We start from the raw sequence: 55,089 nt of genomic DNA, 5'->3' as shown, positions 1-55,089 counted from the left end.
GCGGTGCAGGGATTCGTCGGACATGTAGGTGATGTGCGCGGCCATGCGCGCCACCGCCAGGCCCTTGCTCGGCCTGACGCCGTCGGAGAGGTAACTGCCGCCGCGCCAATCCGGATCGGCCATGATCGCCTGACGGCCGACCTCGTGGAAGGCGATGTTCTGCGAGGAATGGCGCGCGCCGGCGGCGATCGGGATCGCCGAGAACACCTTGTGCGGAAAGTTCGCCGCCCATTGCAGCACCTGCATGCCACCCATCGAGCCGCCGATAACGCAGAACAGCGTTTCGATGCCGAGATGCTCGACCAGGCGCGTCTGGGCGCGCACCATGTCGCGGATGGTCACCACCGGCATGTCGAGCGCATAGGGCCGACCGGTCGCCGGGTTGAGCGAGGCCGGACCCGTGGTGCCCATGCAGCCGCCGAGCACGTTGGCGCAGATGACGAAATAGCGATCGGTGTCGACCGGTTTGCCCGGACCGACCATCATGGTCCACCAGCCGGGCTTACCGGTCACCGGATGGGTCGAAGCGACGTATTGGTCACCGGTCAGCGCATGGCAGACCAGGACCGCATTGGTGCGCTCGGCATTGAGCGTGCCGTAGGTCTCGTAGGCGATCTGCCACGGCCCGAGCGTGGAGCCGGCGTCGAGCGCCAGTGCGTCGTCCGCGCCGAACCGGGCGACGTGGCTGCTCGGCGTATCGATCTCGCGGCGCTGCGCCTGCTCGATGTCGCCAGCCGTGGAAGGGGCGGGGGTGTCCGTCATGACCCGAAGCATCATCCCTGGGCTCGTCGTGCGGATGCCGGAAAGCCGCACATTGCAAGGGGCTGCTAGCTAGGGTCCCGGCCGGTCCAGTGTCAATGTTTTCTTTTGCTTTCGACGCGGCTCCTGCCTATGACTATGCGCCGCGACCGCCACATTGCCGCGAGGCCCAAATCCCGCCATGTCCGACGACCCTGCCCAGCTCCCGTCCCTCGACGCCCTGCGCCGGCGCATCGACGCCATCGATGCGGACCTGCACCGGCTGTTGATGGATCGCGCGCGGGTGATCGACGGCATCGTCGCGGCCAAGCGCGCAAGCGGCGCCGAAGGGGTGATGTTCCGCCCCGACCGGGAGGCCGACATGATGCGCCGCATGGTCGAGCGCCATGCCGGCTCGCTGCCGCTGACCGCGGTGGAGCACCTGTGGCGCGAGATCATCTCGACCAGCACCCGGCTGCAGGGCGACTACCGGGTGCATCTGGACGGCGGTGCCGACATCGCAGCCATGCGCGACCTGGCGCGGTTCTACTTCGGCTTTTCCGTCGAGATGGAAACGCCGGGCGATGCCGCTGACGTGGTCGGCACAGTGGCCGCCTCGGTCTCCGACCTCGGCATCGTCGCGCTGAGCGAGCGTGCCGACTTGCCGTGGTGGCGCGGCCTGGGTACGGACGGCGCACAGATCGTCGCGCGCCTGCCCTTCTTCGTCGCCGAGGACCGGCCGGCCGACCTGCCGGCGGTGGTCATCTGCCGCCCGATCCCCGGCCAGGAGATGCCCGACACCCGCGTCTTCGACGCCCGCTGGATCGGCGCCCTCCCCGGCAGCCTGATGAACAGCGGCATCGAGGTTCTGAGTTTCTTCCGCACCGGCGACGGCGTCGACGCGCTGCTCGCCGTCTCGGCGGACATGACCGAAGAGGACGTCCTGGCGGCCTGCATCGAGGCTGGCGCCGAGCCGGACGTGCTGCGCCCCGTGGGCGGCTATGCCGCGCCGATCGACATCGATCCTGGCGCGGAGGACGAGTTCGAAACCGGCGGCTGGGGAGACCCGCGCGCCGACGAGGCATGAAGACCATGAACACCCCCAGCATCACCCGCCCGCAACCCCGCCCCGGTGTCCTCGACATCGCCCCCTACGTTCCCGGCAAGTCCAAGGCGACCGGCGGCGCCCGGCTGTACAAGCTGTCGTCCAACGAGACGCCACTCGGCGCCAGCCCGCAGGCGCGCGCGGCCTATGCCGAGGTCGGCGACAAGCTGGAGCTCTATCCGGACGGCAGCGCCAGCGCTCTGCGCGCGGCGATCGGCGACGTCTACGGGCTCAACCCGGACCGGATCATCTGCGGCGCCGGCTCGGACGAGATCCTCAGCCTCGTGTCCAACGCCTATCTCGCGCCCGGCGACGAGGCGATCTACAGCGAGCACGGCTTCCTGGTCTACGAGATCGCCATCCGCGCCGCCGGGGCGACGCCGGTGGTGGCGCCGGAAAGGAACCTGACCACGGATGTCGACGCCATCCTGGCGCGGGTCACCGGCCGCACCAAGATGGTCTACCTCGCCAATCCGAACAATCCGACCGGCACCTACCTGCCGTTCGAGGAGGTCCGCCGCCTGCATGCCGGCCTGCCGCCACATGTCGTGCTCGTGCTCGACGCTGCCTATGCTGAATACGTGCGCCGCAACGACTACGAGGCGGGGATGGAACTGGCCGCGACGACCGAGAACGTGTTCATGACGCGCACTTTCTCCAAGATCTACGGCCTTGCCAACCTGCGGCTCGGCTGGGGCTTCGGTCCGGCGCACATGATCGACGCGCTGAACCGCATCCGCGGCCCGTTCAACGTGTCGGGCCCGGCGATCGCCGCCGGCGTCGCCGCGGTGAAGGATCGCGCCTTCGTCGAGGCGGCGGTCGGCCACAACGACACCTGGCTGCCTTGGGTCACGACCGAACTGGAAAAGCTCGGCCTTGCCGTGACGCCGAGCGTCGGCAACTTCGTGCTGATGCATTTCCCCGATACGGACGGCAAGCGCGCCGCCGACGCCGATGCCTTCCTGTCGGCGCGCGGCTGCGTGCTCCGGCTGGTCGCCAATTACGGCCTGCCCAACGCGCTACGCATGTCGATCGGCTCCGAGGAGGCCAACCGTGCCGTGGTCGCCGCCCTCGCCGAGTTCCTGAACAGCTAGAAAGTCCGTCTCTCCGCCATGCCTGAGCCCCTGTTCCAGCGCGTCGCCCTGATCGGCATCGGCCTGATCGGGTCCTCGATCGCCCGCGTCGTCCGCGAGGAGAACCTCGCCCGGGAGATCGTCATCTCCACCCGCTCGCCGCAGACGCTGGCCCGCGCAGAGGAACTGGGCCTCGGCGACCGTTACGAGGCCGACGCGGCCGTGGCGGTGGAGGGTGCGGACCTGGTCGTGCTCGGTATTCCGGTCGGCGCCAGCGAGGCGGTCGCCAAATGGATCGCGCCGTCGCTGAAGAAAGGCGCGATCCTGACCGATGTCGGGTCGACCAAGGCCTCCGTCGTTGCCCAGATCGCCCCCCATGTGCCGAAGGGTGTCCATTTCATCCCTGGCCATCCGATCGCGGGCACGGAGCATTCGGGGCCGGACGCCGGTTTCGCGACCCTGTTCCAGAACCGCTGGTGCATCCTGACGCCGCTGCCCGGCACGAACCCGGAAGCGCTGGAGAAGCTCTCCGCCTTCTGGCGCGCCTGCGGCTCCAACGTCGACACCATGGACCCGCAGCACCACGACCTGGTGCTCGCCATCGTCTCGCACCTGCCGCACCTGATCGCCTATAACATCGTCGGTACCGCCGACGACCTGGAGACGGTCACCAAATCCGAGGTGATCAAGTATTCCGCCTCGGGCTTCCGCGACTTCACCCGCCTGGCGGCTTCCGATCCGACCATGTGGCGCGATGTCTGCCTGCACAACAAGGACGCCATCCTGGAGATGCTGGCACGCTTCTCGGAGGATCTGGCCGCCCTGCAGCGGGCGATCCGCTGGGGCGACGGCCAGGCGCTGTTCGACCTGTTCACGCGCACCCGCGGCATCCGCCGCTCGATCATCGAGGCCGGCCAAGAAACGGCGGCACCGGATTTTGGCCGTCACAAGGCGTGATCGTGTCCGGCATGAGTTGGCCGCAGGCATCTGGCGCGGTTTGTCAAGTGTCCGATAGAATATATTAGGACATTTTTGCTTAGGTCTCCTGACGAACCCGGGGGGCCGAATGCGTAAGGCGGTGCCAGTTTCTGATTTCCGGCTCATCGGCGGCCTGCTGGTCGCCGGCGTCGTCTTTGTGGCCTGCGCGCTGCAGTTGATTTCCTATTTCGTCGACCACTGGATCGCCCGCGACGCGCAGATGGAATCGCGCATGTGGGCGGAAGGCCTTTCGGAAAAGCTGACCGACCTGGAGGCCATTGCCAACGCCTCGGAGCCGTCGGCCCAGAGCCTCGAGGTCATCCGTCTCGCCGGCACCATGGGCCGCGTCTTCCGCTTCAAGATCTTCGGCGACGACGGCCGGCTGCGGCTGGTGGTCGACGACCAGGGCCGCATCGAGACCGAAGGCGCCGACCTTGCCACCCACAACCCGCAGGCCGCCGCCGTGTTCCAGACCGGCACTCCGTTCACGCAGGTCTTCGACGACAGGAAGCCGGGACGGCCGGACGTCTATGCGGAGACCTACCTGCCGATCGTCAGGGACGGCAGGATCGCCGCCGTCGTCGAGGTCTATGTCGACCAGAGCGAAACCGCGACCCGGTTCCGCCACGACCTGACGCTCGCGGGACTGCTGCTGAGCGCCCTGCTCGCCCTCGCCTTCTCGATTCCCTACACCGCCTTCGTGGTCCGTTCGCAAGGCAAGCGCGTCGCCGACGCCAGGGCCGACTTCCACGCCCGCCACGACGGCCTGACCGGCGTGCTCAACCGGGCCGCCTTCATGGACCGACTCGAAGAGACCGTCCGCACCGCGGCCGCCGACGGCGAGGCCATCGCCCTGCATGTCATCGACATCGACCGCTTCAAGGCCGTCAACGACGAACTGGGACCCGAAGAAGGCGACGCACTGATCCGCCTGGTCGCCATGCGCGCCAGCGAGATGATCAGGCCGTACGACTTCATCGGCCGCTTCGGCGGCGACGAGTTCGTGATCGCCCAGTGCGGCATTCTCTGCCAGCGGCAGGCGGAGTCCATGGCGCAGCGCCTGGTCCGGCGCCTGTCGGAGACCTATGCCGTGGAGGACCGCGACGTGCCGATCTCGGTCAGCATCGGCTGCGCGCTGATGCCCGCCGACGCCACGTCGGCGCGCGAGCTGGTCAAGAAGGCCGGCTTCGCGCTGTCCTTCGTCAAGAACACGGGCCGCAACGGCTTCAGCTTCTTCCGCGACACCATGGAAGAGGAACTGGTGCGACGGCGCGAGCTTGAGCGCCTCGTTCGCCTCGCCTCGCGCGACCGCAATTTCCTGCTGCATTTCCAGCCGATCATGTGCGTCGCCGAAGGGCGCATCACCGGCTTCGAGGCCCTGTTGCGCCTGCCGGACGACACCGGCGAGATGGTGCCGCCGACCGAGTTCATCCCGGTCGCCGAGGATCTCGGCCTGCTGCCGACCATCGGCGGCTGGGTCATCCGCAAGGCCTGCCAGTCGGCCACCTCCTGGCCGGACGACCTGTCGATCGCGATCAACCTGTCGCCGTCCCAGTTCGCCGCGGGCAACCTCGCCGAGTTCGTCGCCAGGACCCTCGAGGAGACCGGCCTGGCCCCCGGCCGACTGGAGCTGGAGATCACCGAAAGTCTGCTGTTGGACGACAGCGACAGCGTCCTGCGACAGCTGAACGACCTCAAGGCGCTCGGCGTCAGCATCGTCATGGACGATTTCGGCACCGGCTATTCGAGCCTCAGCTACCTGTGGCGGTTCCCGTTCGACAAGATCAAGATCGACCGCAGCTTCATGGACGGCTACGCACAATCGGCGGAAACGATCCAGAAGATCCTGTCGACGATCATCGCGCTCGGCCGCGCCCTGAACATGCGGGTGACCATCGAAGGCGTCGAGACCCTGCTTCAGGCGCGCGCCATCGAAGGCCTCGCCGTGGACCATCTGCAGGGCTACCTGTTCGGCAGGCCGCAGGCGGAGATCGAAATCCCCGGCAACCTGCTGAAGGATTTCCTGCGCACGGTCGACGGCCTGAAGGACAAGGGCGGCAGTGCCGAAGCCCTCGCCGCCTTCACCGCACCCAGAAGCGCCTGACGGCCGGTCCGGCTGGCGTCAGCGCTGCCGCTCGGCGACGAAGGCGGCAAGCTGGCTGAGCAGGTCTCCGCGCGCGCCGTCGCTGGCGAGGAGCGCCTTCGCTTCGGCCGACAAGTCGGCAAGGATCACACGCGTCTGCTGCGGCCCGTAAAGCGCCACCAGCGTCGCCTTGCCGGCGGCCGCATCCTTCCCCGTGGCCTTGCCGACCGCATCCGCCTGCGCTTCCAGGTCAAGCAGGTCGTCGGCAAGCTGGAAGGCGAGACCGACGACTTCGCCGAACCGCGTCATCCGCGCCACGTCCTCCGCGCCCGCGTCGGCCAGGATCGCCCCGGCCCGGCAGGCGTAGCGCAGCAGCGCGCCGGTCTTCATCGCCTGCAGCGTGCGGATCTCGGTCTCGCTGCGCACGCGGTGCTCGGCCTCCAGGTCCAGCATCTGGCCGCCGGCCATGCCGCCGACGCCGGCGGCGCGCGCCAGCTCCTGCGACAGCCTCAACCGCACCGCCGGATCGGGATGCACCGGGGCCTCCGCGATCAGGTCGAAGGCGAGCGTCAGCAGCGCATCGCCGGCCAGGATGGCAGTCGCTTCGTCGAACGCCTTGTGGACGGTCGGGCGCCCCCGGCGCAGGTCATCGTCGTCCATCGCCGGCAGATCGTCGTGAACCAGCGAATAGCAGTGGATGCATTCCAGCGCTGCGGCGGCGCGGTAGACGCCGTCGTCGGCGCGGCCGAACAGACGCGCCGTCTCGACCATCAGCACCGGCCGCAGCCGCTTGCCGCCGCCCAGCGCCGCATGGCGCATGGCCTCGACCAACCGTGACGGGCGTTCCGTCTCGCCATCCTTGGGCGCGGGGGCGAGCGCGTCGGCCAGAACCGCCTCCATGCGCCCGGCCACCTCCGCAAGATGCGCTTCCAGCCGTTCGGTCACGTCCATGTCCCTCGTCCTGCCCCTCGTCCCGGGCTGTCTGTCCCGGGGCGTCTGTCCTGGGTCGCGATCGACGCGCGCGGCCCGGCCGGTTCCCTCACCCGAAACGGCGCGGGCGTCAAGCCGCGATCCGCGGCGAGCCGAGGCCCGCGGTGGTTGCATCGGCGGGAAATTCGGGAATATGCTGAAGTCCTGTCATCGGGAGACAGTAACCATGCGCCTTCTTGCACGCTTGCTGAAATCCTGCATCGTCCGAGGTCGGTTCCGGATCATAGACGCTTACGGCCGTCATCACGAATTCGGCACGGGGCACGATGGCCCCGATGTAATCATCCGGCTTCATGACCCTGCGTTACATTGGAAGCTCGCGACAGATCCGGAGCTGGCCGCCGCAGAAGCCTACATGGCCGGAACGCTTACTTTGGAAGACGGGTCGACCTGCCTGGATTTCATCACCCTGTTCTTCATCAATCCGGCCCCGATGGGGCTGTATCCCCTGCAGCACAGGCTGTCGCGGTTGTGGGAACGGCTGCGCCGCTTCCACCAGGGACACATGATCGGCCGGACCGAGCGCGACGTGCGCCACCATTACGACCTGTCGACCGATCTCTACCGCCTGTTCCTCGACGACGGCCTGAACTACAGCTGCGCCTACTACCGCACGCCGGACGACACGCTGGAACAGGCCCAGGCCGCCAAGCTCGATCACATCCTGGCCAAGCTAGACCTCAAGCCGGGCATGCGCGTGCTGGAGATCGGCGGCGGTTGGGGCTCGCTGGCCATGCGCATGGGGGAAGCCGGCGCAGAGGTGACTTCGCTCAACGTCTCGCCAGAGCAGATCGCCGTCGCCGAGGCGCGGGTTGCCGAAGCCGGGCTCGAGCGCACCGTGCGCTTCGTCCGCCAGGACTACCGGACCTTCTCGGGCAAATTCGACCGGATCGTCTCCGTCGGCATGATGGAACACGTCGGCATCGGCCGCCTGGACGGCTATTTCGCCAAGGTGCGCGACTGCCTGGAACCGGGCGGCTATGCCATGATCCACTCGATCGGCCGCATGGCGCCGCCCGGCTCGGCCGGTCCGTTCATCCTGAAATACATCTTCCCCGGCGGCTACTGCCCGGCCCTGTCGGAGGTGATGACCTCGGTCGAGCGGCTCGGCCTGTGGGTCTGCGACATGGAGGTGCTGCGGCTGCACTACTACTACACGATCCGCGCCTGGCGGCAGCGCTTCGAGGCGCGCCGGGACGAGGCGGCCCGGCTCTACGACGAGCGGTTCTGTCGCATGTGGGAATTTTACCTTTGCGGCGTGGAAATCAGCTTCCTGCATGGTATCAACATGGTGTTCCAGCTCATGCTGTCGCTGGAACGCGACGCGGTGCCGATCCTCCGCGATTTCATCGTCGACAACGAACGGGAGCTGCGTGGCGACATCCAGCACATCCGGCACGCCGCCACGAAATAGGCCGGCCGCGGCGCGGAAAAAGGCAGACCGGGCGTGAAGCCTCTTACCCTCGCCCGGGCGCGCCGCTGGTTGTTGCGCGCCGCGTTCGTCCTCGTCCTGCTGCCGCCCGCACTGACGCTCCTCTACGCTTGGCTGCCAGCGCAAAGCACGCTGATGCTCGCTCGCCACGTCCAGGGCCTGTGGGTCGACCGCAAATGGCAGCCACTGGAGCGCATCTCGCCACACCTGGTGCGCGCCGTCATCACCTCCGAGGACAGCGGCTTCTGCAGCCACGGCGGCGTCGACTGGAGCGCGCTGGAGGTGCAGATCGGGGTTCTGAGCGGCGGCGACAATCCGCGCGGGGCGAGCACATTGACCATGCAGCTGGCCAAGAACCTGTTCCTGTGGGGCGGACGCAGCTACGTCCGCAAGGCGCTGGAAATCCCGCTCGCCGTCATGATCGACGCGCTGCTGACCAAGCGGCGCATCGCGGAACTCTATCTCAACATCGCCGAATGGGGCGAGGGCATCTTCGGCGCGGAAGCCGCCGCGCAGGCGTGGTTCGGCAAGTCCGCCGCGGATCTGAGTCAAACGGAGGCCGCCCGCCTCGCCACCGCCCTGCCCAATCCGCTCGCCCGCAACCCGGCCAAACCCTCGCGCGCGCATGACCGGCTGGCGCGCACCAACATGGCGCGCGTGCGGGTCGCCGGCGCAATCTTCGACTGCGTTCTGGCGCCGCGCTAGGCGGCCGCAGAATTTTTCGCGCTTCGGGCTGGCAAAACCGAAAGCTTCCCTGTATAACGCCGCGCATTCAGACACGCTGCGTGATGCCACGCCCCGGGCTATCCCCGGTCCGGGCCGCGCCGATTATGGACCACGGAGAACAAGAACATGGCCGTTCCGAAGAGAAAAACTTCGCGCATGAAGCGCGGCTTTCGCCGCTCTGCGGACGCCCTGAAGCAGCCGACCTACGTCGAGGACAAGGATTCGGGCGAACTGCGCCGCCCGCATCACATCGACCTGAAGACCGGCATGTACCGGGGCCGTCAGATCCTGACGTCGAAGGACGACGCCTGAGGCGGGATCGCGACAGCGACGCGACATTCGAACGAGGCCGGCCGAAACGCCGGCCTTTTTCGTGAGCGATCAGGAATCGGGCGAGCGGCCTTGCGCGGCAGGTCGCCGTCGTGGACTAATCCCGGCAACCGTTTCTCGCGCATCCGACCGGAGTGCCGCCATGCCGCTGATCGTGTCCCTGCCCCTGACGCTCGCGCCGCTGCTGATCTACAACATCGTTGCCTTCGGCCTGATCGGCTCCTTCGGCGGCGATCCGTGGTTCGCGCCCGTGTTGACGGTTGAGATGGTGTCGGGTGCGCGCTTCACGCTGGTCGTCGGCGACATGATGATCGCGGCAGCGCTCGTTCTGTTGTTCATCGAGATGCTGAAGGCGACCCGCACAGGCGTGGTCGCGCTAGGTGACCACATCCTCTCCGTGCTGGTCTTCGTCGCCTATCTGGTCGAGTTCCTGACCGTGCGCCAGGCCGCCACCTCGGTGTTCTTCCTGCTCATGACGATCGCGCTGATCGACGTCGTCGCGGGCTTCAGCATCACCATCGCCGGCGCCCGCCGCGACGTCAGTTTCTCCAGCGGCGAGCGGCTCTAGACGGACCTGCGATCACGTCTCCCGGTCGGGCGTCGCGATGGCGTGCTTCTGGATCAGCGGCAGCTGGCTCATGGTGAAGGCAAGGGTGATCGGCATGATGCCGAACACCTTGAAGCTGACCCAGAAATCGGTTGAGAAGCTGCGCCAGACGATCTCGTTGATGGCGGCGAGCACGAAGAAGAACAGCCCCCAGCGGAAGGTCAGGATGCGCCAGCCCTCGTCGGTCAGCCTGAAGGCGCTGTCGAAGACATAGCCGAGCAGCGCCTTGCCGAACAGCAGCCCGCCGAGCAGCACGGCGCCGAACAGCGAGTTGATGATGGTCGGCTTGAGCTTGATGAACAGGTCGTCCTGCAGCCACAGCGTCAGCGCGCCGAACACGAACACGACGACGCCGGACACCAGCGGCATGATCGGCAACCGCTTCGTCAACCACAGCGACACGCCGAGCGAGACGGCTATGGCGACCATGAAGGCAGCGGTGGCGAGGAAGATCGGCTGCCCGAGGGCCTTGAGGGCCGGATAGAGCGCCGCGATCTGCTCGCCCCGCGAATTGAACAGGAAGAACACGGCCAGCGGCCCGAGTTCCAGCGCCAGCTTCAGCAGCGGCGACAGTTCCCTGCGGTCAGGATCGTTAGGATCGCGTTCGAATTCCATGGGCGGGTCGTGTCCATCTGTAGCCTGTCCGGCGGCCGGATGTCCCCGAGATAGGATGCGACCTCCCCTGCGGTCAAGGCCGCACGGCCGCATTCCTTTCCGCAGCAGACGGGCCGGGTCGCGCCAAACGCGCCCTGTCTGCGGCCAGCGACTGAGCATCAGGATGACACCGGAAGAGGGACGTCGCGGCGATGAACCCGTTTGCGGCGGCTGGACAACGACCCGTCGGACGACGGGAAAGGGACGGAGATGGCGCCGCCCCTTTCGTCTCGTTCAGCCGTTGGCGATATATTGCCCGCCGTTAATGGTCATCACCGCGCCGGTCATGAAGGCAGCGGCATCGGAGGCGAGATAGACGACGGTTGCGGCGATCTCCTCCGGATGGCCGAGGCGGCCGACCGGAATGCCGGCGACGATGGATTCGAGCACCTTCTCGGGCATGGCCGCGACCATGTCGGTGTTGATGTAGCCCGGGCAGACGCAGTTGACGGTGATGCCCTTGAAGGCGTTCTCCTGCGCCAGCGCCTTGGTGAAGCCGATCACGCCGGCCTTGGCGGCGGAATAGTTGGTCTGGCCCATCTGGCCCTTCTGGCCGTTGATCGACGAGATGTTGATGATCCGGCCGGAGCCCCGCGCGCGCATGCCCTCGATCACCGGCCGGGTCATGGTGAACATGCTGTCGAGGTTGGTCGCCAGCACCGCCCGCCACTGGTCGAAGCTCATCTTGTGGAACATGCCGTCGCGGGTGATGCCGGCGTTGTTGACCAGCACGTCGACCGGTCCGAGCTCGGCTTCCACCTGCTTGATGCCGGCCTCGCATTCCTCGGGATGCGACACGTCCCACTTGTAGACGTGGATGCCCGTCGCGGCCTTGAACGCCTCCGCCTTTTCGGTGTTGCCCGCGTAGGTCGCCGCCACCGTGTAGCCGGCGTCCTTCAGGCCCCTGGAAATCGCCTCGCCAATCCCGCGCGTTCCGCCGGTAACCAGTGCGACCTTGCTCATACTCGTCTCCCCAGACTGCTGCTGCCTACGTGCCGCGGCCTGTCGCCGCCTGTTTCCTCAAAAGGTCAAGTATGGCGGGCCGCCGCGGCGCCCGCCATGACCCGTGTCAAAGGCTCTGCAAAAGCTCAAGCCAATGAATCGAGCCGGACGCTCAGGCGCGTTCCAGGCACATGGCGACGCCCATGCCACCGCCGATGCACAGCGTGGCGAGGCCCTTCCTGGCGTCGCGGCGGCCCATCTCGTGCAGCAGCGTGACCAGGATGCGTGCGCCCGAGGCGCCGATCGGATGGCCGATGGCGATCGCACCGCCGTTGACGTTGACGATGTCCGGGTTCCAGCCCATGTCCATGTTGACCGCGCAGGCCTGCGCGGCGAAGGCCTCGTTGGCCTCGACCAGGTCGAGGTCGGCGGCCTTCCAGCCGGCCTTGTCCAGCGCCTTGCGCGAGGCCGGGATCGGGCCGCTGCCCATGATCGTCGGATCGACGCCGGCGGTCGCCCAGGAGGCGATGCGGGCAAGCGGAGTCAGGCCGCGGCGCGCGGCCTCGGCGGCGCTCATCACCACCAGCGCGGCTGCGCCGTCGTTGATGCCCGAGGCGTTGCCGGCGGTCACCGAGCCGTCCTTGGCGAAGGCCGGGCGCAGCTTGGCCAGGCTGTCGAGCGTCGCCCCGTGGCGGATGTACTCATCGTCCTCGACGATTTTGTCGCCCTTGCGGTCCTTGATCGTCACCGGCGTGATCTCGGCCTTGAACCTGCCGGCCTTCTGCGCCGCCTCGGCCTTGTTCTGCGAGGCGAGCGCGAACTCGTCCTGCGTGTCGCGCGAGATCTGCCACTTCTCGGCGACGTTCTCGGCGGTCTGCCCCATGTGGTAGCCGTTGAAGGCGTCCCACAGGCCGTCCTTGATCATGGTGTCGATCATCTTGTAGTCGCCCATCTTGTAGCCGGCGCGCATGTGCGCGCAGTGCGGCGACAGCGACATGTTCTCCTGGCCGCCGGCGACCATGATCGTGGCGTCGCCGCACTGGATCTGCTGGGCAGCGATGGCGACCGTGCGCAGGCCCGAGCCGCAGACCTGGTTCAGCAGCCAGGCGGTGGAGTTTTCCGGCAGGCCGGCGGCGATGGCCGCCTGGCGGGCCGGGTTCTGGCCCTGGCCGGCGGTCAGCACCTGGCCGAACACCAGTTCGTCGACGTCGCCGGGCGCCACGCCGGCCTTGTCGAGCGCGGCCTTGATGACCGTCGCACCAAGTTCGTGCGCGGGCGTGTTGGCGAAGGAGCCGTTGAAGGATCCGACCGGCGTGCGGGTCGCACTGACAATGACGACATCGTTCGAAGCGCTCATGAAGACCTCCTGATGAGACATCCTCCCCAGGGCATGCGGGACCGGCCCTCCGGGTTTGTCTTGTCCCGATCCCTCGCCCGTTCGCTGCGACTAGAGACCGTGCCACGATCCGAGTCAACCGGAGAGACCCGTACGCGCCGCCTCTTTTCGCAACTGCGGCATCATCCTTTCGTCGTCACCCATGAAAACGCTGGCGGGGATTGCGCCGATTGGCTTAGTCTGAAAGTCGGAGGACCGGCGGCCGGCCCGGAAAGGCTTGCCGTCAAACGGGAAACTGCCGACGAGGCTCCTGGGAGCAGAAGAACAAATGGCCAAGACCAACGAGCCGACCATCATCAAGAAATACGCCAACCGGCGCCTCTACAACACCGGCACCAGCACCTACGTGACGCTCGAGGATCTGGCGGTGATGGTGAAGGGGGAAGAGGACTTCGTCGTCTACGACGCCAAGTCCGGAGAGGACATCACGCGCTCCGTGCTGACCCAGATCATCTTCGAGCAGGAGGGCAAGGGCGGGCAGAGCCTGCTGCCGATCACCTTTCTGCGCCAGCTGATCCGCTTCTACGGCGACAGCCTGCAGGGCCTGGTGCCCAGCTACCTGGAATTCTCCATCTCCTCGCTGACCAGGGAGCAGGAGAAGCTGCGCACCCAGATGACGGAGGCCTTCGGCTCCACCGCGCTGGAGGCGATCGAAGAGCAGGTCAAGCGCAACACCGAGATGTTCGAACGGGCCATGAAGATGTTCATGCCCTTCGGCGGTGGCGGCAGTTCGGCGAGCGGCAACGCCGGCGGCGCGGCGGCGGCTCCCAAGAGCCCGCCGAGCAGCGATCTCGACGAGATGAAGAAGCAACTCGCCGCCATGCAGAAGAAGATCGACTCGCTGGGCGGCGGCAAGGCCTGAGCCTGTCGCCGTCCGCACGCGCGGGCCCGGCCTGGCCGCTCAGCCGCAGTCTCCGACCAGCCCGACCGCCGCGATTCCGGCGAGCGCGCAAATCTCGTCATTGTCCGAACTGTCGCCGGTAACGCCGATGGCACCGAGCACCTCCCCGCCCGCCGACTTGACCAGCACGCCGCCGGCGACCGGAACGATGGCGCCGCCGGCCACGCCGTTGAGCGCCTGCACGAAATGCGGACGGGTCTCGGCATTCGCGTTCAGCCAGCGCGTGCCGGTGCCCATGGCGAGGGCGCCGAAAGCCTTGCCGCTGGCGATCTGCGGTCGCATGATCGACGACCCGTCCTGGCGGGCAAGGGCGACGAGATGGCCGCCGGCGTCCATGACCGCAACGGTCAGCGGCTTCAGGCCCAGATCCGCGGCCTTGGCGAGGGCGGCGGAAACCATGGTCTGGGCCATCGAAAGGGTCAGTTTGCTCATCGGGTCAGATCTCCTTAAAACCAGGATCGTCGGGCGTCGATCTTCTGGCTAGCAGATCAGCCGGGCGCCCGACAGGATCAAAACGACACAATTCCTCCAACGGAGAGGAAACAACGCAGTGGGGACAGGTTTCCGTGCATCGCGATTTTGAAGCGCCCGGCCGCTCGCCGGTCCTTGCCACCGAGGCGGTCGCCGCCACGTCCCACCCGCTCGCCACCTCCGCCGCCATCGAGATCCTGCAGGCCGGCGGCAACGCCGTCGACGCGGCGATCGCCGCCGTCGCCGTGCAATGCGTGGTCGAGCCGCACATGACCGGCATAGGCGGCGACTGCTTCGCCATCGTCACCGAGCCAGACGGCCGCATGGCCGGGTTCAACGGCTCGGGGGCGGCGCCGCGCGCGCTCGGCACCAGGAAGCTGGCCGACATGGGCATCCGCGAGATCGGGCCGGGCTCGGTCCACGCGGTCACCGTGCCGGGCGCGGTGCGGGCCTGGGAAACGCTGCTCGCCGCCCACGGCACGCGACCGCTGAAAACCCTGCTGAAGCGCGCCATCGGCTATGCTCGCGACGGCTTCCCGGTCGCGCCGCGGGTCGCCTTCGACTGGGCGCGCAACGTCGACAAGCTCGCCGCCGATCCGGCCGCCGCGAAGGCCTACCTGATCGACGGCGCCGCGCCGAGGACGGGCGACATCGTCCGCCTGCCGCAGCTCGCCGACACGCTCGCCGCAATCGCCGATGGCGGCGCCGACGCCTTCTACACCGGCGCCGTGGCGCGCGACATCGTCGACACGCTGGCCGAGCGCGGCGGCTACATGACGGTCGAGGATCTCGCCGCCTGTCACACCACCGCCGTCGCCCCCGTGCTGCGCGACTACCGCGGCCACACGATCGCGGAATTGCCGCCGAACGGCCAGGGCCTCGTCGCCCTGGTCATGCTTGGCCTGCTGGAGCGCTTCGATCTCGGGGCGCTGGACCCGGTCGGGCCCGAACGCCTGCACCTGGAAATGGAGGCCGCGCGCATCGCCTATGCCGTTCGCGACCGTTTCGTCGCCGACCCCGGCCATATGGACGTCTGTCACACCAAGCTGATCTCGACCGATTACCTGGACCAGCTCGCGGCCCGCCTCGACCCGACCCGGCGCAACATCGACCTACCGGTCTCGGCGCTGATGCCCCAGACCGACACGGTCTATCTGACCGTCGTCGACCGCGACGGGCTGGCGATCTCCTTCATCAACTCGATCTTCAAGGAGTTCGGCAGCGGCATCGTGGCGCCGAAGTCGGGCGTGCTGCTGCACAACCGCGGCTCCAGCTTCCGTGTCGAGGCGGGACATCCGAACACGATCGAGGGCGGCAAGCGGCCGATGCACACGATCCTGCCGGCCTTCGGCCTGAAGAACGGCACGCCCTGGCTCGCCTTCGGCGTCATGGGCGGCCATTACCAGGCCTGCGGCCATGCCCACCTGCTGACCAACATCATCGACCACGGCATGGATGTGCAGCAGGCGATCGACTGCCCGCGTCTGTTCTTCGATGATGCCTTCCGCACACTCCAGGCCGAGACCCATATCCCCGAGGCGACGGTCGAGGCGCTGCGGGCGAAAGGCCACGACGTCGCCCGTGCGAAGGCGCCGATCGGCGGCGCACAGGCGATCCTGATCGAACGCAGGAAACGGACCCTCGCCGCCGGATCGGACCCGCGCAAGGACGGCCACGCTGCCGGATACTGACGGGACGGACGAGATCGGCGAGACCTGATCGGCCCGCATCCGCCCCATCGCGCGGATGCGGCGCGGTCAGCGCCGGTCGGTGTCCTAAAAATCTCGGCTGATCACGTGCCCGGAGGACCGCCGGCGCGGCGCGGCAGCGGTCGCACGATAGGCCGATGTGCCGAATTGCGGGACCGCCTGCCAGCCGTACGGGGCATGGCCTTCGGCGTCCCAGGTCGCGATCAGGTGGGCGAGGAACGGCGAATTCGGCCGGTAGCGGTCCGGAAACAGGGTCCGCCCCGTGGCCTGGACGGGCTGCACGGGCACGGGTAGGTCGGAGCGGACAGGGATCGTGCGCTCGCTCTCGGCCTCGCCCGCAGAAGAACGCCTGCGCTTCACATTGGGCCGCCCAAGGGCCACGACCGGGTTAACTCGCACTGGACCACGCCTCGACTTGTTTCAGTTCGACACACTGGACGCGTGCCGTACCGAAGCTCCGCAACAGGTATGCCAGTTTTCGGCGCCTGTTAACCTTTGGCCGCAGAAAGGCGCGATTTTGCCGCAGAATGGTTAATACGGTCGGGCGGCTTTTAGCAAAGCACAGGGGGGGGGCAGCCGCGCCGGACGGGCGGCGTGACTTGAGGCGTGTCATGGCCGCGTGTTCGCGGGCTGCTAGACCTCGTCGGCAAGCCGCGCGGCGAGCCGCCGCCGTCGGCGCGTGGACCGGAAGCAGAAAAGGGGGCGTGCCATGCCGACCAGACGTTTCGTCGTTGGAAGCGCTGCGACAGCGGTCGCCGGAGCGGGCCTGGCCTGGTGGCTATGGCCGGGCGACGATCCGGCCTTCGATAGCAGCGTCGCCGAAAGCCGGAAACGGCTTTCGGATGCCCCCTTGCCATTCACAGCTGCCGTCGCGGACATCGTCCGCTATGCGACGCTCGCCGCCAACAGCCACAACACGCAGCCCTGGATCTTCGAGGTCGGCGACCGTTTCGTGCGGATCCGGCCCGACGAGACCCGCCGATGTCCGGTCGTCGACCCGGACGACCGGCATCTGATGGCGTCTCTCGGCTGCGCGGCGGAAAACCTCGACCTTGCCGCCCGCGCCCTCGGCTTCCGGTCGGACATCGTCTTCGACGCGCCGACCCGCAGTGTCGTCGTTCGCTTCGAAGACGCGAAACCCGAGGCAACGGCCGCCTTCCATGCCATTCCCGAACGCCAGTCGACCCGCGCCCCGTTCGACCCGGCCGCGCTGCCGGACGAGGACCTCCATCCGCTCCTGGACGCCTGCGCCAGGCCGGGCGTGTTCGTGCGGTCCCTGACCGATCGCAGCGACCTCGATCGTCTGAAGGATTTCGTTCTTGCGGGGAACACGGCGCAATGTGCCGATCCGGCGTTCGTCGAGGAACTCGGCGCCTGGGTGCGCTTCAACCGGACCCAGGCGGCCAAGACCAGGGACGGCCTCTATTCCGGTGCGACGGGAAATCCCCCGCTGCCGCGCTGGCTGGGCCGGCGGCTGTTTCCGCTGGTGTTCACGGCATCGGCCGAGAATCCGAAATATGCGTCGCAACTCGACGGCTCGGCCGGTGCGGTCGTGTTGTCTGCCGAACGGGACGACCCGGAAGGCTGGTTCAACGTCGGCCGCGCGAGCCAGCGCTTTCAGCTCGAGGCCACGGCGCGCGGCATCCGCTCCAGCTTCGTCAACCAGCCGGTGGAAGTCGCGGCCGTGCGCGCCGACTTCCAGTCCTGGCTGGGCGACGGCCTGCGTCCCGCGCTGGTCCTGCGCTACGGCAGGGGGCCGGCGCTGCCGCCTTCGCTCCGCCGTCCGGTTGCGGATGTCGTCCGTTTCGTGCCGGCCTGAGGCGGCGCCTGGCGGGGTCTTCGGCACGAAAAAGGCGCGCTCCCTGCGGACGCGCGCCTCTTCAATTCGTCTGTCGGCTGGAGCCGGTCAGGCCAGGGCGCCCTGCGCCTTGTCGACCAGTGCCTTGAAGGCCTCCGGCTGATGGATGGCCAGGTCGGACAGAACCTTGCGATCGACCTCGATGCCGGCCTTGTTCAGGCCGTCGATGAAGCGGCCGTAGGTCATGCCGTGCTCCCGGGTGGCCGCGTTGATGCGCTGGATCCACAGGGAGCGGAAATTGCGCTTGCGGACCTTCCGGTCGCGATAGGCATACTGGGCGGCCTTCTCGACCGCCTGCTTGGCGATGCGGATGGTGTTCTTGCGGCGGCCGTAGAAGCCCTTGGCAGCCTTGAGAACCTTCTTGTGACGGGCGTGGGCGGTTACGCCCCTCTTGACGCGCGACATGGGTAAACTCCTTCAGAGACAGACGTGGGGCTCAGCCGTACGGCAGGAACTGCTTCACGATCTTGGCGTCCTGGTCCGCCAGCGTGGTCGTGCCACGGGCGTTGCGGACGAACTTGGCCGTGCGCTTGATCATGCCGTGCCGCTTGCCGGCCTGCCCGGTCTTCACCTTGCCGGTCGCGGTCAGTTTGAAGCGCTTCTTCGCTCCAGACTTGGTCTTCAGCTTGGGCATTTTGCATCCTTTCATTGGCGCGAACGAAAACCGCCCGCTCGTTTGTTGGTGCATCGAGACGTCGACACGGCATGCCCTGGATAGTCGTGGCCCGGGCTGGGACGACGCGCCGGCAGGGCCGGCATGTCAGGCAACAGCAACAGGGGTCCACGACGAGCCGGACGACTCTGGACCGCAGGCTTATAGGGGGAGAGCAGTGCGAATGCAACCCGATTCCGGGCCGTGCTCGAAGCCGGAAGCGCAAGAAGGCGGCCGTGAGACCGCCTTCGCCGAGGGTGCCAAGCCAGGCCAGCCACCGGGATCCGGCGGCGCGGCCCCGCTCTAGCGCTGGATCGGTGCCAGCACCATGACCATCTGCCGGCCTTCCAGGCGCGGCGCGGATTCCACCTTCGCGATCTCCGCCGTCTCGTCGCGAACCTTCATCAGGAGCTTCATACCCAGATCCTGGTGCGCCATTTCGCGGCCGCGGAAGCGCAGGGTGACCTTGACCTTGTCGCCTTCGGAGAAAAACCGCAGCATGCTCTTCATCTTCACCTCATAGTCATGGATGTCGATGTTCGGGCGCATCTTGATTTCTTTGATTTCGACGGTTTTCTGCTTCTTTCGCGCCTCGGCGGCCTTCTTCTGCGACTGGTACTTGAACCGGCCGTAGTCGAGGATCTTGCAGACCGGAGGCTCTGCGTTCGGCTGGATCTCGACCAGGTCAAGCCCCGCTTCCATAGCGATATCAAGGGCTTGCTGGGTCGGAATGACCCCCCTGTTCTGGCCTTCGTGATCGATCAGCTGAACTTCGCGGACGCGAATTTCATCATTTGTGCGCGGGCCTTCCTTGGTGGGAGGCGGGGCGCGGAACGGACGGCGAATGGTCGCGATCTCCTGTGTTGTTGCACATGTCTGGCTCGGCGAGCCCGGCCTTCAATGCACAGAGAGCCCCGAACGCGAACGCCGAGGCTTGGGCATCGTCCGGAAGAACGATCGAGCGGGCCAAAGGATCCGGTGAAACCGGCGGAAAGTCAACCTGTCTTGCGCAGGTGCCGGAGATCTCTATCCCCGCGGCAGCCCGAGCAGGCTGGCATAGACCGCAAGCGTCGCCGCGCACATCGCGGCGACCGAGAAATGCGCGCCGACATGCGCCCGCGCGCGCGCCGTCAGCGCCGACCGCTGCGCCGCATCCATCTGCAGGACAAGGGCAATCGCGTCGGCGAGGGCGGCCGGGTCGCCGGCCGGCACACGCCAGCCGGTGCGCGCGGCCGCGTCCACCTCCGGCGGCGCCAGCACGGTCTCGGGCACCGCGCCGAGGTCGCTGACGACGACCGGTATCCCCGCCGCCTGGGCCTCCACCGCCGCGCGGCCGAAGGCTTCCGGCTCGGTCGAGGTGACGACGGCAACGTCGGCGAGCGACAGGGCAGCAGGCACGTCGGAACAATGGCCGACCAGGCGGACGCGGCCGGAAAGACCGGCGGCGGCGATGCGTGCCTCCAACTCGGCACGGTAGCCGGTGCGGCCCTGGTCGTCCCCGGCCATGACCGCAACCACGTCGGGATATCCCCGCCTGGCCAGCTCGGCCATGGCGTCGACGACCACGCGCTGGCCCTTCCAGGCCGTCAGCCGCGCGAGCTGGAGCACCACCCGGGTGTCGGCACTTATCCCCCAGGCCGCGCGCAGCGCCGCGCGCCTGTCCCCGCCGACTGCCTCCGGCGCCAGCGCGGACAGGTCCGAGCCGCGGTGGATGACGGTGATGCGGTCGCGCGCGAAGGGGTGGCGCTCGGCGATCAGGTGGGCGGTGTAGGCGGAGTTGGCGATCACCGCGTCGCCCCGGGCCATGACGGAATTGTACAAGGATTTGAAGAAGTTGGTCTGCTTGTAGATACCGTGGTAGGTGGTCACGAAGGGGACCTTCGCCGCCCGCGCCGCCCACAGGGCCGACCACGCCGGGGCCCGGCTGCGGGCATGGATGAGGCTGACCGAGCGGCTCCGGATAAGTGCCGACAAGTGTCCGGCATTGCGCCGGAGAACCGCCGGATTCTTGCTGGAAACCGGCAACACGATGTGTTCGGCCCCGGCCGCCTCCAGTTCGCCGACCAGACGGCCGCCCTCGCTGACCACCAGCGCCGTCCAGCCGCGCGCGACGATCGCGGCGGCGACGTCGACGGCGGTGCGCTCTGCGCCGCCGGTGTCGAGTTCCGGGATCACCTGCAGGATGACGGGCGGGGCGGCGGGATCTGGCACGGGACAGGCACTCCGGCGGGACGGGACCGACTTCTCATTGTCGTCTGCCTGTGCCAAACCGGCATCCGGGATCGCAACGACAGCGCGCGGAGAGCCATACTATGGGCGTCGACGAGCCGCAATTCATCACCGTCGGCACGGGCGCGCAGGCGCGGCCGATCGCGGTGCGCCACCGCGCCGGCGCCGCCCCCGGCGTGCTCTGGCTGTCGGGCTTCAGGTCGGACATGACCGGCACCAAGGCCGAAGCGCTGGCGGAGTGGGCGGCGACAAGCGGGCTTGCGGCGACGCGCATGGACTATTCCGGCCACGGCGCCTCCGGCGGCGCCTTCGCGGACGGCACCGTGTCGCGCTGGCTGGAGGAGGCCAAGGCGGTGTTCGACCGCTTCTGCCAGGGGCCGACGATCATCGTCGGCTCGTCGATGGGCGGCTGGATCGCGCTGCTGCTGACGCTCGCCCATGTTGCCGAGGTCGGCGAGGCGGCCAGCCGGATCCGCGGCCTGGTGCTGATCGCGCCGGCGACCGACTTCACCGAGGAGCTGATGTGGAAGCAGCGCTTCACCGAGGAGATACGGCAGGCGATCCTGGCGCAGGGGCGCTGGGAACAGCCGTCGGCCTATGGCGACGAGCCCTATGTCATCACCCGCGCGCTGATCGAGGACGGCCGCCATCACCTGCTGATGGACCGGCCGCACCGGCTCGGCTGCCCGGTGACGATCCTGCAGGGGCGCGCGGATCCGGACGTGCCCTGGAGCCACGCCCGGCGGCTGGTCGAAGCGCTGCCCGACGACGACGTCACCTTCACGCTGGTCCCCGACGGCGATCACCGGCTGTCCCGGTCGCAGGACATCGCGCTGCTGCTGAAGGCGGTGGAGCGGGCGGCCCGACGGCCCGACAGCGCGGCCTGACAGCGCGGCCTCGCGGCACCGGACCGGGCAACAACATCAACCCTTGCCAAAGGCCCCTTTCCTTCTGATATAAGGGGCTCGGGAGGTTGGTGGTGGACGAGCCACTCGCCAACCGGGTCAGGTCCGGAAGGAAGCAGCCCCAACGAGTCGCGGCACGGGTCACCGTGCCAGCCTCCCACCCTTTCATTTCCCGCGCACATGCAGTCCGGCGGCGCGTCGCGAGCAAGGCGCGGCGGGCGGGTCCCGGCGCGTCCCGACGGGCGCGGACCGGCCGTCCTCGGCACGGCGGAGGACGGCCCCTCCGCCAGACTCGACGGCTTGTAGACGGGCGGCATGGACGGCGACATTCCAGACCACACGGAGTTCGGACCGACGGAGCGCGAGCACCCAGACGAGGGGACGATCGCGCTGTTCGACGCGCCTCCGGCGGACCGGCAGGGCACCTACCGGGTGCTGGCGCGCAAGTACCGGCCGCAGACATTCGACGACCTGGTCGGCCAGGAGCCGATGGTGCAGACGCTGGAGAACGCCTTCGCCACCGGGCGCATCGCCCAGGCGTGGATGCTGACCGGCGTGCGCGGCGTCGGCAAGACGACGACGGCGCGCATCCTCGCCCGCGGCCTCAACTACGAGATCCCCGGCGAGGCCGATCGGCCGACGGTGAGGCTGAGCCGCGAGGGAACCCACTGCCGCGCGATCATGGAAGGCCGGCACGTCGACGTCATCGAGATGGACGCCGCCTCCCATACCGGCATCAACGACATCCGCGAAATCACCGACGCGGCGCGCTACCGGCCGGCGACGGCGCGCTACAAGGTCTACATCATCGACGAAGTGCACATGCTGTCGAACGCGGCCTTCAACGGCTTGCTGAAGACGCTGGAGGAACCGCCTGAGCACGTGAAGTTCATCTTCGCGACGACGGAGATCCGCAAGGTGCCGGTGACCGTGCTGTCGCGCTGCCAGCGCTTCGACCTGCGCCGCATCGAGCAGCCCAAGCTGGTCGGCCTGCTGCGCCGGATCTCCGACGCGGAGGGCATCGACATCTCCGACGAGGCGCTGAGCCTGATCGCGCGCGCCGGCGAGGGTTCGGCACGCGATTCGCTGTCGCTGCTCGACCAGGCGATCGCTCACGGCGCCGGCCATATCGACGCCGTGCAGGTGCGCGAAATGCTGGGCCTGGCCGACCGGGCCCGCGTCATCGACCTGTTCGGTCACGTCATGGCCGGTCGCGTCGCCGAGGCGCTGGAGGAACTGGCCGGGCAATATGCCAGCGGCGCCGATCCGGCGGTGGTGCTGACCGACCTGGCCGACTTCACCCATCTGGTGACCCGGCTGAAGATCGTGCCCAAGGCCGGCGAGGAGGTCTCCGTCACCGAGACTGAACGGCTGCGCGGGCGGGAGTTCGCCGAAAGCCTGTCGATGCGCAGCCTGTCGCGCGCCTGGCAGATCCTGCTCAAGGGCATTTCGGAGGTGCAGGGCGCACCCAAGCCGCTGGCCGCGGCCGACATGGTGCTGGTGCGGCTCGCCTATGCCGCCGACCTGCCGGACCCGGAGGAGGCGCTCAGGCTGCTGAAGTCGGGACAGGGGCCCGCGATTGCCCAGGCTTCCGGCGCCCAGGCTTCCGGCGCCCAGGTTTCCGGCGCCCAGGCTTCCGGCGGGACCATGCCGGCGGGCGGCGCGCCGCGAGGCGGTCCGGCACCCGTCCAGGGTGCTGCGGCTGCTCCAGGCGGCTTTGCCGGTGGGCCGACCCCGGTTGCCCCGTCCGATGCCCCGACGGCCAGGCTCGCCGCCGCCGGCGACGGGCGGCCGCGCCTGACCGCCGTCGCCGGCGGCGCGCCGCAGCAGGCCATGGCGCCGGCCCAGACACCGGCCCAGACACCGGCCCAGACACCTGTCCAATCGCCACACTGGTCGCCGGCGGTGCGGCTCGCCTCGCTGCAGGACTGCGCCGCGCTCGCCTCGGAAAAGCGCGACATCCCGCTCAAGGTGGCGATCGAGCGGCAGATGCGGCTGGTCCGCTTCGACCCGGGTCGGATCGAGTTCCAGCCGACGCCGGACGCCGGCGCCGACCTTGCCGGCGAACTTGGCCGCAAGCTGACCGAGTGGACCGGCATGCGCTGGATCGTCAGCGTCAGCCGCACGCAGGGCCGGCCGACCATCCACGAGGAGCGCGAGGCGAACCAGGCCCAGCTGCTGTCCGATGCCCGCTCGCATCCGACCGTCGCCGCGCTGCTCACCGAATTTCCGGGGGCGCGGGTGGTCGACGTGCGCGTCCAGGACGACGAAGAGGAGACGCCCGCCGACCCGCTGCTCGGCGAGGCGCTCGGCACCGATGAGGGCGACGAGATTTAATTTGCCTGGCCTGCCCGGCGCGCCTAAAGGCGAGGCGGAACCAGACCAAGGAGCCAAGGGGCGGCAGGCCGTCCCGCCAGCGACGGAGTTGAGAACGCGATGGACTTCCTCAAGATGATGAAGCAGGCGAAGCAGATGCAGGAGAAGATGGGCTCCCTGCAGGAGGAGATCGCCGCGATCGAGGTGACCGGCAGTTCCGGCGCCGGCCTGGTCACCGTCACGCTGACCGGCAAGGGCGACATGAAGGGCCTGAAGATCGACCCGTCGCTGTTCAAGGAGGACGAGGTCGAGATTCTGGAGGACCTGATTCTCGCCGCCCACGCCGACGCGAAGGCCAAGGGCGAGGCGCTGATGCAGGAGAAGACCCAGGACCTGATGAGCGGCCTCGGCCTGCCGGCCGGCATGAAGCTGCCGTTCTGAGGCACCGCGAGGGGACCTGGCCGACGCTGCCTCTCGGGCGGCGGGCGGCGTGCCCCGTTCGCCGCGCCGTCCGCCAGACTGGAAAGTGGACTGGAAAGCGGGCTGGCAATCCCGATTAGCAGGGCCGAGGATCAAGAACGCATCATGTCGAACCGCAGGGTGGCCGGACCGGAGATCGAACGGCTGATCCAGCTCCTGGCGAAACTGCCGGGGCTCGGACCGCGCTCGGCGCGCCGCGCCGCGCTGCATCTGATCAAGAAGAAGGAGCAGCTGCTGGTGCCGCTGGCCGAGGCCATGGGTGTCGCTGTCGAGAGGGTCGGCATCTGCTCGACCTGCGGCACGGTCGACACCTCCGACCCCTGCACCATCTGCGCCGATCCGGGCCGCGACGACAGCGTTCTGGTCGTCGTCGAGGACGTCTCGGACCTGTGGGCGCTGGAGCGCGCCGCCGTGCTCAACGCCCGCTACCACGTGCTCGGCGGCACGCTGTCGCCGCTCGACGGCATCGGCCCGGAGGATCTCTCCATCGCCGCGCTGGTCGAGCGGGTGCGCGCCGGCACGATCCGCGAGGTCATCCTCGCCGTCAACGCCACGGTCGAAGGCCAGACCACGGCGCATTACGTCACCGGCCAGCTCGCCGGGCTCGACGTTACCGTCACCCGGCTCGCCCACGGCGTGCCGGTCGGCGGCGAGCTCGACTATCTCGACGAGGGCACGCTGGCCCAGGCGCTCAAGGCCCGCACGCGGTTCTGATCGTCGGTTTGCGACCGTCATCCCGGACCGCGGGGCGCGCAGGCGCCATCGCGCGATCCTGATGGCGGTCGGTCGGAGCCTTTGCGGGACCCCGCCCTTGTGCGCCCCGCCGATCATGCCTATGTCGGGGCGGCCGCCCCGACCCGTCGCGCCTTCGTCGGGGCGCTCGCCCCGACCCGAGGATCCGCATGCTTTCCGCCGCCTCCCGCGCCTTCGGCCAGATCTTCGAGCCGCCGTTCCGGGCGATCCTGTGGAAGTCGCTCGGCTTCACGCTGGCGGTTCTGCTGGTGATCTGGATTGCGCTGCAGGGGCTCGTCGCGGGCTTCGTCGAGCTGCCGTATCCGTGGCTGGAGACGACGCTGTCGATCCTGACTGGCATCGGCGCCATCATCGGCCTCGGCTTCCTGGTCGCGCCGGTGTCGGCGCTGTTCGCCGCCTTCTTCCAGGACGACATCGCCGAGATCGTCGAGCGCCGCGACTATCCCGCCGATCCGCCGGGACGGGCGATGCCGCTCGGCCAATCGCTGCTTCTCACAATCAAGTTCACCGGCGTCGTCGTCCTGGGCAACCTGGTCGCGCTGATCCTGCTGCTGGTGCCGGGCATCAACGTCGCCGCCTTCTTCCTGGTCAACGGCTATCTGCTCGGGCGCGAGTTCTTCGAGTTCGCCGCCATGCGCTTCATGAGCCCGGCCGAGGCCAGGGCGCTGCGCCGGGCGCGCGGCGGCACGGTGTTCCTCGGCGGGCTGGTCATCGCCGGCGTGCTGGCCGTTCCGATCCTCAACCTGGTGACCCCGATCTTCGCCACCATCTTCATGGTGCATCTCTACAAGGGTCTGGCGACCGCGCGCGCCTGAACGGCTGGCGGGTTTACCTGCCGGTAACGCTTTCCCGCCTTTCAATCGATTGAGGTCTCGTCCTGACTCGATCCCGATTGACCGGAAAGACAATTCTCCCAGGTTTCGCCGATAGGATACTTTGACGGGCCGGGTCGTTGGCGCTATTACGCTCTCAGACAACGCGCCGGTCTACTTACGCTTACGTAAGCGTTAACGGTGCGTCGGACGGGAGAGAAAATCCATGTCGCACGTCGATAGGCAGGGCAACCGCCCTCTGTCGCCCCATCTGCAGATCTACAAGCCGATCCTGACGATGGTGATGTCGATCCTGCACCGGATCACCGGGGCGGCGCTTTATTTCGGCACCCTTCTCCTCGCCTGGTGGCTGATTGCCGCCGCCGCAGGGCCGGCCTACTTCGACTTCGTCAACGGGATCTACGGCTCGATCCTCGGCCGCCTGGTGCTGTTCGGCTTCACCTGGGCGCTGGTGCACCACATGCTCGGCGGCATCCGCCACTTCATCTGGGACATGGGCGCCGGCTTCGGCCGCGAGGCGCGCGAGTGGCTCGCCCGCGCCACGATCATCGGTTCCGTCGCCGTGACGATCCTGCTGTGGATCGTCGGCTACATGGTTCGCTGAAGGAGGCCGACATGACCGACATGCGCACCCCCCTCGCCAAGGTCCGCGGCCTCGGCTCGGCCAAGGACGGCACAGAGCACTTCTGGCGCCAGCGCGTCACCGCCGTGGCCAATGTGTTCCTGATCTCCTTCTTCGTCATCACGCTGATCTCCCTGCAGGGCGCCGGCTACGACGAGGTTCGGACCTGCCTCGGCAACCCGATCGTCGCGATCCTGATGCTGCTGGTGATCGCCTCGGGCGTCTATCACATGAAGCTCGGCATGCAGGTGATCATCGAGGACTACGTCCACGGCGACGGCGTCAAGTTCCTGGCCCTGATGGCCAATACCTTCTTCTGCGCCTTCATCGGCCTCGGCTCGGTGTTCGCAGTGCTCAAGCTCGGCTTCGGAGGCTGACCCAGATGGCCAAGATGTACGAATTCATCGACCACAGCCACGACGTGGTGGTGGTCGGCGCCGGCGGCGCGGGCCTGCGCGCCACGCTCGGCATGGCCGAACAGGGCCTGCGGACCGCCTGCATCACCAAGGTGTTCCCGACCCGCTCGCACACCGTCGCCGCCCAGGGCGGCATCGCCGCCTCGCTGGTCAACATGACGCCGGACAGCTGGCAGTGGCACATGTACGACACAGTCAAGGGCTCCGACTGGCTCGGCGACACCGACGCCATGGAGTACCTCGCCCGCGAGGCGCCGAAGGCGGTGTACGAACTGGAGCACTACGGCGTGCCGTTCTCGCGCAACGAGGAAGGCAAGATCTATCAGCGCCCGTTCGGCGGCCACATGCAGAACTTCGGCGACGGTCCGCCGGTGCAGCGCACCTGCGCCGCAGCCGACCGCACCGGCCACGCCATCCTGCACACGCTCTACGGCCAGTCGCTCAAGCACAACGCCGAGTTCTACATCGAGTATTTCGCCCTCGACCTGATCATGTCAGAGGACGGCGTGTGCCAGGGCGTGATCGCCTGGAACCTCGACGACGGTACCATCCACCGCTTCGCGGCCAAGATGGTCGTGCTGGCGACCGGCGGCTATGGCCGCGCCTATTTCTCCTGCACCTCGGCACATACCTGCACCGGCGACGGCGGCGGCATGGTGGCGCGCGCCGGGCTGCCGCTGCAGGACATGGAATTCGTGCAGTTCCACCCGACCGGCATCTACGGCTCGGGCTGCCTGATCACCGAGGGCGCCCGCGGCGAGGGCGGCTATCTGGTCAATTCCGAAGGCGAGCGCTTCATGGAGCGCTATGCACCCTCGGCCAAGGACCTCGCCTCGCGCGACGTCGTGTCGCGCTGCATGACGCTGGAGATCCGCGAGGGCCGCGGCGTCGGCAAGAACAAGGACCACATCTTCCTGCACCTGGATCACCTCGATCCGGCGCTGCTGGCCGAACGCCTTCCGGGCATCTCCGAATCGGCCAAGATCTTCGCCGGCGTCGACGTCACCAAGGAGCCGATCCCGGTGCTGCCGACCGTGCACTACAACATGGGCGGCATCCCGACCAACTACTGGGGCGAGGTGCTGAACGCCGACGGCACCAATCCGAACCGCATCCAGCCCGGCCTGATGGCCGTCGGCGAGGCCGGCTGCGCTTCGGTCCACGGCGCCAACCGGCTCGGCTCCAACTCGCTGACCGACCTGGTGGTGTTCGGCCGCGCCGCAGCCATCCGCGCCGGCCAGGTGGTCGACCCCAAGGAGGCGATCCCGACCCCGAACGCGGCCTCCTGCGAGAAGATCATGGACCGCTTCGACCGCCTGCGGCACGCCTCCGGCGCGATCCCGACCGCCGACCTGCGCGACAAGATGCAGCGCGCCATGCAGGAGGACGCCGCGGTGTTCCGCACCCAGGAGAGCCTGGAGCAGGGCTGCCGGCGGCTGTCGCAGATCTGGGGCGAACTGAAGGACCTCAAGGTCACCGACCGCTCGATGATCTGGAACTCCGATCTGGTCGAGACGCTGGAGCTGGAGAACCTGATGGCCAACGCCATCACCACGGTCTACGGCGCCGAAGCGCGGAAGGAAAGCCGCGGCGCGCATGCGCGCGAAGACTACAAGGACGGCCCGCTCGGCGGCCGCGACGACGAGAACTGGCGCAAGCACACGCTCGCGCGGGTGAGCGAGGCCGGCGAGGTCACGCTCGACTACCGTCCGGTGATCACCGAGCCGCTGACGCCCTACGAGCAGGGCGGCATCGACCCGAAGAAGATCGCCCCCAAGGCGCGCGTCTACTGACGCCGCCGCAACGAAGGACACCGCGGCGATCGGGCCCCCTGCCCGACCGCCGCCACGGGACGGCCCGGACGCGACATCGAGGGCCCAACACGCGGAGCGACGAGAAATGGTTCAGCTGACGCTTCCCAAGAATTCCAAGGTGACCGAGGGGAAGGTCTGGGACAAGCCGGCGGGCGCCAAAAACCTGCGGGAATACCGCATCTACCGCTGGAATCCGGACGACGGCCGCAACCCGCGCGTCGACACCTATTACGTCGACGTCGACGACTGCGGCCCGATGGTGCTCGACGGGCTGATCTACATCAAGAACAAGATCGACCCGACGCTCACCTTCCGCCGCTCGTGTCGCGAGGGCATCTGCGGCTCCTGCGCGATGAACATCGACGGCACCAACACGCTCGCCTGCACCAAGGGCATGGACGAAGTCGCCGGCGCGGTGGTCAAGATCTATCCGCTGCCGCACATGCCGGTGGTCAAGGACCTGGTGCCGGACCTGACCCGCTTCTACGCCCAGCACCGCTCGATCGAGCCCTGGCTGCAGACGGTTTCGCCGGCGCCGGAGAAGGAATGGCGCCAGAGCCAAGAGGACCGCGCCAAGCTGGACGGCCTCTACGAATGCATCCTGTGCGCCTGCTGCTCGACCTCGTGCCCGAGCTACTGGTGGAACGGCGACCGCTACCTCGGGCCCGCGATCCTGCTGCAGGCCTACCGCTGGCTGATCGACAGCCGCGACGAGGCGACCGGCGAACGGCTCGACAACCTCGAGGATCCGTTCCGTCTCTACCGCTGCCACACCATCATGAACTGCTCGCAGGCCTGCCCCAAGGGCCTCAACCCGGCCAAGGCGATCGCCGAGATCAAGAAGATGATGGTCGAACGCCGGGTGTGACCGCCCGCGGCCAAACCGGAGACGTCAAGGGCCGCCCGACCGGGCGGCCCTTCGTGCTTGCACGGGGTGGCTGTCGTCAGCCGTCCACGCGCGACGGCCGCGGCCCGTAGGCGCGCAGGATCAGGGCCACGGCGTCGGCGATGATGGCGTCCATCTCGGCGCGCGCGCACAGGGCGCCGCCCATCAGCTGGGGAAAGAAGCCGCGCGCCTTGATCAGGCCGAGGAACTGGGCCGCGGCGATGTCGGGCTCGCCGTTTGCCAGCGCGCCGTCGGCGAAGGCCGCGCGCATGAAACCCTCGAACACGCACATCTTGTCGACCTTGGCCGCCATCGCGGTGGCCAGGTGCGGATCGCGGATCGCCTCGCCCATCAGCATGCGCGCCATGCGCATGAAGCAGGGATCGATCAGCAGCGCGCCCTCGGCCCAGCCGAGCCGCGCCAGCTGTGCGGCGACCGGTTCGCCCGACCCGTAGCGCATGTCGCAGACCGAACTCATCCGCTCGGCCAGGCAGTCGGCGATGGCGCGGAACAGCGCTTCCTTGCTGTCGAAGTGATTGTAGACCGTCCGCTTCGAGACGCCGGCGCGCTCCGAGATGCGGTCCATGCTGGCGCCGGCGAAGCCGCGCTGCTGGAATTCGGCGATCGCCGCCTCGATGATCTGCTTGCGCTTGCGGTCGCTGACCGACTGCGCCTGGTCGCCGCTCATAAATCCTTGATCCCAGAAACATCGCCCTATGTAAACCAGGGAGTTTACAGACTTGCGGAAATCGAAGTAAACTGCACCGTGTAGTTTACTCCTCGAAGCCAATCCCCACCAGCCACGGGAGGATTTCCGACCATGCCCGTCACTCTCACCATCAACGGCGCGCAACGGACTGTCGACGCCGATCCCGACACGCCCCTGTTGTGGGTCCTGCGCGACGAACTGGGCCTGACCGGCACCAAATACGGCTGCGGCATCGCGCAGTGCGGCGCCTGCACCGTGCATATCGACGGACTGCCGATCCGCTCCTGCCAGACCGCCCTGTCCGATGTCTACGGCGCCAGCGTCACCACCATCGAAGGCCTCGCCGGCACGGCCGCCGAGGCCGTTCGCGCCGCCTGGAGCGAACTCGACGTGCCGCAGTGCGGCTACTGCCAGTCCGGCCAGATCATGGCCGCCGCTGCGCTGCTGGCCGAGACGCCGAAGCCGACCGACGAGGACATCGACGCGGCGATGGACGGCAACGTCTGCCGCTGCGCGACCTATGCCCGCATCCGCTCCGCGATCCATGTCGCGGCCCAAAAACTGGAGGGCTGAGCCATGCTGCATCTTCTCGACCGGCCGCTCGCGGCCGTCGCGCCGAGCCGGCGCACCTTCCTGAAGCTCTCCGCCGGAGCTGCCGGCGGCCTGCTGCTCGCCCTGCGGCTGCCCGGCGCGGCGCCCGCCCGGGCGGCCGAGGGCACCTTCGCCCAGCCCTTCGTCCACATCCGCACCGACGGCACGGTGGTGGTGCTGTCCAAGCATCTCGACAAGGGCCAGGGCGTGGCCACCGGCCTTGCCACCCTGGTCGCCGACGAACTCGACGCCGCCTGGGAGCAGGTCACCGTCGCCTTCGCGCCGGCCGACGGTGAACTCTACAAGAACCTGTTCTTCGGCGTGCAGGGCACCGGCGGTTCGACCGCCATCGCCAACTCGTTCCTGCAGTACCGCGCCGCCGGCGCGGCCGCACGCGCCATGCTGGTTGCCGCCGCCGCCCGCCAGTGGGGCGTTCCCGCTGACGAGATCGCGGTCTCCGGCGGCGTCGTGTCGTATGGCTCGGGCCGCTCGGCGACCTTCGGCGACCTCGCCGGGGCGGCCGCGCAGGAGGATGTGCCGGCCGAGCCGATGCTGAAGACACCCGAGCAGTGGGTCTATATCGGCAAGCGCTTCCCGCGCCTCGACACGCGGATGAAGACGGTCGGCGCGCCCGGCGCCTTCGGCATCGACCATCAGGCCGACGGCATGCTGGTCGCGGTGCTGGCGCGCCCGCCGCGCTTCGGCGCCACCGTGGCGCGGGTCGACGACACGGCAACGCGCGCTGTCGCCGGCGTCGTCGACGTCGTCGCGCTGCCGAGTGGCGTCGCGGTACTCGCCACCTCGACCTGGCCGGCAATCAGGGCGCGCGACCTCCTCGAGGTGACCTGGGACGACAGCGCGGCCGAAACGCGCTCCAGCGACGCCATGCTGGCGGAACTTTCAGACCTGACGGCCCAGCCCGGCCTGGTCGCCGCGGACGAGGGCGACGCGGAGGCGGCAATCGCCGCAGCAGCGAAGGTGGTCGAGGTCGACTACAGCTTCCCCTTCCTCGCCCACGCGCCGATGGAACCGCTGGACATCACCGTCCTCTTCGACGGCGAGACGGCGCGGTTCCACACAGGGTCGCAGTTCCAGGGCATCGATCAGACGGTCGCCGCCGCCGTGCTCGGCCTGACCCCCGACAAGGTGGCGATCGACACCACCTGGGCCGGCGGCTCGTTCGGCCGGCGCGCCCAGCCCGACAGCCACTATTTCGCCGAGGCCGCGCAGATCGCGCGGGCCCGCCACGACGCCGGCCATGCGCCGCAGCCGATCAAGGTGGTGTGGACCCGCGAGGACGACATCCGCGGCGGCTACTACCGGCCCATGGTCGCCCACAAGGTGCGCGTCGGCCTGGACGCGGAAGGCCGGATCCTCGGCTGGCACCACCGCGTCGCCGCCAAGTCGATCATGATCGGCACGCCGTTCGAGAGCTTCGTGGTCAAGAACGGCATCGACGACACGACCGTCGAGGGCGTGCACGGCACGACCTATGCCCTGCCGGCGATGAAGGTGGAGGTTCACAACGCCAGGACGGCGGTGCCGGTGCTGTGGTGGCGCTCGGTCGGCCACACCCATACCGCCTACGTGATGGAGACCATGATCGACCGCCTCGCGCGCGAGACCGGCGAGGATCCGGTCGCCTTCCGCGAGAAGCTGCTGAAGGACGATCCGCGCAAACTCGCCGTGCTCAGGCTCGCCGCCGACAAGGCCGGCTGGGGCACGCCGGTGCCGGAGGGGCGCCATCGCGGCATCGCCGTGCACACCTCGTTCAACTCCTGCGTGGCGGAAGTCGCCGAGATCTCGCTGCGCGCCGACGGCACGGTGAAGGTGGAGAAGGTCGTCGTCGCCGTCGACTGCGGCCTGCCGGTCAATCCGGACGTCATCGCCGCCCAGGTCGAGGGCGCCATCGGCTACGGCCTCGGCGCGGTGCTCAGGAACGAGATCACCCTGACCGACGGCATCGTCGACCAGGCGAATTTCGACACCTACCTGCCGCTGCGGCTGACCGACATGCCCAGGATCGAGGTGCATGTCGTGCCCTCGGCCATGGCGCCGACCGGCATCGGCGAGCCCGGCACGCCGCCGATCGGTCCGGCCGTCGCCAACGCCATCGCGGCGGCGACCGGCGAATGGGTCACGGTCCTGCCGCTGTCGAAGCACGGCCTGGCCTGAAGCGCATCCCGACAGGCCGCACACCGGCGAGGCTGCCCTTCGGGGCGGCCTCGACCGCCGCTGCGGCCGAAAAGCCAACCGCATTCTGCCGCAGCGGCATCAAACGGATGGCCTTTCTGCCGTCGGCAACAATTCCTTCAGTAACCGTTGGCTTCCGGCAATTATCTATTTTAGATATAATAATACATGTAAAATATAATTATTCCTGCACAAGATCTCTTCTGCCTAACAATTAAACATTGATACTAATTATTAGGCATTTTTACAGAACCCTGACGTGACAGACCGAACGAATCGGCCATGTCCGGGGGAACCGCCATGAGAACCTTTGTCTCCAGTCTGAAGATCAGAACACGCATCGTCGCGATCGGCATCCTGCCAATGCTGGCGCTGACCTATTTCGCCGGCGTCGCCCTGGTCGACCGCTACGTCATCGCCACCGCTGCCCGGCACGTCGCGGGAATCTCCTCGGCGGCGCCCGCGATCAGCGGGCTCGTGCACGAATTGCAGAGGGAGCGCGGCGCCTCGGCCGGCTTCCTCGGCTCGAACGGCGGCGACCGCTTCGCCGCGATGCTGGCCGAGCAGCGCCGGCTGACCGACGGCGCGCGCGAGCACTATCGCGCGCGCGCTGAGATCGACGCGATCGGCGGCGCCTTCGGCCGGCACGCCGCCGCGGTGCGCGACAGGCTCGTTCAGCTGGACGACGTCCGCGCGAAGATCGACACGCTGCGCCTCGACGCGACCGGCATGGCCGAGTTCTACAGCGGCCTGATCGCCGAGATGCTGGCGATGATCGAATCGATGAACGGCATGGCCGACGACGGTCGCATCGTCCGCCAGATCGTCGCCTATTCGGCCCTGCTGCAGGGCAAGGAGCGGGCCGGGCTGGAGCGGGCGACCGGTGCGGCGGGCTTCGCCGCCGGCGCCTTCACGCCCGAAACCTATCAGCGCTTCGTCCGCCTCGGCGCGATGCAGGACGTGTATTTCACCCTGTTCGACCGCTACGCCCTGGAGGCCGAAAGGCCGCTGCTGGAGCGGGCCCTCGACGGCGCGGCGGCGCGCCAGGTGGTCGCGGCGCGTGCGCTCGCCGACGCCGGCATCGCGGGCGGGTCGCTGGCTGCCATCACCGGCGCCGACTGGTTCGCCCGCTCCAGCGAGCGGATCGACGCCCTCAAGGCGGTGGAAGACAGGGTCGCGGCCGACCTGACCGAACTCGCCGCGTCGATCGCCGATGCCGCCGACACCGGATTCTATGTCGCGCTCGGCGTGGCGCTGGCGGTGCTGGCCCTCGTCGGCATCCTCTCGATGCTGATCGTGCGCTCGATCACCGGGCCGGTGGGCGCCATCACAGCGACCATGCGCGACCTCGCTGCCGGGCGCACCGACGTCGACCTCGCCGGCGCGGACGGGCGCAGCGAGATCGGCGAGATGGTGCGCGCGGTCGCCGTGTTCCGCGACAACGCCATCGAGCGGCTGCGGCTGGAGGCCGAACAGGATCGCGAGCAGGCCGCCCGGGCGGCGCGTCAGAAGCACGTCGACGAGCTCATCGCCGGTTTCCGCAGCCGGGCGCAGGAACTGCTCGGCGCGGTCGGCGCCAACATGGAACAGATGCGCGCGACTGCAGGAGCGCTGACGGCGATCGCCGCCCAGACCTCGACCCGGGCCGACGGCGCGGCGGCCGCCGCCGAGGAGGCCTCGACCAACGTGCAGACGGTCGCCAGCGCGGCGGAGGAACTGACCGCTTCGATCGGCGAGATCGGACGGCGCGTCGAGGAGACCACCACGGTCGTCTCGCGCGCCACCGAGGACGCCCGGGCGACCAATGACAAGGTCGCCAGCCTTTCCGCCGCCGCCAACAAGATCGGCGAGGTGGTCAACCTGATCTCCGACATCGCCGAGCAGACCAACCTGCTGGCGCTCAACGCCACCATCGAGGCGGCGCGGGCCGGCGAGCACGGCAAGGGTTTCGCCGTCGTCGCGGCCGAGGTCAAGTCGCTGGCCAACCAGACGGCGCGGGCGACCGACGAGATCGCCGCCCAGATCGCCGCAATCCAGGCGGCGACCGGCGACACGGTCGGCGCCATCCAGGGCATCGCCCGCACCATGGAGGACGTCAACGGCTTCACCGCCGCCATCGCCGCGGCAGTCGAGGAACAGGGCTCGGCGACCGGCGAGATCTCGCGCAACGTCACCGAGGCGGCCACCGGCACGCAGGCGGTGGCAAGCCATGTCGGCGGGGTGCGCGGCGCGGTGTCGGAGACGACCGAGTCGGCCGGCCAGGTCGAACGCGCCTCGACCGACGTCGCCCGCCGCACCGAGGAGCTCGGCACGGCCGTCGACCGCTTCCTCGCCGACGTCGCCGCTGCCTGACTCGGCGACGGGTGCGAGGCATGCCGTGAACGGAAAGGGCCGATAGGCCCTTTCCCCTTCCCCGCAACTCCACCGGCCCAGCAACTCCCCCGACCGGACCTTGCGTTCAGGCGCCGGCGGCGACCGCCTCGCGGTCCTTCTTGCGCATCCGCTCGGACGCCGACTTGAGCTGCCCGCAGGCGGCGAAGATGTCGCGGCCGCGCGGCGTGCGGATCGGCGAGGCGTAGCCGGCGCGGTTGACGATGTCGGCAAACTGCTCGATGCGCTCCCAGTCGGAGCACTCGTAGTCCGAGCCCGGCCAGGGATTGAACGGGATCAGGTTGATCTTGGCCGGAATCCCCTTCAGGAGCCGCACCAGCTCGCGCGCGTCGGCATCGCTGTCGTTGACGCCCTTCAGCATCACGTATTCGAAGGTGATGCGCTTGGCGTTGGACAGGCCCGGATAGGCCCGGCAGGCGTCGAGCAGATCCCTGATCCGCCACTTCCTGTTGATCGGCACCAGCACGTCGCGCAAGTCGTCGTTGACCGCATGCAGCGAGATCGCCAGCATGCAGCCGATCTCCGCGCCGGCGCGCGCGATCTCCGGCACCACGCCTGAGGTCGACAGGGTGATGCGGCGCTTGGACAACGACAGGCCGTCGCCGTCTGAGGCGATCAGCAGCGCCTTCTTCACGTTCTCGAAGTTGTACAGCGGCTCGCCCATGCCCATCATGACGATGTTGGAGACGAGGCGCCCCTCGCTCGGCACGACGGCGCCCTGCGGCGTGGCCGCGTCGGGGAAGTCGCCGAGCCGGTCGCGCGCCATCAGGATCTGCGACAGGATCTCCTCGGCGGTCAGGTTGCGCACCAGCTTCTGCGTGCCGGTGTGGCAGAAGGTGCAGGTCAGCGTGCAGCCGACCTGAGAGGAGACGCACAGCGTGCCGCGGCCTTCCTCGGGAATGTAGACGGTCTCGATCTCGACCGGCCGTCCGGCGCCGCGCGGCGGAAAACGGAACAGCCACTTGCGCGTGCCGTCGACCGAGATCTGCTCGGAGACGATCTCCGGCCGGGCGATGGTGAAACGGGCATCGAGTTGCTGCCGCAGATCCTTGGCGATGTTGGTCATCAGCGCGAAGTCGGAGACGCCGCGCACATAGAGCCAGTGCCACAGCTGGGCAGCGCGCATGCGGCGCTGCTTCTCCGGCACGCCGATCTCGCCCATGGCGTCGGCCAGCTCGTCGCGCGTCAGACCGATCAGCGTCGGCCTGTCGTCCGCGGCCGAAGCCGGTGCTGGAGCGGGCGCCGTTACCGGGATGCCGGAAACCGTCTGCGCGTTCGCATTGCCCCGCGCGATGTCGAGCGTAACTGCCATGTCCTGGTCCGCGTCGGGATCCGCGACCTAACGGCCGCAGCCCGTCGTCGCCGATCGAAAGCGCCGGCCAACACCGCCGGCGGTCGCGGCCGTCCGATCGGGCCGCGTTTCAGAGCGTCGTCAAAACCACAAACCGCGGAAAAAATCAACTGTTGCGCCCGCCGGCCGGCCGGGCGCGGGACGCCCGGCGGAACGGCAAACGGCCCCGACCGGCAGGTACAAGGGTTCCGGGACCGCGGCTTGGATCAGCGACAGGCCTGGCTGGCGGTGTCAATCGCCGCGGTCACGCCCGACAGCGAGAAGGTATAGGTGGTGCCGGTGCCTCGGCTCGATTCGCCCTTCACCGTCATCTGTCGGCCTGCCTTCATGGCGGCGACCAGCTGCTGCTCGGTGGCGGCGTTCTCGACCCAGGCACCGTCGTTCTTGGTGAACATCGAGAAGGCCCTGCCGTCGATGTCGACGCTGACGTTGGAGCCCTCCTTGAGCGGATAGCCGACCTGCAGGCTCGGCTCGTTCGACACGCCCTCGCCCGGCCGGGTCGAGACGAAGAAGAAGACCTCGCCATGGTTGCGGTCGCCCGGCAGCATCTGCGTCGGCTTGGTCAGCGCGAAGCAGACCTTGCCGCCGCCGCTCGCATGGGAGTAGGCGGCCCAGTCGTTGTGCTGCTTGAGCAGCGTCGGGGTCTGTGCCGCGGCCGTCATTCCGGACAGAACCAGGACCAGACCGGCGGTCACCAGCGTACGTGCTTGCATCATCTCCACACCGCTTCGCTTGCGCGTCAAACGCTTCAGGTTTTACTCAATTGCCGTCCGACATATGAACCCGGCCTTAATGCTACATTAAAGCGGGTTACGAAAGGGTTGAAACCCGATCTGCCGGATGGCGCTCTGCGTCGTTGTCGGTATTATCGGCTCCAATCATGGGACGCTGGCTCGATAAATCGGGCGAGAGTGTGACGACGGTCCCGACCGAAGTGGCATTGGGCCGGTTACGACCGGGTGGCGGGAAGCGAGTTCTGCGGTGGCCGAGGCGCACTATTATTCAGCCCTGATCGAGAAGGTGGCCGCAAGCCGTGACCGGGAGGCCTTCGCGGAGCTGTTCGATCACTTCGCGCCACGCATCAAGGGCTACCTGATGCAGCAGGGCGCCGACGCCGCCACGGCCGAGGAGGTCGCGCAGGACGCCATGGTGATCTTGTGGCGCAAGGCGGAGCTGTTCGATTCCGCCAAGTCCTCCGCCAGCACCTGGCTGTTTCGCATCGCCCGCAACCGCCGCATCGACCTCCTGCGCCGCCAGCGGACCGCCGAGCTCGACCCCGAAGAACCGGCGCTGCAACCCTCCGCGCCCGAGGATGTCGACACCACGCTCGACGCGGGCCTGCGCGAGGAGCGGGTACGCCTCGCGTTGCAGCAACTGCCCGACACCCAGCGCGAGGTGGTCCGTCAGGCCTTCTTCCTCGGCCTGTCGCACAGCGAGATCGCCGAGGCGACCGGCCTGCCGCTCGGCACCGTCAAGTCGCGCATCCGCCTCGCCTTCGCCCGCCTGCGCGAACTCCTGGAAGCCGACGCCGCCGTCGACATCGACTGATCCGTCATGCTCCCGGCGGCCTGCGGCCGGAGCGGAAGATCGGCCCGCCGTGGGTATGGGGCGGCCGCTCGGCCTTCGGTCCGCCGGCGGTCAGCGGGCGCTCCGCGTAGCGCCCCAGCGCGCGGTGGCGGTCGTAGAGCACGATCGCGCCGGCGGTCGCCACGTTGATGCAGAACCTCGTCGGGATCTTCACCACGTGGTCGCAGCGCGCCAGCATGGCCGGCGACAGAGAGCCGCGCTCGGGACCCAGTACATAGGCCGCGCGCAGCGGATGCATGAAGCTCGGCAGGTCGACGGCGTCCTCGGTCAGTTCGACGCCGACCAGCTGGCAGCCGTGCGGCAGGTCCATGGTCTCCACGCTGTCCCAGGAAAACAGCGGCAGGTGCTCCGGGCTCTTCGAGGTGTCGGAGGGCGGCGCCTTGCGCAGGCTCTGCGCGGCATCGACGGTGAAGAAGAAGCTGGCGCCGAAGGCATGCGCGGAGCGCATGAGGTTGCCGAGGTTCATCCGCTTGGACAGGCCTTCGGCCCCGACCGCGAAGTATCCGCGCATGATCAATCCTCTCCGTTTCGGCTGGATTTGCCTCCTCATAGCTGCCTCAGGCCGCAGTCCTCAAGCTCCGGTAGCGTCATTGTGAAAATAGACGGTGCGGAACCTTTTCCGGTCTCGGGACGCGTGCTAGGCAACATCTGAAGAATTCGGGGAATTCAGGGGGTCTTCGTGAAAGCTGTCCTTTGTCGGTCCTACGGACCGCCGTCCGCATTGACCGTCGAGACCCTTCCGGACCCGGTCTGCGGGCCGGGCGAGGTGCTGGTGCGGGTCAGGGCCTTCGCGCTCAACTTCTTCGACACGTTGATCATCGAGGGCAAGTACCAGCTCCGGCCCGAGATGCCGTTCTCGCCGAGCGCGGAGTTCTCCGGCGTGGTCGAGGCGGTTGGCGACGGGGTCGAACGCTTCGCGCCCGGCGACGCGGTCATCGGCTACGTGCGCTACGGCGCGGCGCGCGACCTGGTGGTGGCCGTGGAGGACGATCTGGTCGCCCTGCCCGACGGCATCTCCTTCGAGGCCGCAGCCGGCTTGTCGGTCACCTACGGCACGACGCTGCACGCCTTCCGCGACCGGGCCGGACTGAAGCCGGGCGAGCGGGTCGCCGTGCTCGGCGCCGCCGGCGGAGTCGGCCAGGCGGCGGTCGAGATCGGCGTGCTGATGGGCGCCGAGGTGATCGCCTGCGCCTCCTCCGACGACAAGCTCGCCTTCGCGCGCAGCCTCGGCGCGGCGCATACGATCAACTACGACAGCGAGAGCCTCAAGGACCGACTGAAGGCGCTGACCGGCGGCGAGGGTGTCGACGTCGTCTACGATCCGGTCGGCGGCGAGCTCGCCGAACAGGCGCTGCGCGCGACCGCCTGGCAGGGCCGCTTCCTGGTCGTCGGCTTCGCCTCGGGCACGATCCCGAAGATCCCGCTCAACCTCGTCCTGCTCAAGGGCTGCGACATCCGCGGCGTGTTCTGGGGCGAATCGATCGTGCGCGATCCGGAAGGCCACTGGGCCAACATGGCGCAGATCCTCGACTGGGTGCGCCAGGGCCGGCTCAACCCGCATATCCACGCGGTCTATCCGCTCGATCAGACCGCCGAGGCGCTCGCCGAGATCGCCGGCCGCAGCGTACGCGGCAAGGTCATCGTCACGCCCTGAGGGTCATTCCTCGAACACGGCGATCACCGGCGCGTGGTCGGAGGGCTTGTCCCAGCCGCGCGCCGCGCGCAGCACGCGCATCGCCTTCAGCCGGTCGGCCAACGGCGGCGACACCCAGACATGGTCGAGGCGGCGACCCTTGTCGGCCGCGGCCCAGTCCCTGGCTCGGTAGCTCCACCAGGTGTAGAGCTTCTCCTCCATCGGCACGAAGCGGCGCATGGCGTCGATCCAGCCGCCGTGGCTACGGATTGCCTCCAGCAGCTCGGTCTCCACCGGCGTGTGGCTGACGATCTTCAGCAGCGCCTTGTGCGACCACACGTCGTGCTCGTAGGGCGCGACGTTGAGATCGCCGACCAGCACTGCCGGTCGCTCGGTCTCCGCGCCGTTCAGCCAGGCCTTCATCTCGGCCATGAAATCCAGCTTGTGGCCGAACTTGGGGTTGATCGCGGCGTCCGGCTCGTCGCCGCCGGCGGGAACATAGAAATTATGCACGCGTAGCGGGCTGTCGGAAAAGGCGACGTCGACGGCGATGTGGCGGGCGTCGCCCTTGTCGCAGAAGCCGCGCTTCTCGATATTGGCCAGCGGCCGGCGCGAGATCGTCGCGACCCCATGGTAGCCCTTCTGGCCGTTGATCGCGATATGCGGGTAACCGAGCTTGCGGAAGGCGGCTTCCGGAAAGTTGGCGTCCGGGCACTTGGTCTCCTGCAGGCACAGCACGTCGGGAGCCTGTTCGAGGATGAACTTCTCGACGATGGGCAGGCGCAGGCGGACGGAGTTGATGTTCCAGGTCGCGATGGTCAGGCGGTCGGTCATCCGGAGCCTTGGTTCGGGGCGGTCGATGGACGGATCGCCCCTTCATAGTCGCTCGCGCCGCGAAAGGGTAGCACGCTGTTCAGTCCGCCTCCGGGTTGCTCCGGTCCGCCGGCACCTTGTCGATGCGGATTTCACCGACCCGCGTCAGGGCGAGCTGGGTCAGCAGCGGGCCGGCGAGCTCGAACACCACGGTCGAGCCGATGGCGATGGTCAGAATCGTGTCGCGCAGCGCCGGCAAGGCCTCGCCGGCGATCAGGGCCATGCCAAGAGCGACGCCGGCCTGCGGCACCAGCGCGAAGCCGATCCAGCGTCGCTGCGCCGCCGGCATGCCGGCCAGCCGGCCGCCAAGCCAGCCGCTGGCAATGCGCGCGACCAGGCGCAGGGCGACGAAGGCGGCGCCGGCGATGCCGAGCGCAACGAGGCTGTCGAACTGCAGCTTGGCGCCGGCGAGAACGAAGAACAGGATCATGAACGGCCACTCGATGTGCTCCACCTCGTGGAACGGCCGCGCATGGTGGCGGGCGAAATTGACGACCACAGCACCGGTCACGATGCCGGCGAGCAGGAACGACACCTCCAGCCACAGCGCCAGCCCGGCGGTCAGAAAAACCACGCCGAGGGCTTCGGACTGGGTCGGATCGCCGGGCCTGAGCCGCCCGGTCAGATAGGCCGCCGGCACGCCGATCGCGATGCCGAGCGCGACGGCGCCTGCGATCTCCCACAGCGCCTGGCCGACGACGCCGTTGGTGTCGGCGCCGACCGCGACTTGTGCGCCGATCAGGAACAGGGCGAAGGCGATCAGGCCCCAGGCATCGTCGAGAGCGACGATGCCGAGCAAGATTCCTGTGAACGGCCCCCGGGCGCCGGTCTGGCGGACAACGTCCTGGGTCGCGGCCGGGTCGGTCGCGGTTGCCAGGGCGCCGAGCACGATTGCCAGTGAAAGCGGCACGCCGACGAGCCACAGGCCTGCGGCGACGAAGACACCCGTCGCCCCGACGGCGACCAGCGACACGATCAGGATGGTGCGACCGCTGTTGTGCAGCGAGATCGTCGACAGCTTGCCGCCGAGCAGGAAGGCGACCATGCTCAGGGCCACGACCGACAGGAGATCGTAAATGCGGTGAAAGGCATCCGGCAGGAGGTCGACACCCGACGGACCGGCAGCCACGCCGCACAGGATCAGCAGGGTCACCCGCGGCAGGCGGGTGCGGTGGCCGATCTCGTCGGCGGCCATGCCGGCGAGCAACAGCACGCCGAGCGCCATCAGAATCAGGGCAGCGTCCATGGCGATGGTCTAGCATGCCCCGATGGGCGGCGGATTGCGCCAGCGCAAGGATGGCTGGACAAATGCCCCATTCCCGCCATCATTTATCCACCCTCCGTTAGGATATTTGCGGCAGTTTTAGCGCTGGTGTTCGTCCTGCGTTAACCATTGGTGCCGTTTTGACCGTGTTGCTGAAGCGCCTGCTCGCCGTCCTGATCCCGCTCGTCGTCGTCGCCTGCGCGGCCTACGACATCCCGGACCCGACTCCGGAAGACTTCGCCATCCACGGCATCGACGTCTCGCGCTACCAGGGCGACATCGACTGGCACGCGGCGCGGCGCGACGGCACCGCCTTCGCATGGATCAAGGCGACCGAGGGCGGCGACTACGTCGACCCGAAGTTCCTGCACAACTGGCACGCCGCCCGGGCTGCCGGCGTGCCGCGCGGCGCCTATCACTTCTACTATTTCTGCCGTCCGGTCGAGGAACAGGTCGCCTGGTTCATCGAGAACGTACCGGTCGATCCGCATGCCCTGCCGCCGGTGCTGGACATGGAATGGAACGGCCATTCCAAGACCTGCCGGCTACAACCGCCGGCCGGCAAGATCATCGCCGACATGACCTATTTCCTCAACGCGATCGAGAAGCACTACGGCAAGCGGGCGGTGATCTACACCACGGTCGATTTCCATCGCGACATCCTGGTCGGCGCCTTTACCGCGCACGATTTCTGGATCCGTTCGGTCGCCAGCCATCCGCGCCACAAGTACGAGAAGCGCGACGACTGGACCTTCTGGCAATACACCGCCGAAGGCACCGTGGCCGGCATCAAGGGCCCGGTCGACCGCAACGTGTTCTTCGGCAGCAAGTCGCAGTGGCGCAAGTGGCTGAAGGGCGATCTGCGCAAGAGATAGCCGCCGCTGCGCCTCATGCCAAATCCCGAAGATCGTGACCGATCCGGGATGTGTTCGCTCAAGCGCCGTACGGGCTTGACCGGAGTGCAATGAGCCGGTTTCACCGCACTCCGGCATCAGCCGTTGACAAAGTGCACCCGGTCGTACCGCGCCCTGAGCGCCGCGACCGTCGGCGCCAGCCGTTCCGGCGTGCCGCTGGCCAGCGCCTCGGCGACCAGGACGGCGATCTCCGGCACCTCCCGTTCGCCCACACCCCAGCGCACCAGTTCCGGCGTGCCGATCCGCAGGCCGTTGAGGTCGCCCTTGACCGGCGCGATCGGCAGGCCGATGCCGCAGGCGAGGAAGCCGGCCCTGGCGATCGCCCGCGCCGCCGTCTGGCCGCCGCCGTAGCGCGCCGCCTCGATCGCGAACTGGTGCGAGGCGGTGAAGCCGCGCGCCTTCGCGAATACCGGCACGCCGACGGCATCGAGCGTCTGCGCGAAGGCCCTGGCGGTTGCCTGCATGGCCCTCGCATAGGCGGCGCCGTGGTCGCGCCAGTCGAGCAGGGTCAGGGCCAGGGCTGCCGTCTTGCCGGCGTCGAAATTGGCCGTCATGCCGGGATAGGCAATGGCGTCGAGCCGCTCCGCCAGCGTCGCGTCGTCGGTGACGATCAGCCCCCCCGCCGGCCCGCCGAGGCTCTTGTAGGTGCTCATGGTCATCAGGTCCGCGCCGGCCCGCAGCGGGTTGGCCCACACACCGCCGGCGATCAGGCCGCACTGGTGCGCGGCATCGAACAGCAGCCTGGCGCCGACCTCGTCGGCGATGGCGCGGATCTCGCGCACCGGATGCTCGAACAGGTTCAGGCTGCCGCCGATGGTGATCAGCCGCGGCCGCACCTGCCGCGCCAGCGTGCGCAGGCCGTCGAGATCGACGGTGTAGCCGTCGGCGTCGACCGGCGCCTCGACCGTCTTCAGCCCGTAGAGCCCGGCGCAGCCGGCGGCATGATGAGTGACGTGGCCGCCGACGGCCGCCGGCGGCGCGATGATCGTGTCGCCCGGCGAGCAGGTGGCCATGAAGGCGTAGAGGTTGGCGAGCGCGCCCGACGGGACGCGGATCTCGGCGTGGCGGGCGCCGAAGATCTCGGCGCCGAGTTCCGCCGCCAGCACCTCGATTTCCTCGATCGCCTCCAGCCCGGTCTCGTACTTGTCGCCCGGATAGCCGAGCGAGGCGCGCGACGACAGGCCGGCGGCAAGGGCCGCCTCCGCCTTCGGGTTCATGACGTTGGAGGCCGGGTTGAGGTTGAAGCAGGTCCGCTCGTGGATGCGCCGGTTTTCCTCGATCAGCTGCCCGATCCGGGCGGCGACGGCATCCGACGGCGCGGACGCGGTGGCGGCGAGCGTCTGGACGCGCGCCTCGCAGGCGGCAGGAACCCAGGGGCGGACGGCAAGGGTGGGCATGCAAGCGGTCTCCGGCAGGCGTGTCGCGACCAGAAGACCAGTGATCGGCAGGTGTCGCAATGAAATTTGCCCGTGCGCGCGCCTGACGGCAAAGGTTCCGCAAGGAGAGCGGCGACGCAAGCTTGGCAAAAAGCGACACGGTCATTGCCGTCTATTGCGCCGCAGCACGACGCCGACTAGGCTCGCGCGATTTCGATCGACAAGGACAGACCGCACATGCTCGAGCAGGCTGCGGATTACGAGACCCTGCGCGCCGGCTTCCGCTGGGCGATCCCCGAGCGCTACAACATCGCCGCCGCCGTGTGCGACGATTGGGCGGCGCGCGCGCCCGAGCGGGCGGCGATCGTCCACGTCCAGACCGACGACTCGGTGCGCACCTGGAGCTACCTTGAGCTTGCGCGCGCCTCCAGCCGCTTCGCCAATGCGCTGGCCGCACGCGGCATCGGCCGCGGCGACCGCGTCGCCCTGCTCCTGCCGCAGGCGCCGGAGACGGCGATCGCGCATCTGGCGATCTACAGGCTCGGCGCCATCGCCGTACCGCTCGCCGCCCTGTTCGGCGTCGAGGCGCTGACCTACCGGCTGACCGATTCCGGCGCGCGGGCGATCGTCACCAACGCCGCCGGGCTGGAAAAGCTCGCCGGCCTGCGCGGCCGTCTGCCGGATCTGCGGCTGGTCGTGTCGATCGACGGCGCTGGGGCGGGAGCGGAGGGATTCGAGACACTCTTGGGACGGGCGTCGGACAGGTTCGAGACAGTCGCGACGACGCCGGACGATCCGGCCCTGATGATCTACACCTCGGGCACCACCGGCCAGCCGAAGGGCGTCCTGCACGGCCATCGGGTGCTCCTGGGCCACATGCCGGGCATCGAGATGTCGCAGGACTTCCTGGGACAGGCTGGGGATATCCTGTGGACGCCGGCGGACTGGGCCTGGGCGGGGGGCCTGCTCAACGCGCTGTTTCCCGCCCTCCTCCTCGGCGTGCCGGTGATCGCCCACGCGGTGCACAAGTTCGATCCGGAGCACGCCTTCCGCCTGATCGCGCGCCAGGGCGTGCGCAACGCCTTCATCCCGCCGACGGCACTAAAGATGCTGCGCCAGGTCGACCGTCCCGCGGCGCGTTTCGACCTCAAGCTGCGCAGCATCGGCTCGGCCGGCGAGGCGCTGGGGCGCGAGGCCTATGACTGGGTGCGGTCGGAATTGGGCCTTGTCGTCAACGAGTTCTACGGCCAGACGGAATGCAACGCAGTGCTCGGCTCGTGCGCGGCCCTCGGCGTCTCGCGCGCCGGCGCGATCGGCAAGCCGATCCCCGGCCACGAGGTCGCAGTGATCGACGAAGCCGGCGCCGTGCTGCCGCCGGAAACACTCGGCCAGATCGCGGTGCGCCGGCCCGACCCGGTGATGTTCCTGGAATACTGGAACAGGCCGGAGGCGACGGCAGAGAAATTCGTCGGCGACTGGATGACCACCGGTGACCAGGGCATGACCGACGCCGACGGCTACGTGCGCTTCGTCGGCCGCGACGACGACGTCATCACCTCGGCGAGCTATCGTATCGGCCCGGGCGAGATTGAGGACTGCCTGCTGACCCATCCCGCCGTCGCGCTGTCGGCCGCCGTCGGCAAGCCCGACCCGCTCAGGACCGAGATCGTCAAGGCCTATATCGTGCTCAACAAGGGCTATACCCCCGGGCCGGCGCTGGAGGAAGAGATCCGCGACTACGTGCGCACGCGCCTGTCGGCGCACGAATACCCCCGCGAGATCGCCTTCATCGACGACCTGCCGATGACCACCACGGGCAAGGTCGTCCGCCGGGAGCTGCGCGAGCGGGCGCGCGACGAGACCGATCGCGGCGGCTGAACTATCCCCGCCGAAGCAGCCGGCGGGCGAGGCGGCGGGCCTGCCGCTCAGCATGCAGGTCGAGCCGGGCCGCAAGGCGGATCAGCCGCCCGGCCGGCGAGCGGGCGAACAGGCCGGTGGCATAGACCATCCGGCCGCGCCACAGCGGCGAGATCATCGGGTGACCCGGCACGGCAAGCGAATCGCCGCCGGCCAGCCCCGGCTCGCGCAGGTTCGTCTCCAGGGCGAACAGCGCGACCCGCTGGCCAGGGGAGAAGCGGGCGAAGGCCTCGTCGTAGGCGATCTTCCAGGAAAAGGCGCGCGCGCCCTCCAGCAGCATGACCAGCATGGCCAGCGGTCGATCGTCGAGCATCAGCGCATCGATGCGAAGGCTGCCCGCCTGCGCCCGTGCGGCGATCATCTGTCGGGCGAAGGCCGCCGTTGCCGGGTCGCTCAGCAAAGAGGTCGCGTGCGCGCCCTTCCAGCCGGCGTGCTCCAGGACCAAGAAGCGCTCGAAGACGTCGGCCGCGGCCTCGCCCCGGTGGCTGACGAGACGGGTCGCGCCCCTGTCGGCCAGCCGCCGCGACAGGCGCGACAGTTCCTTGCGCCGCTTGGCCGTCATCGCTTCCAGCAGTTGCCTCTGGCCCTGCTCGCCGGCGTCGTGGGCGGCACGTTCCTGCGGATCGTCGAAGACCGGATGCCAGTCGGCGACCGTGGCCAGAGCCCGTGCCGCCGCCCCTTCGGTCGGCAGGTAGGGGATGGTGACCAGTGGCGTGCCGCCGGCGCCGGCGGCAAGGTCGAGGAAGGCGGCAACCGCCTGCGGCGGCGCGCCAGGCGCGACGAGCGGCGCGCCGAGCGGGCCGTATTCGCTCGCCCACACGGTCGCGGTCGGGACGACCAGCCCGGCCCGGCGCCGGCCGACCGGCGCAGCGATGAGCCAGGGCCCGCCGGCGGTCTCGCGCACGACGCACAGGCGGACCGAAGACGGGCCGACATGGGTCAGGAAGGGGCTGAGAAAATCGGGGCCGAAGAACGGGTTGGATTCGAGCGCTGTGGCGGCGAGCCGGCGCCAGTCCGACTGATCGCCGACGCAGTCCTTCGGGTCGACGACCAGGGTCTCGAAACCCGCGCCGGTCACCGGCCCGGCGCCCCGTGACCCGGCGCTCCGCCAACGGGCGCCGACGCCAGGATGAACGGCGTGACGCCGAGCTTGCGGCGCGACGCCAGGCTCAGCGCGACGGCCTCGAAGAAAATCGCGGCGGCGGTCGCCAGCGCCGCGCCGATCAGCCCGAACATCGGAATCAGGGCGACGTTCAGCACGACGTTGAGGCCGAACACGCCGGCATAGATGCCGGCGCAGCTCTTCTGATGGCCGGACATCGACAGCAGCGCGTCAGCAGGACCGACCGAGGCGCGGGCGAGCACGCCGACCAGCAGCACGGCGATCAGCGGATAGCCGGCCTCGAAACCGGCGCCGAACAGGCGCAGCAGGAATGGTCCGAGCGCCAGCAGGAGCACGCCGCCGGCCAGCGACGGCCAGAACGTCCAGCGCGTCGCCATGCGCACATAGGCGTCGAGCGCCGCCGGGTCGCCGTCCCGGTACAGGCTGGAGAAGCGGTGCGCGGAAGCCGCGCGCACGGCGAAATAGACGAAATGCACCAGCGCCAGGGTCTTGGAGGCGGCGAAATAGACGCCGACCTCGTCCGGCGGGCGCCAGAAGCTGACCATGATCACGTCGGCGCTGGTGATCAGTTGCAGGAAGCCCTCGACCAGCAGCATCGGCAGCGAGATCGCCAGCCAGTGCTGGATCTGGAAGCGGCGCGGACCGGGCGGCACCCGGCCGCGCAGGTTGCCGTTAAGCTTGAGCAGCTGGTAGAGGCCGACCGCCCAGGTCGCCGCCACGGCGGCAGCCGCGGCGGCGGTCGCACCGATCTGGTAGCCGAGCAGCATCGCCGCCGACAGCAGGGCGAGGAGGGTCAGCGGTCGCCAGATGTAGGTCGGCAGCATGGCCAGCGCCGGCCAGTCGTAGCTGCGCGCAATGCCGTCCTGGACGCCGACCAGGGTGAACACCGGCAGCGCCAGCATGGCGAGATAGGCCGGCACGACATAGACGGGATCGATCACCGGTCGCAGCAGCCAGATGCCGGCAAAGCCGAGGAGAGCAAGCAGGCTCGCCGCGCCGACGGCGATCAGCCGGCTGGAATGAAGATAGCCGCGCAGCAAGGCGGGATCGCCGGCGTATTCGGGCACGAAGCGGTTGGGCGAGGCGGAAAAGCCGAGGCAGGCGAACAGACCGAGGATCATCACCAGGGTCCAGACCACGGAGAAAACGCCGTAGTCGTGGGCGCCCATCCAGCGCGCCATCAGGATCTGCGACAGATAGGCGAGCCCGGCGCCGACAATGCGAATGGCGAAGGTCGACAGCGCCATGCGCCGGGCGCCGCCACCGACTCCGCGCCGCAGCAGCCCGGCGAGACGCGTCCGGAGCGATCCCGCGGGTGCGAGCGCGTCGGCGCCGTCGAGGCGGCCGGTCGAAGCTGTCGGCGTCTGGCGCAAGTCCGTCCCGTCCCGGATCTGGTTCCGTAGCGGCCCTTTATGGCACGGGGGACTTAAGATTTTGTCGATGGCGGCACCTGACGCTGCCGGATCGCCGCACTGTCGCCGGAATCCGGCAGATGTCCGGCGCAACTCCGGCACATATCCGGCACGCTTCAGCAGGCGCCCCGCAGGTCACAGCTCGAAGGTCGCCACCACGGGGGCGTGGAAAGAACCGGCCTCGGCCGGCGTGCCGGCGTCGCGCACCTCGTCGGCCAGGCCCTCGTTGAGCACGCGGATGTCGCGGGCGCGAAACAGCAATTCGCGGCTGACCAGGATGTGGTCGAGGGCGTGGCCGCGCCCGCGATGCACCACGGTCTGGCGCCGCTCTTCCGGCACCGCCGCGTCGAGCTGGCGCAGGCGCCGGTGACCGAGCGCAGGATTGCCGGTGTCGTCGGGATCCGCCATGACCAGGCGCAGCGGGCTTTCCAGGCCGACGGCATTGAAGTCGCCGGCCGCCGCGATCAGCGCCTCCGGGTCGGCGTCGAACAGCGCATCGATGGCAAGGCGGAGTTCGAGCGCCTGGCCGACCCGCTTCATCGAGGCGAGGAAATAGCCCTCCGCCCAGGCCGCCGTGGAGCCCCAGCTCACCGCCGAGAGCTTGCCGCCGGCGACCGGAGCAGCGATCGGCGCCCGCAGGTGAACGCAGAACACATGCAGCGGCCGCGGAAGACCGACGTCGAGGGCGGCGTGCAGCAGCGGCCGGTCGAAGCCGACCGGCTCGGGGCCGGCGGGCAACGGGTCGGCGCTGCGCGGCCGCCACAGCGGCGGCTCGACATGGTCCTCGCGGATTGTCCGTGACGAGACCACGGGAAAGCGCGACAGCACGGCGAGATTGTGCTTGTCGGCCGGCGCGGTGCCGTCCGGGCGCAGGCTGGTGGCCCGGAAGAAGTCCTCGTAGGGGGTGCCCGCAACCAGCGCGTCGAGCGCGGCGAACACCCGCGTTCCTTTGCGTTCCAGCCGCTGGGCGTTGACCTCCTGCAGGCACAGGACGTCGGCCTTGAGCGCCAGCAGCGTCGGGCGGAGCGCGTCGAGCCGCGGCTGCAGCGCCTCGGCGTCGAAGTCGTCCTCGCCGAAGGATTCCAGGTTGAAGGTGGCAAGGCGCATGGGCGGATCCCGTGTCGTCTGCTTGGCTGTCATCTCTTGGCCGCGGGCCGGTCGCCGCAGACAATAGCCTTGCGGGCTGAAGCGCGATAGGACGGAAGAACGGTTGTGCCCCGGATCGGGCAAGTCAGACGGGAGCGAGGACGCCATGACCCCCTGTCCCTGCGGCTCCGGCCGCGACATCGAACTGTGCTGCGGGCCGTTCCTGGCCGGCGCGGCGCGCCCGGAAACGGCCGAGGCGCTGATGCGCTCGCGCTACACTGCCTATGTGGTCGGCGACATCGCCTATCTGAAAGACACCCTGTGGCCGAAGTTCCAGCCGGCCTTCGACGGGCTTGGCACCGCCCGCTGGGCGGCGGAGAACCGCTGGACCAGCCTGACCGTGCTCGCCGCCGACCGGGGCGAACCGGGCGACCGCGAAGGCACCGTGCTGTTCGAGGCGCGCTACCTGTCGGGTGCCGCCCTGCACAGCCACCGCGAACTCAGCCTGTTCCGCAAGAAGGGCGGGCGCTGGTATTACGTCGAGGCCCTCGACGAACGCCGGGGCCCTGGCTTGATCTAGCTGGCAGGCATGTCCCCTTCGAGTCTGGAGTCCTGCCGGCGGCTTGCGGTGGTCCGACGCGGTCAGCCGGCAAGGTCGTCGCGGCCGACGCGGTCGGCAAGCGCGATCAGCCAGCGCAGCGTCTCGGCCTCGACGGCGGTCGTATCCGGTCGGTCGAGCAGCGCCAGGGCCAGCGGCCGGAACTCCGGCCAACGGAGGTGGAAGTCGATCAGGTCGCGCGCCGGCTTCGGGCCCCGCATGCGACCGGGCGCCCGTTCTGCCGGCGCCGGACCGATGGCGGCTCGCATGGATCGAAGCGCGAAATCCTGCTAGGCTTCAATCGCAGGCTGTCAGGGTCGCGCGGGATGCGACCGGCACAGACCGGACGAAAGGGGACCGGCGGGCAGCCGGTCTCTTGCCAGAAGCGACAAAGAGAGGTGGCATCATGGCCGGAGCCGAAGCACTGCCTGCCGCGCCGAGCGCCGGCGATCCGGAATTCTACTTGAACACGATCCAATTCGAACTGGGCGACCACGGCCTGTCGGAGGATGCGCGCGACTATCTCTATACGCGCATCGCCGACGCGACGCGCCAGCAGCGCGCGAGCCTGGCCGAGGAAGCGCGGCTGCTGGAATTCGAGGAGAACTGCCGGCTCGTCGGCCGCTTGCTGCGCGAGGCGCTGGAAGGTCGCGGTACCGTCCTCGGCGTGGTCGAACTGGACGACGTCGAGACGATGTTCTTCCGCCTGTGCCCAGGCCTCTATCCGTTCTGCTAGGAGGCGGCGCATGCAGGAGGAAACGAAAAAATCGTTCGACTTCGCCGCCGAGCTGATCAGGCAGGTGCTGACCTTATCGACGGCGGTGATCACCCTGACCATCTCCGCGTCGAACTACATCTTCAAGGAGGCGCCGGCCGAGGCCCGCTACCTGATGATCTTGGCCTGGGGGCTGTTCCTGGCCGCCATCCTGTTCGGCCTGCTTGGGCTGATGTCGCTGACCGGCAACCTCGAACATCCCGGCACCGAGAACGGCGCGCCGAAGACTCCGACCATCTACAACCCTGCCTCGCGCGTGCTGATCGGGGCCAGCCTGGTCGGCTTCTTCGCCGCCATCCTGGTGTCGATCCTGTTCGGCTATGCCGCCAACTTCTGCCCGCCGGCGACGCGGGGCTGCCTGTGCCGGGCGCTGCTGTAGCGCCGGGCGCGACTGGAGAAGTGTCGCCGGATCTTTACCAAACGTAAAGAATCGTTAACCTTTTCTTGCAATGATTCGGCCCGTGGCGGGCCAGGAGGCCAGGCCCGACGAGAGGCCAGGAGGCCGAAATGGCGACGAGCGTAGACAGAGTGCTTGCGCCCAGCAATGTCGTGCAGGCGACCGAATACAACGACCAGCACCGGCGCGGCCACGATCAGGGTGGCCACGGTGCAGGCTCCCAACCCTCTGAACAAAAAGAGATTCCCGCGTCGCTCGATGACGAGCCGGCGGTCGTTCTGGACACCCACCATACGCAGAATCCGACCCTCGACGGCGTCGCTGCCTATCGCGCGGCGGCCGAGCGGGCGCTCGGATCCGTGCCGGAAAACCGCCGGAGACCTGCCTACAAGGCGCCGGTGAACCGCCAGCCGCCTGAGACGGTGCGCCACGCCTACGAGGACCACGGCGGCCAGCTGGAGCACCACGCGGTCAACCTCGCGACCTAACAGGGCGTCACGCAAGATCGGCAGGCCAGGCCGTCACGCCAGGCCGGCGATCGCCCGGGCATAATCCTTCGCCGAGAACGGCTCGAGGTCGTCGACGCCCTCGCCGACGCCGATGAAATGCACCGGCAGGCCGTATTTCGCCGCGATCGCCACCAGGATGCCGCCGCGGGCGGTGCCGTCGAGCTTGGTCATGACCAGGCCGGTGACGCCGGCGGTGCGGCCGAAGATCTCGACCTGGCTGAGCGCGTTCTGCCCCGTCGTCGCGTCGAGCGTCAGGAGCACCGTGTGCGGCGCCGCGGGATCGATCTTGCGCAGGACGCGGATGACCTTTTCGAGTTCGGCCATCAGCTCGGCCTTGTTCTGCAGCCGGCCGGCGGTGTCGACCAGCAGCACGTCGACGCCCTTGTCCCTGGCCGCCTGCAGCGCATCGAAGGCGAGCCCGGCGGCATCGGCACCGGTGTCGCGCGCGACCACCTCCGCGCCGGTGCGGCTGCCCCAGATCTTCAGCTGCTCGACCGCGGCGGCGCGGAACGTATCACCGGCCGCCAGCATGACCGTCCGGCCTTCCGCCGCGAGCTTGGACGACAGCTTGCCGATGGTGGTGGTCTTGCCGGTGCCGTTGACGCCGACCATCAGCACCACGTGCGGCCTGTGCTCGCCGTCGAGGTCGAGCGGCCGGGCGACCGGCGCGAGTACCTTCTCGACCTCCTCGGCCAGCACCGCGCGCACCTCCTCGGCCGAGATCTCCTTGTCGAAGCGGCCGACGGACAGGCGCTCGGTGATCGCCGTCGCCGTGTCGACGCCGAGGTCGGCCTGGATCAGCACGTCCTCCAGCTCGTCGAGCATGGCGGCGTCGAGGCGGCGCTTGGTGAAGATCGACGAGATGCCCTCGGTCAGTGCCGAGGACGAGCGCGACAGGCCCTGCTTCAGCCGGCCGAACCAGGACAGCCTGGGCGCCGCCGCAGGGTCCGGCGCCGACACCGCTTCAGGCTCCGGTTCGGGAACAGGGTCGAGTTCTGGCGGCGCGACGTCCTCCTGCGGCCCGAGGTCGGCCGGCGGCGTCGCCTCCGGCAGGTCGGGGCTCCCGAGCGGCTCGACCAGGTCGGGCGCGGCGTCAAAGGCCAGCACGTCGGGCGCCGAACCGGAGGTCGGGATGTCGGCGGTGTCGAGCGCCGGGACCTCGCCGGCCGCCGCCTCGTCGCCGCCGACCGCGACCGGCGATTCGGCCCTATCCGCGTCGTCCGGCCTGGAACCGAACAGCCGCCCGAGAAAGCCGCGCTTCTTCTCGCTCATGAATCCGCCTGACGTTGCGCCGCCTCAGGCGGCCTTGGAGAGCAGCGTGCCGAGCAGGTGGCGCCCGGTGTGGCCGGTGATCCGGGTCTCGACGATCTCGCCCGGCGTGCCGCCGTCGACCTCGACCTGGGTGAACTGTTCTGTGCGCCCGAGCCCCTCGCGCTCGACCAGCACCGGTCGCAGCCGGCCGACCTCGGCGGCGAGATAGGCGGCGAGCGCCGCCTCGCCGCGGGCGCGCAGGCGCGCCGCGCGCGCCTTGATCACCGCCTTGTCGAGCTGGGGCATGCGCGCCGCCGGCGTTCCCGGCCGGGGCGAGAACGGGAAGACGTGCAGATGGGTCAGCCCGCAGTCGTCGACGATCGCCAGGCTGTTTTCGAACATCGCCTCGGTCTCGGTCGGGAAGCCGGCGATAATGTCGGCGCCGAACACGACGTCGGGCCGCAGCCGGCGCACCTCCTCGCAGAAGCGGATCGTGTCGGCCCGCAGGTGCCGGCGCTTCATACGCTTGAGGATCAGGTCGTCGCCAGCCTGCAGCGAGAGATGGAAATGCGGCATCAGCCGCTCGTCCTCGGCGACGACGCGCATCAGCGCCGGATCGGCCTCGATCGAGTCGATCGATGACAGGCGCAGCCGCTTCAGGCCCGGCACCAGCTTGAGGATCTTGGCGACCAGCGCTCCAAGCCGCGGCGCGCCCGGCAGGTCGGCGCCGTAGGAGGTGATGTCGACGCCGGTCAGCACGATCTCCAGATAGCCGTTGTCGACCAGCCGGCGCACCTGGTCGACGACGACGCCCATCGGCACGGAGCGCGAATTGCCGCGGCCGAAAGGAATGATGCAGAAGGTGCAGCGGTGGTCGCAGCCGTTCTGCACCTGCACGAAGGCGCGCGCGCGGCCCTCCAGACCGTCGATCAGGTGACCGGCGGTCTCCCTCACGCTCATGATATCGTTGACGCGCACCTTCTCGCTGTCGTCGAGACCGAATTGCGCCAGCCGGCCGTAGGAGGCCCGTTCCAGCTTCTCCGAATTGCCGAGCACCAGGTCGACCTCGGCCATCTCGGCGAATCTCGCCGTTTCGGTCTGCGCCGCACAGCCGGTAACGATGATCGTCGCGTCCGGATTGTCGCGCCGTGCCTTGCGCACCGCCTGGCCCGCCTGGCGCACCGCCTCGGCGGTCACCGCGCAGGTGTTGATGAGGATCGCGTCCTTCAGCCCGGCGGCC

Annotated in this window: 56 protein-coding genes and 1 other RNA gene (2 of these 57 running past the window's edge); 32 read left to right on the top strand and 25 right to left on the bottom strand. The window is 68.7% G+C overall.

Features of this window, described 5'->3' with window-relative positions:
• Positions 1-762, bottom strand: the 5' portion of a protein-coding gene (metX, locus tag SL003B_RS01080) for a homoserine O-acetyltransferase MetX (protein WP_049792634.1). Its footprint begins 447 nt before the window's first position; only the first 762 of its 1,209 coding nucleotides appear in the window; the start codon lies at positions 760-762; its stop codon lies beyond the left edge, outside the window.
• A gap of 178 nt (positions 763-940) precedes the next feature.
• Between metX and pheA the strand changes: the two genes are divergently transcribed.
• The 4 genes from pheA (at position 941) to SL003B_RS01060 (ending at position 5,998) form a co-directional block, all read left to right on the top strand.
• A complete protein-coding gene (pheA, locus tag SL003B_RS01075; RefSeq protein ID WP_013650977.1) occupies positions 941-1,825 on the top strand; it encodes a chorismate mutase in 885 nt (294 codons plus the stop codon).
• Positions 1,822-2,937, top strand: coding sequence for a pyridoxal phosphate-dependent aminotransferase (locus SL003B_RS01070; RefSeq protein ID WP_013650976.1), 1,116 nt, complete (start codon positions 1,822-1,824; stop codon positions 2,935-2,937). Before pheA ends, SL003B_RS01070 begins: the two co-directional genes overlap by 4 nt.
• A gap of 18 nt (positions 2,938-2,955) precedes the next feature.
• Positions 2,956-3,873, top strand: a complete 918-nt coding sequence (locus tag SL003B_RS01065; protein WP_013650975.1) for a prephenate/arogenate dehydrogenase family protein — start codon at positions 2,956-2,958, stop codon at positions 3,871-3,873.
• Between the two features lie 109 nt (positions 3,874-3,982).
• Positions 3,983-5,998, top strand: coding sequence for a putative bifunctional diguanylate cyclase/phosphodiesterase (locus SL003B_RS01060; RefSeq protein WP_013650974.1), 2,016 nt, complete (start codon positions 3,983-3,985; stop codon positions 5,996-5,998).
• Between the two features lie 18 nt (positions 5,999-6,016).
• Here SL003B_RS01060 and SL003B_RS01055 read toward each other — a convergent pair whose 3' ends face one another.
• Together SL003B_RS01055 and SL003B_RS23745 are read right to left on the bottom strand one after the other, a co-directional pair.
• The gene (locus tag SL003B_RS01055) at positions 6,017-6,928 is read right to left on the bottom strand and encodes a polyprenyl synthetase family protein (RefSeq protein WP_013650973.1); all 912 of its coding nucleotides are present in this window, start codon (positions 6,926-6,928) and stop codon (positions 6,017-6,019) included.
• A 109-nt stretch (positions 6,929-7,037) separates the two neighbouring features.
• Positions 7,038-7,262, bottom strand: a complete 225-nt coding sequence (locus SL003B_RS23745) for a hypothetical protein (RefSeq protein ID WP_013650972.1) — start codon at positions 7,260-7,262, stop codon at positions 7,038-7,040.
• A gap of 60 nt (positions 7,263-7,322) precedes the next feature.
• Between SL003B_RS23745 and SL003B_RS01050 the strand changes: the two genes are divergently transcribed.
• From SL003B_RS01050 to SL003B_RS01035, 4 genes are all read left to right on the top strand, one after another.
• Positions 7,323-8,381 (top strand): SAM-dependent methyltransferase, encoded by a 1,059-nt coding sequence (locus tag SL003B_RS01050; protein ID WP_242390307.1) that lies wholly within the window; start codon positions 7,323-7,325, stop codon positions 8,379-8,381.
• Between the two features lie 33 nt (positions 8,382-8,414).
• A complete protein-coding gene (gene mtgA / locus SL003B_RS01045; protein WP_013650970.1) occupies positions 8,415-9,104 on the top strand; it encodes a monofunctional biosynthetic peptidoglycan transglycosylase in 690 nt (229 codons plus the stop codon).
• A 147-nt stretch (positions 9,105-9,251) separates the two neighbouring features.
• A complete protein-coding gene (gene rpmF / locus SL003B_RS01040; RefSeq protein ID WP_013650969.1) occupies positions 9,252-9,437 on the top strand; it encodes a 50S ribosomal protein L32 in 186 nt (61 codons plus the stop codon).
• A 160-nt stretch (positions 9,438-9,597) separates the two neighbouring features.
• On the top strand, positions 9,598-10,023 hold the full coding sequence (locus tag SL003B_RS01035; RefSeq protein ID WP_013650968.1) for a hypothetical protein: 426 nt from the start codon (positions 9,598-9,600) through the stop codon (positions 10,021-10,023).
• Positions 10,024-10,035: 12 nt separating this feature from the next.
• Here the strand turns inward: SL003B_RS01035 and SL003B_RS01030 are convergent, their stop codons facing one another.
• The 3 genes from SL003B_RS01030 to SL003B_RS01020 form a co-directional block, all read right to left on the bottom strand.
• Positions 10,036-10,677 (bottom strand): septation protein A, encoded by a 642-nt coding sequence (locus SL003B_RS01030; RefSeq protein ID WP_013650967.1) that lies wholly within the window; start codon positions 10,675-10,677, stop codon positions 10,036-10,038.
• Between the two features lie 273 nt (positions 10,678-10,950).
• Positions 10,951-11,679 carry an acetoacetyl-CoA reductase gene (phbB, locus tag SL003B_RS01025; protein WP_013650966.1) on the bottom strand — a complete coding sequence of 243 codons (729 nt, stop codon included), beginning with the start codon at positions 11,677-11,679 and terminating at the stop codon, positions 10,951-10,953.
• Positions 11,680-11,830: 151 nt separating this feature from the next.
• A complete protein-coding gene (locus SL003B_RS01020; RefSeq protein WP_013650965.1) occupies positions 11,831-13,015 on the bottom strand; it encodes an acetyl-CoA C-acetyltransferase in 1,185 nt (394 codons plus the stop codon).
• Positions 13,016-13,322: 307 nt separating this feature from the next.
• On the opposite strand from SL003B_RS01020, the gene phaR reads away from it, so the two are divergent.
• The gene (gene phaR, locus SL003B_RS01015; RefSeq protein ID WP_013650964.1) at positions 13,323-13,916 is read left to right on the top strand and encodes a polyhydroxyalkanoate synthesis repressor PhaR; all 594 of its coding nucleotides are present in this window, start codon (positions 13,323-13,325) and stop codon (positions 13,914-13,916) included.
• 39 nt (positions 13,917-13,955) lie between these two features.
• Here phaR and SL003B_RS01010 read toward each other — a convergent pair whose 3' ends face one another.
• Positions 13,956-14,387 (bottom strand): GlcG/HbpS family heme-binding protein, encoded by a 432-nt coding sequence (locus SL003B_RS01010; protein ID WP_013650963.1) that lies wholly within the window; start codon positions 14,385-14,387, stop codon positions 13,956-13,958.
• A 134-nt stretch (positions 14,388-14,521) separates the two neighbouring features.
• Here SL003B_RS01010 and ggt point away from each other — a divergent pair, with 134 nt between their 5' ends.
• Complete coding sequence (gene ggt, locus SL003B_RS01005; RefSeq protein WP_013650962.1) at positions 14,522-16,117, top strand: gamma-glutamyltransferase; 1,596 nt, start codon at positions 14,522-14,524, stop codon at positions 16,115-16,117.
• Between the two features lie 84 nt (positions 16,118-16,201).
• Here the strand turns inward: ggt and SL003B_RS01000 are convergent, their stop codons facing one another.
• Positions 16,202-16,495 (bottom strand): hypothetical protein, encoded by a 294-nt coding sequence (locus SL003B_RS01000; protein WP_013650961.1) that lies wholly within the window; start codon positions 16,493-16,495, stop codon positions 16,202-16,204.
• A 349-nt stretch (positions 16,496-16,844) separates the two neighbouring features.
• On the opposite strand from SL003B_RS01000, the gene SL003B_RS00995 reads away from it, so the two are divergent.
• Positions 16,845-17,954, top strand: a complete 1,110-nt coding sequence (locus SL003B_RS00995; RefSeq protein ID WP_013650960.1) for an Acg family FMN-binding oxidoreductase — start codon at positions 16,845-16,847, stop codon at positions 17,952-17,954.
• A gap of 87 nt (positions 17,955-18,041) precedes the next feature.
• Here SL003B_RS00995 and rplT read toward each other — a convergent pair whose 3' ends face one another.
• The 4 genes from rplT to SL003B_RS00975 form a co-directional block, all read right to left on the bottom strand.
• The gene (gene rplT, locus SL003B_RS00990) at positions 18,042-18,398 is read right to left on the bottom strand and encodes a 50S ribosomal protein L20 (RefSeq protein WP_013650959.1); all 357 of its coding nucleotides are present in this window, start codon (positions 18,396-18,398) and stop codon (positions 18,042-18,044) included.
• A 31-nt stretch (positions 18,399-18,429) separates the two neighbouring features.
• Positions 18,430-18,627, bottom strand: a complete 198-nt coding sequence (gene rpmI / locus SL003B_RS00985) for a 50S ribosomal protein L35 (RefSeq protein ID WP_013650958.1) — start codon at positions 18,625-18,627, stop codon at positions 18,430-18,432.
• A gap of 321 nt (positions 18,628-18,948) precedes the next feature.
• A complete protein-coding gene (gene infC / locus SL003B_RS00980; RefSeq protein ID WP_083812014.1) occupies positions 18,949-19,491 on the bottom strand; it encodes a translation initiation factor IF-3 in 543 nt (180 codons plus the stop codon).
• 180 nt (positions 19,492-19,671) lie between these two features.
• Complete coding sequence (locus tag SL003B_RS00975; protein ID WP_013650956.1) at positions 19,672-20,856, bottom strand: glycosyltransferase family 4 protein; 1,185 nt, start codon at positions 20,854-20,856, stop codon at positions 19,672-19,674.
• A gap of 101 nt (positions 20,857-20,957) precedes the next feature.
• On the opposite strand from SL003B_RS00975, the gene SL003B_RS00970 reads away from it, so the two are divergent.
• The 10 genes from SL003B_RS00970 (at position 20,958) to SL003B_RS00930 (ending at position 29,881) form a co-directional block, all read left to right on the top strand.
• Entirely contained in the window at positions 20,958-21,761 is an 804-nt protein-coding gene (locus SL003B_RS00970; RefSeq protein ID WP_013650955.1) for an alpha/beta hydrolase, read from the top strand.
• An 81-nt stretch (positions 21,762-21,842) separates the two neighbouring features.
• An RNA gene (ffs, locus tag SL003B_RS22570) (signal recognition particle sRNA small type) lies at positions 21,843-21,940 on the top strand.
• Between the two features lie 154 nt (positions 21,941-22,094).
• Positions 22,095-24,116, top strand: coding sequence for a DNA polymerase III subunit gamma/tau (locus SL003B_RS00965; RefSeq protein ID WP_013650954.1), 2,022 nt, complete (start codon positions 22,095-22,097; stop codon positions 24,114-24,116).
• 99 nt (positions 24,117-24,215) lie between these two features.
• Positions 24,216-24,536 carry a YbaB/EbfC family nucleoid-associated protein gene (locus tag SL003B_RS00960; RefSeq protein ID WP_013650953.1) on the top strand — a complete coding sequence of 107 codons (321 nt, stop codon included), beginning with the start codon at positions 24,216-24,218 and terminating at the stop codon, positions 24,534-24,536.
• A gap of 144 nt (positions 24,537-24,680) precedes the next feature.
• Positions 24,681-25,289, top strand: coding sequence for a recombination mediator RecR (gene recR, locus SL003B_RS00955; RefSeq protein ID WP_013650952.1), 609 nt, complete (start codon positions 24,681-24,683; stop codon positions 25,287-25,289).
• Between the two features lie 188 nt (positions 25,290-25,477).
• Entirely contained in the window at positions 25,478-26,143 is a 666-nt protein-coding gene (locus tag SL003B_RS00950; RefSeq protein WP_013650951.1) for a sulfate transporter family protein, read from the top strand.
• 223 nt (positions 26,144-26,366) lie between these two features.
• A complete protein-coding gene (sdhC, locus tag SL003B_RS00945; protein ID WP_013650950.1) occupies positions 26,367-26,765 on the top strand; it encodes a succinate dehydrogenase, cytochrome b556 subunit in 399 nt (132 codons plus the stop codon).
• An 11-nt stretch (positions 26,766-26,776) separates the two neighbouring features.
• Complete coding sequence (gene sdhD, locus SL003B_RS00940; RefSeq protein WP_013650949.1) at positions 26,777-27,160, top strand: succinate dehydrogenase, hydrophobic membrane anchor protein; 384 nt, start codon at positions 26,777-26,779, stop codon at positions 27,158-27,160.
• 5 nt (positions 27,161-27,165) lie between these two features.
• Positions 27,166-28,992: a succinate dehydrogenase flavoprotein subunit gene (sdhA, locus tag SL003B_RS00935; protein ID WP_013650948.1), complete on the top strand. Its 1,827-nt coding sequence runs from the start codon at positions 27,166-27,168 to the stop codon at positions 28,990-28,992.
• A gap of 106 nt (positions 28,993-29,098) precedes the next feature.
• The gene (locus SL003B_RS00930; protein WP_013650947.1) at positions 29,099-29,881 is read left to right on the top strand and encodes a succinate dehydrogenase iron-sulfur subunit; all 783 of its coding nucleotides are present in this window, start codon (positions 29,099-29,101) and stop codon (positions 29,879-29,881) included.
• 76 nt (positions 29,882-29,957) lie between these two features.
• On the opposite strand, the gene SL003B_RS00925 is transcribed toward SL003B_RS00930, so the two are convergent.
• Positions 29,958-30,587, bottom strand: coding sequence for a TetR/AcrR family transcriptional regulator (locus tag SL003B_RS00925; protein WP_013650946.1), 630 nt, complete (start codon positions 30,585-30,587; stop codon positions 29,958-29,960).
• A gap of 132 nt (positions 30,588-30,719) precedes the next feature.
• Between SL003B_RS00925 and SL003B_RS23035 the strand changes: the two genes are divergently transcribed.
• From SL003B_RS23035 to SL003B_RS00910, 3 genes are all read left to right on the top strand, one after another.
• The gene (locus SL003B_RS23035; RefSeq protein ID WP_013650945.1) at positions 30,720-31,181 is read left to right on the top strand and encodes a (2Fe-2S)-binding protein; all 462 of its coding nucleotides are present in this window, start codon (positions 30,720-30,722) and stop codon (positions 31,179-31,181) included.
• 3 nt (positions 31,182-31,184) lie between these two features.
• On the top strand, positions 31,185-33,374 hold the full coding sequence (locus tag SL003B_RS00915; protein WP_013650944.1) for a xanthine dehydrogenase family protein molybdopterin-binding subunit: 2,190 nt from the start codon (positions 31,185-31,187) through the stop codon (positions 33,372-33,374).
• Positions 33,375-33,692: 318 nt separating this feature from the next.
• Positions 33,693-35,744, top strand: a complete 2,052-nt coding sequence (locus SL003B_RS00910) for a methyl-accepting chemotaxis protein (protein WP_013650942.1) — start codon at positions 33,693-33,695, stop codon at positions 35,742-35,744.
• A gap of 106 nt (positions 35,745-35,850) precedes the next feature.
• Here SL003B_RS00910 and rlmN read toward each other — a convergent pair whose 3' ends face one another.
• Positions 35,851-37,095 carry a dual-specificity RNA methyltransferase RlmN gene (gene rlmN, locus SL003B_RS00905; protein WP_013650941.1) on the bottom strand — a complete coding sequence of 415 codons (1,245 nt, stop codon included), beginning with the start codon at positions 37,093-37,095 and terminating at the stop codon, positions 35,851-35,853.
• A 245-nt stretch (positions 37,096-37,340) separates the two neighbouring features.
• Positions 37,341-37,850 carry an invasion associated locus B family protein gene (locus SL003B_RS00900; RefSeq protein WP_242390306.1) on the bottom strand — a complete coding sequence of 170 codons (510 nt, stop codon included), beginning with the start codon at positions 37,848-37,850 and terminating at the stop codon, positions 37,341-37,343.
• 265 nt (positions 37,851-38,115) lie between these two features.
• Here SL003B_RS00900 and SL003B_RS00895 point away from each other — a divergent pair, with 265 nt between their 5' ends.
• Positions 38,116-38,682: a sigma-70 family RNA polymerase sigma factor gene (locus tag SL003B_RS00895; RefSeq protein WP_013650939.1), complete on the top strand. Its 567-nt coding sequence runs from the start codon at positions 38,116-38,118 to the stop codon at positions 38,680-38,682.
• Positions 38,683-38,686: 4 nt separating this feature from the next.
• On the opposite strand, the gene SL003B_RS00890 is transcribed toward SL003B_RS00895, so the two are convergent.
• Positions 38,687-39,232, bottom strand: coding sequence for an RNA methyltransferase (locus SL003B_RS00890; RefSeq protein ID WP_013650938.1), 546 nt, complete (start codon positions 39,230-39,232; stop codon positions 38,687-38,689).
• Positions 39,233-39,442: 210 nt separating this feature from the next.
• On the opposite strand from SL003B_RS00890, the gene SL003B_RS00885 reads away from it, so the two are divergent.
• Positions 39,443-40,375, top strand: coding sequence for an NADPH:quinone oxidoreductase family protein (locus SL003B_RS00885; protein ID WP_013650937.1), 933 nt, complete (start codon positions 39,443-39,445; stop codon positions 40,373-40,375).
• Between the two features lie 3 nt (positions 40,376-40,378).
• Here SL003B_RS00885 and xth read toward each other — a convergent pair whose 3' ends face one another.
• Positions 40,379-41,188 carry an exodeoxyribonuclease III gene (xth, locus tag SL003B_RS00880; RefSeq protein WP_013650936.1) on the bottom strand — a complete coding sequence of 270 codons (810 nt, stop codon included), beginning with the start codon at positions 41,186-41,188 and terminating at the stop codon, positions 40,379-40,381.
• A gap of 79 nt (positions 41,189-41,267) precedes the next feature.
• Entirely contained in the window at positions 41,268-42,473 is a 1,206-nt protein-coding gene (locus SL003B_RS00875) for a cation:proton antiporter (RefSeq protein WP_013650935.1), read from the bottom strand.
• Positions 42,474-42,637: 164 nt separating this feature from the next.
• Here SL003B_RS00875 and SL003B_RS00870 point away from each other — a divergent pair, with 164 nt between their 5' ends.
• Positions 42,638-43,366, top strand: a complete 729-nt coding sequence (locus tag SL003B_RS00870; RefSeq protein ID WP_013650934.1) for a glycoside hydrolase family 25 protein — start codon at positions 42,638-42,640, stop codon at positions 43,364-43,366.
• A 116-nt stretch (positions 43,367-43,482) separates the two neighbouring features.
• Here SL003B_RS00870 and SL003B_RS00865 read toward each other — a convergent pair whose 3' ends face one another.
• Complete coding sequence (locus SL003B_RS00865) at positions 43,483-44,802, bottom strand: serine hydroxymethyltransferase (protein WP_013650933.1); 1,320 nt, start codon at positions 44,800-44,802, stop codon at positions 43,483-43,485.
• A 216-nt stretch (positions 44,803-45,018) separates the two neighbouring features.
• Here SL003B_RS00865 and SL003B_RS00860 point away from each other — a divergent pair, with 216 nt between their 5' ends.
• Positions 45,019-46,659 (top strand): AMP-binding protein, encoded by a 1,641-nt coding sequence (locus SL003B_RS00860; RefSeq protein ID WP_013650932.1) that lies wholly within the window; start codon positions 45,019-45,021, stop codon positions 46,657-46,659.
• 1 nt (position 46,660) lies between these two features.
• Here SL003B_RS00860 and SL003B_RS23030 read toward each other — a convergent pair whose 3' ends face one another.
• The 3 genes from SL003B_RS23030 to SL003B_RS00845 form a co-directional block, all read right to left on the bottom strand.
• Positions 46,661-47,776 carry a GNAT family N-acetyltransferase gene (locus tag SL003B_RS23030; protein WP_013650931.1) on the bottom strand — a complete coding sequence of 372 codons (1,116 nt, stop codon included), beginning with the start codon at positions 47,774-47,776 and terminating at the stop codon, positions 46,661-46,663.
• A complete protein-coding gene (locus SL003B_RS00850) occupies positions 47,773-49,194 on the bottom strand; it encodes a lipopolysaccharide biosynthesis protein (protein WP_049792530.1) in 1,422 nt (473 codons plus the stop codon). Before SL003B_RS00850 ends, SL003B_RS23030 begins: the two co-directional genes overlap by 4 nt.
• Before the next feature lie 174 nt (positions 49,195-49,368).
• Positions 49,369-50,340, bottom strand: a complete 972-nt coding sequence (locus SL003B_RS00845; RefSeq protein ID WP_013650929.1) for an endonuclease/exonuclease/phosphatase family protein — start codon at positions 50,338-50,340, stop codon at positions 49,369-49,371.
• 145 nt (positions 50,341-50,485) lie between these two features.
• Between SL003B_RS00845 and SL003B_RS00840 the strand changes: the two genes are divergently transcribed.
• Positions 50,486-50,899, top strand: a complete 414-nt coding sequence (locus tag SL003B_RS00840; protein ID WP_013650928.1) for a YchJ family protein — start codon at positions 50,486-50,488, stop codon at positions 50,897-50,899.
• Positions 50,900-50,961: 62 nt separating this feature from the next.
• Here the strand turns inward: SL003B_RS00840 and SL003B_RS23480 are convergent, their stop codons facing one another.
• Positions 50,962-51,138, bottom strand: a complete 177-nt coding sequence (locus SL003B_RS23480; protein ID WP_013650927.1) for a hypothetical protein — start codon at positions 51,136-51,138, stop codon at positions 50,962-50,964.
• A 185-nt stretch (positions 51,139-51,323) separates the two neighbouring features.
• Between SL003B_RS23480 and SL003B_RS00830 the strand changes: the two genes are divergently transcribed.
• From SL003B_RS00830 to SL003B_RS00820, 3 genes are all read left to right on the top strand, one after another.
• Positions 51,324-51,653: a hypothetical protein gene (locus SL003B_RS00830; protein ID WP_013650926.1), complete on the top strand. Its 330-nt coding sequence runs from the start codon at positions 51,324-51,326 to the stop codon at positions 51,651-51,653.
• 10 nt (positions 51,654-51,663) lie between these two features.
• Entirely contained in the window at positions 51,664-52,071 is a 408-nt protein-coding gene (locus SL003B_RS00825) for a hypothetical protein (protein WP_013650925.1), read from the top strand.
• 128 nt (positions 52,072-52,199) lie between these two features.
• The gene (locus SL003B_RS00820) at positions 52,200-52,577 is read left to right on the top strand and encodes a hypothetical protein (RefSeq protein ID WP_013650924.1); all 378 of its coding nucleotides are present in this window, start codon (positions 52,200-52,202) and stop codon (positions 52,575-52,577) included.
• Positions 52,578-52,610: 33 nt separating this feature from the next.
• Here the strand turns inward: SL003B_RS00820 and ftsY are convergent, their stop codons facing one another.
• Positions 52,611-53,870, bottom strand: a complete 1,260-nt coding sequence (gene ftsY, locus SL003B_RS00815) for a signal recognition particle-docking protein FtsY (RefSeq protein ID WP_013650923.1) — start codon at positions 53,868-53,870, stop codon at positions 52,611-52,613.
• Positions 53,871-53,894: 24 nt separating this feature from the next.
• Positions 53,895-55,089 carry the 3' portion of a tRNA (N(6)-L-threonylcarbamoyladenosine(37)-C(2))-methylthiotransferase MtaB gene (gene mtaB, locus SL003B_RS00810; protein WP_013650922.1) on the bottom strand. Its footprint extends 74 nt past the window's final position, so the window shows 1,195 of its 1,269 coding nt (coding positions 75-1,269); the start codon falls outside the window, past its right edge; its stop codon occupies positions 53,895-53,897.

Source organism: Polymorphum gilvum SL003B-26A1, assembly GCF_000192745.1.
In the GTDB taxonomy this organism is placed as follows: Bacteria; Pseudomonadota; Alphaproteobacteria; order Rhizobiales; family Stappiaceae; genus Polymorphum; species Polymorphum gilvum.
This window is presented reverse-complemented; position numbering and strand designations above follow the sequence as displayed.

Bases quoted from the DNA above. Each gene is read 5' to 3' on its own strand.
- pheA (WP_013650977.1), top strand. From the start codon at position 941: ATGTCCGACGACCCTGCCCAGCTCCCGTCCCTCGACGCCCTGCGCCGG.
- SL003B_RS01070 (WP_013650976.1), top strand. From the start codon at position 1,822: ATGAAGACCATGAACACCCCCAGCATCACCCGCCCGCAACCCCGCCCC.
- SL003B_RS01065 (WP_013650975.1), top strand. From the start codon at position 2,956: ATGCCTGAGCCCCTGTTCCAGCGCGTCGCCCTGATCGGCATCGGCCTG.
- SL003B_RS01060 (WP_013650974.1), top strand. From the start codon at position 3,983: ATGCGTAAGGCGGTGCCAGTTTCTGATTTCCGGCTCATCGGCGGCCTG.
- SL003B_RS01055 (WP_013650973.1), bottom strand. From the start codon at position 6,928: ATGGACGTGACCGAACGGCTGGAAGCGCATCTTGCGGAGGTGGCCGGG.
- SL003B_RS23745 (WP_013650972.1), bottom strand. From the start codon at position 7,262: ATGAAGCCGGATGATTACATCGGGGCCATCGTGCCCCGTGCCGAATTC.
- SL003B_RS01050 (WP_242390307.1), top strand. From the start codon at position 7,323: ATGGCCGGAACGCTTACTTTGGAAGACGGGTCGACCTGCCTGGATTTC.
- rpmF (WP_013650969.1), top strand. From the start codon at position 9,252: ATGGCCGTTCCGAAGAGAAAAACTTCGCGCATGAAGCGCGGCTTTCGC.
- SL003B_RS01035 (WP_013650968.1), top strand. From the start codon at position 9,598: ATGCCGCTGATCGTGTCCCTGCCCCTGACGCTCGCGCCGCTGCTGATC.
- SL003B_RS01030 (WP_013650967.1), bottom strand. From the start codon at position 10,677: ATGGAATTCGAACGCGATCCTAACGATCCTGACCGCAGGGAACTGTCG.
- phbB (WP_013650966.1), bottom strand. From the start codon at position 11,679: ATGAGCAAGGTCGCACTGGTTACCGGCGGAACGCGCGGGATTGGCGAG.
- SL003B_RS01020 (WP_013650965.1), bottom strand. From the start codon at position 13,015: ATGAGCGCTTCGAACGATGTCGTCATTGTCAGTGCGACCCGCACGCCG.
- phaR (WP_013650964.1), top strand. From the start codon at position 13,323: ATGGCCAAGACCAACGAGCCGACCATCATCAAGAAATACGCCAACCGG.
- SL003B_RS01010 (WP_013650963.1), bottom strand. From the start codon at position 14,387: ATGAGCAAACTGACCCTTTCGATGGCCCAGACCATGGTTTCCGCCGCC.
- SL003B_RS00995 (WP_013650960.1), top strand. From the start codon at position 16,845: ATGCCGACCAGACGTTTCGTCGTTGGAAGCGCTGCGACAGCGGTCGCC.
- rplT (WP_013650959.1), bottom strand. From the start codon at position 18,398: ATGTCGCGCGTCAAGAGGGGCGTAACCGCCCACGCCCGTCACAAGAAG.
- rpmI (WP_013650958.1), bottom strand. From the start codon at position 18,627: ATGCCCAAGCTGAAGACCAAGTCTGGAGCGAAGAAGCGCTTCAAACTG.
- SL003B_RS00970 (WP_013650955.1), top strand. From the start codon at position 20,958: ATGGGCGTCGACGAGCCGCAATTCATCACCGTCGGCACGGGCGCGCAG.
- SL003B_RS00965 (WP_013650954.1), top strand. From the start codon at position 22,095: ATGGACGGCGACATTCCAGACCACACGGAGTTCGGACCGACGGAGCGC.
- SL003B_RS00960 (WP_013650953.1), top strand. From the start codon at position 24,216: ATGGACTTCCTCAAGATGATGAAGCAGGCGAAGCAGATGCAGGAGAAG.
- recR (WP_013650952.1), top strand. From the start codon at position 24,681: ATGTCGAACCGCAGGGTGGCCGGACCGGAGATCGAACGGCTGATCCAG.
- SL003B_RS00950 (WP_013650951.1), top strand. From the start codon at position 25,478: ATGCTTTCCGCCGCCTCCCGCGCCTTCGGCCAGATCTTCGAGCCGCCG.
- sdhC (WP_013650950.1), top strand. From the start codon at position 26,367: ATGTCGCACGTCGATAGGCAGGGCAACCGCCCTCTGTCGCCCCATCTG.
- sdhD (WP_013650949.1), top strand. From the start codon at position 26,777: ATGACCGACATGCGCACCCCCCTCGCCAAGGTCCGCGGCCTCGGCTCG.
- sdhA (WP_013650948.1), top strand. From the start codon at position 27,166: ATGGCCAAGATGTACGAATTCATCGACCACAGCCACGACGTGGTGGTG.
- SL003B_RS00930 (WP_013650947.1), top strand. From the start codon at position 29,099: ATGGTTCAGCTGACGCTTCCCAAGAATTCCAAGGTGACCGAGGGGAAG.
- SL003B_RS00925 (WP_013650946.1), bottom strand. From the start codon at position 30,587: ATGAGCGGCGACCAGGCGCAGTCGGTCAGCGACCGCAAGCGCAAGCAG.
- SL003B_RS23035 (WP_013650945.1), top strand. From the start codon at position 30,720: ATGCCCGTCACTCTCACCATCAACGGCGCGCAACGGACTGTCGACGCC.
- SL003B_RS00915 (WP_013650944.1), top strand. From the start codon at position 31,185: ATGCTGCATCTTCTCGACCGGCCGCTCGCGGCCGTCGCGCCGAGCCGG.
- SL003B_RS00910 (WP_013650942.1), top strand. From the start codon at position 33,693: ATGAGAACCTTTGTCTCCAGTCTGAAGATCAGAACACGCATCGTCGCG.
- rlmN (WP_013650941.1), bottom strand. From the start codon at position 37,095: ATGGCAGTTACGCTCGACATCGCGCGGGGCAATGCGAACGCGCAGACG.
- SL003B_RS00900 (WP_242390306.1), bottom strand. From the start codon at position 37,850: ATGATGCAAGCACGTACGCTGGTGACCGCCGGTCTGGTCCTGGTTCTG.
- SL003B_RS00890 (WP_013650938.1), bottom strand. From the start codon at position 39,232: ATGCGCGGATACTTCGCGGTCGGGGCCGAAGGCCTGTCCAAGCGGATG.
- xth (WP_013650936.1), bottom strand. From the start codon at position 41,188: ATGACCGACCGCCTGACCATCGCGACCTGGAACATCAACTCCGTCCGC.
- SL003B_RS00875 (WP_013650935.1), bottom strand. From the start codon at position 42,473: ATGGACGCTGCCCTGATTCTGATGGCGCTCGGCGTGCTGTTGCTCGCC.
- SL003B_RS00865 (WP_013650933.1), bottom strand. From the start codon at position 44,802: ATGCCCACCCTTGCCGTCCGCCCCTGGGTTCCTGCCGCCTGCGAGGCG.
- SL003B_RS00860 (WP_013650932.1), top strand. From the start codon at position 45,019: ATGCTCGAGCAGGCTGCGGATTACGAGACCCTGCGCGCCGGCTTCCGC.
- SL003B_RS00845 (WP_013650929.1), bottom strand. From the start codon at position 50,340: ATGCGCCTTGCCACCTTCAACCTGGAATCCTTCGGCGAGGACGACTTC.
- SL003B_RS00840 (WP_013650928.1), top strand. From the start codon at position 50,486: ATGACCCCCTGTCCCTGCGGCTCCGGCCGCGACATCGAACTGTGCTGC.
- SL003B_RS23480 (WP_013650927.1), bottom strand. From the start codon at position 51,138: ATGCGGGGCCCGAAGCCGGCGCGCGACCTGATCGACTTCCACCTCCGT.
- SL003B_RS00830 (WP_013650926.1), top strand. From the start codon at position 51,324: ATGGCCGGAGCCGAAGCACTGCCTGCCGCGCCGAGCGCCGGCGATCCG.
- SL003B_RS00825 (WP_013650925.1), top strand. From the start codon at position 51,664: ATGCAGGAGGAAACGAAAAAATCGTTCGACTTCGCCGCCGAGCTGATC.
- SL003B_RS00820 (WP_013650924.1), top strand. From the start codon at position 52,200: ATGGCGACGAGCGTAGACAGAGTGCTTGCGCCCAGCAATGTCGTGCAG.
- ftsY (WP_013650923.1), bottom strand. From the start codon at position 53,870: ATGAGCGAGAAGAAGCGCGGCTTTCTCGGGCGGCTGTTCGGTTCCAGG.